Here is a 55,765-nt window from a genome sequence, read left to right as displayed (position 1 = left end):
CCGCCCGGCCTCGAAGGCGGGTACGAGACAGGCGGTGTAGCTGGTGTACGGCAGCAGGCGGCGCGGGGCGAGCAGCCGGGACACGGACCGCCGGGGGTCGGTCTCGTGGCCCGGCAGCGTCTGGGCGTGCGCCCAGAGGTGGAGGGTCGCCGGGTCGGGCAGTTCGCCGCCCTCGACGCGCAGGACGGGCAGCGGGACGCCGGGGCCGTGCCGGGGCCGGCCCTTCGACTGCGGCACGCAGACCAGCGCGAGCCAGGGGCGCAGGGCCCCGGTGGGTCCCTGCGTCAGCGGGGTGAACAGCCAGGGCAGTTCGGTCCGTTCGAACTCCACCATCGGAAAGCGGGTGGTCTCGGCGTCCGGTGTTCCCGGCAACGGGAAGAGCCGCACGATCTCCTTGGGGTCGATCGCCCGTACGTCGCCGGGCCCGTACAACTGCAGCGTCGGGACCGGCACCGATCGCCCGGGCCTGCCGTTCACCGAGGCGGTGGCCGCCAGCGCGCCCCGTACCGGCGTGGTGCGGCCCAGGTCGTCCGGGTCGGCCAGGGAGGCGGCGGCGCCGGCCCGGGCCCAGGACGCGAAGGTGTACGTGGTCATGGCCTCACCTCGTATGCGGGCACGACCTGGTGCAGCGCGGACCGGCCCGACACGGTCTTCAGCTGGGCGGTGGCTTCGGTGAAGGTGGACGTCCGCAGGAATCCGGCGTCCTTGAGGGTGCCGGTCCGGACGATCGCGTACGAGCGGTCCTTGAGGACCGGTTTGTCCGGTGTCGTGATGGGCGGCGCGACATAACGGCCGGCCAGCGCGTGTACGAGGCTGCGGCCCACGGCCCCGAAGGGGAGTGCCGCGGTGAAGGCCGCGTCGGTGATCCGCCACGGGGGTTTGGGGGTGCTGACCGGGCCGCCGAGCCACTTGGTCTCGTACTCCACCGGCACCGAGTACTGGGGGGCGGTCACCGCGGGTGCGGGCGGGGTCAGTTCGCTGCCCGAGCAGAGCTGTTCGAAGGCCGGCTGGGTGAGCTTCTCGTCGTCCGTGAGATCGAAGAAGTCGGCGCGCGCGAAGTCCTCCTCGACCGGCCGCGCGGTGCCCGCCCCGCCGGCGAACGTCACGGCGACGCCGAACGTGGTCGGCTGGGGCAGCCGGCCCGGCCCGTACCGGACCACCTCGATGCCCAGCGGGACCGTGCGCTGGCTGAACCGGAGTCGGCCGAGCGGATGCAGCAGCCGCCCGCCGGCCGCGTCGTCGGCGCGCAGCGACACCATCGTGCGCGTCCCCTCCGGCAGGACCGGCTCCCAGCTGCGCGGGTCGTCCAGCGCCTGCTCCAGGAGCCGGCAGACGTCCGGGGGCGGCGCAAGGGCGGTCTCGCCGGTGCAGTCCCAGCGCTCGTCGAAGGGGAAGCTGACGTCGAAGAAGAGAAGGGACACGCTGGCCCGGCCGGCGACGTGCCAGCACGGCGTCGGTCCGTCCACGTGGACGCGCAGCCCGACCGAGCACAGGGTCCGGGAGGCGAAGCGCAGTTCGAAGGAGCCGCCCAGGTCGAGCTGGACGCCGAAGCTGGGCTCCCAGCGCACCAGCGCGTCGAAGGACAGCCGTCCGGTGACACCGGTGCTGCGGGAGCCGATGACGGCGGACAGCTCCGCGCCCGCCTGGACGGTGCCCGGGGTGACGGCGAAGTAGCCGGAGAACACGACCCGCAGCAGGGGGCTGTTCGCGATCGCGATGGTCAGGCGCTTCGGGGTCGGGAAGCCGGCGGGCGGGGTGAAGCGGGGGTGGAAGCCGCCGGCGCTGAGGATGAAGGTCGCGTCCTGCCCGCTCTTCACGCGCAGCGCGAGACCGCCCTCGACGGAGGCGGTGAGAAGCCGGGAGCCGGCCAGGTCGGCGATGATCTCGATGAGGCCGTTCGCGGCGTCGACGACGCCCGCGACCGAGGCCCGCAGGTCGAGGACCGGTGCCTGGGGAGCGGGCAGGGCGACCCGGAGTCGGCCGAGGATACCCACCACGCCACTGGGAAGTTCGAGCACCACCCCGATGTCGGCGGTGACGAACGAGACCGGGCGGCCCCAGCCGATCCGGAACATCGGGCCGACGACCGTGCTGCCGGGGCGGACGGGGAAGACCGTGCCCAGGGTGGCCAGGATGCGCGGCGCCGCGGCCGCGGGGTCCGCGGGGAAGAGCAGGTCGTCGACATGACCGGCCTGGACGACCTGCGCGAGGCCGGCCTGGTCGAGTGCGCGGCCGATGCCGAGGAGCCCCCCGACGGCGTTGAGGGTGACGGCGAGGCCGAGCTCGATGGGCGGGGTGAACAGGGCGCTCAGCACGACGAGGACCGACACCGGGCGGGTGTCCAGGATCCCGAACGCCCGCACCTCGACGACGCCCAGGCTGAGCGAGAGCGCACCCTCGTACCGGCCGTCGTGCACGGCGAGGAACCCGCCGCCCTTGGCCGGGCCGACGTCGAGGGTGAGCCCGAAGCCCGTCGGCGCGACGGGGGTCGCCGTGAATCCCCCGCCGCTCGGGCTGATGTCGAGGCCGACGCCGTCGACGGTCGCGTCGCCGAGGCCGAGCAGCGAGGCGCCGAACGACGCGTCGAGCCGGAGTCCGCCGTCCCGGGCGGACACGTACAACGAGGGAGCGCGCAGCACGGACGGCGCCTTGTTCAGCGGAATCGCGACGCCCTTGCCGGCGGCGCCGCCTTCGAGCCGCATCCCGTTCTTGTCGAGCCGGACCCCGAGGCTGCCCTGGAGGGCGAGGCCGCTGGGGACGAGGAGACCGAGCAGCGCGTCGCCGGTGAGCGCCAGGCCGATGCCGTCTGCCCGGAAGGTGAGCGAGCAGTCGTCGGGCGTGGCGGAGGGCAGAAAGAGCGCGAGGCTGATCCCGTCGCGCACGGCCAGACCGGGTACGAGGGTCAGCGCGCCGGTCAGGTCGAACGAGAGGCCGAGCGTCGGGGGGAGGGTCGTGGTGGTCGGCGTCGGCACCGGACCGGGGCCCAGGGTGAGGACGTCCTGGATGACCAGTTGCCAGGTGGGCGGCGACTGCACGACCGCCGTCCGCAGCAGCTCGACGAGCACCGGCCACACGTCCCCGTGGGACGCGGCGTCAGGCAGGGCGAGCCGTACGAGCAGCGCGTCCGGGGTCAGGGCGCCGCCGGGAAGGCCGAGCGCCTGCGCGAGACGTTGTCTGCGGGTGGCGTCGTCGGGCAGGCCCGCGAGGACGGGGAGGAGCGGATCGAGACCGGCCCGGAGCTGTGCCGCCAGTTGCGGCAGCGGGGTCGTCATCCGCGGGCCGTGACGATGAGCGTGGGAACGAGAGGGACGTTCATCTGGTCGTCGCCGTTCTCCGCCCGGGCCGGGAGCACGGCCACCGCGACGGATGGGGATCGGGAACGCCTCGACGTTAGCGCCGTCCGGGGAGCCCGGCACGGTCGTGAACCGCGGGGTCGAACCGGCCCGGTACGCGATTCACCCGACCGGCAGGACGACACGGCCGCGACGAGCCCGCCGCCCGCCCCGATGAACGCGATGGCGTCCGCTGCGCCCTCCTCGTTCCTCCACGCGGTCGAGGCGCGGCTCCGAGTTGTCGAAGCGCAACCCCGACCGGGCCTCGTCTCGCTCCAGGCGGGCGCGGGGCGCCGTCGAGCCGACGGGGTCCCCGGTAAGCGCACCGGGGCCGGGCGGTGCGAAAGCACTTCGCCGGCCACGCGAACGTCTGTCCCGGCAAGCCGGCTCCAGGTACCGAGTTGGACGACGAACCCCCGGGTCAGCGCACCCTTCCCCGCGGCTTCAGGGGCACCGGCGGCAGTTCGGGGGCCGACAGGCGACCGCCGTCGTAGCCGTGCACCTCGCCGAAGCGGGAGCCCTCCGTCCAGTCCTGCCTGGCCGCCTCGATCTCCTCCTGGGTGCGGCCGATGAAGTTCCACCACATGAGGAGCTCCTCCTCGAACGGCTCGCCGCCCAGGAGCATGAGGCCCGCGTCGGAGTCCGCGCGCACGGGCAGTTCGCGGCGCCCGCAGCCGAGGTAGAGCATGGAGCCGGGAAGGACGGGCACGCCGTCGACCTCCGTCTGCCCGGACATCGCCAGCACCGCGTACTCGAAGTCCGGTTCGAGCGGCACGCGGACGTCGGCACCGGCGGTGAGGGCGAGGTCGGCACCGACGATGGGGGTGTAGGCGGTGCCGGGCGAGACGGCTCCGTCGAGCCCGCCCAGGATCAGCGTGGCCGTGAGACCGGGGGCGGTGACGACCGGCAGGTCGGTGTGGTGCTGGAAGTGCGGCTCGACGTGACGGTGCGTGTCCGGCAGGGCGACCCAGAGCTGGGCACCGTGCAGAAACCTGGCGTGACTCTTCGGGCTCTCCTCGGAGTGGCTGATGGCCCGGCCCGAGGTCATCAGGCCCAGCTCGCGGGGGCGGATCGTCTGAAGGCTGCCGAGGCTGTCGCGGTGCAGGACCTCGCCCTCGTGCAGCCAGCTGACCGTCTGCAGTCCCATGTGGGGGTGGGGCGGCACCTGCATCCCGGGCTCGTCGGCGATGTCGTCGGGGCCGTAGTGATCGACGAAGGCCCACGCGCCGACCATCCGGCGGCCCAGGTTGGGCAGCAGCCTGCGCACCTCGGTGGACTCCCCCAGCTGGACGTGGCGGGGTGCGAGGAGTTCACGTACGGGCTCGGCTACGACGAAACCCCGTCCTCCGCAGACGGAGGGCACGGCCTGGCGATCGAGATTGCTCATGGCGCTCAACCTATTCCCGTGGGCGCCCGGGGGTGCCGGTACCCACGCCGACGACTTAGTGGAATATTCAATCATCATGCCGGGTTGGAGCAACTGCCGGGCACGCCGGACGTCCGGTCCGGGACCGGACGGGACCGGGGCGCTCCACGAACGGTCCGTGAACGAGGAGATCACATGAGCAACGGCTATTTCGAGTACGGGACGGCCGCGGACCGCTGGGACCGCGCGCAGATGTTCTTCGAGACCAAGGAGTACATGACCGCCGCCCGGATCCTCGAAGGGCTGGTCGAGGAGGTGCCGGAGCAGGTGTCGCCGCGGCTGCTGCTGGCCCGCGCCTACTACCACTCGGCGCGGCTTCGCAGGGCGGAGGAGGAACTGCGCGCGGTGCTGGAGCGCGACCCGGTGGAGCCCTACGCCCGGCTGATGCTCGGGCGCACGCTGGAGCGCCAGGGGCGGGACGCGGAGGCGTCCGGCCATCTGCGGATGGCGGCGGCGTTCTCCGGTGACTTCGACACCGAGCCGGGCCGCATCAGCCACTGAGCGGGACGGAACGGTCGCGTCCCGGGACGAGGCATCCGCCGGACGGGACGCGAGGCTGTCGGGGCGGCCGGGCGGTGAGCCGTCCGGCCGGTCCGGCGTCGGCGGTATGGCACGGGGACGCATCGGCGCCCACCGGTGATTCCGGCGGGCGCCGATCGCCGCTGGTGTCGACGGAGGTGGTCAGCCGGCCACCGCGGCGGCACGCCCCGGCGCGCCCCCGGCCCCGACCGCGTCGGCGGCCGGGACGAGGAGCCGTTGTGTCAGGTGGCCGAAGACGAGCCCGAAGACGACCCACAGGGTGGCCTGTACGGCGAGGGTCGCCAGACGGAACTCCCACAGCAGGGTCGCCGGGAAGTCCGGCCCGACCTCGTTGAACGAGGGCAGGAACGCATAGGCGGTCCCGATCACGGCCACGTACGCGGCGGCCCCGGCCACCGTCGCGTTCCAGTTCCCCAGGTGCGGGGCCAGCCGCCTGGCCAGGACGACCGCGGCTACGGCCAGCAGCACGCTGAGCGCGACCATCAGGAAGAACAGCCCCGTGCGCCGGCCGATGGTGTCGGGGTCGCCGACGGCCGGCGGATTGGCCGGGTACTTCAGGAACGGGACGACGTGCACGGACAGCAGTGCCGCGCCCGCGACCAGGGCGGCGGTGGCACGCGGCCCGAAGCGGCCGATCCGGCCGAGTGCGTAGCAGAAGACGAGGGCGGCGATACCGCCGATCGCCACCCCGAAGACCAGCAGACCGGTGGCGAGCCCGGCGGTGGACTGCACGGTGCGGCTGACGAGTTCCTCGCCGCCGTGGTCGTGGCTGTGCGCCTCCTCCAGCGCGATGGCCGCGTCCACCCGGGACTCCCCGAGGAAGTACGCGACGGCCAGGGCGAGCGCACCTGCGACCAGCCCGGCCAGCATGCCCCGGATGAGCAGGGCTCTGACGGATATGGAGTTCATGTGGTTCTCCCCTGGTTCGGACGGAACGTCAGTGGCAGGGGAAACCGAGGAGGTGGCGTCCGTCGTGGACCCACTCGTGCACGCCTGTGCCGGAGATGAGCGAGGTGGCGCCCTGCTCGGCGCCGACGAAGTAGAGCAGGACGAGCATGAGGATCCCGAAGAATACCGTCCAGGGGGCGATGGCCTTCAGGGAGATGGGGGTGATCGCCGGTGCGGCGGTGGTGGGAACAGCAGCGGTCTGTGCCATGGCAGAACCTCCTGGGGAACACGCGTCCCGATCGTGGTGCCGAGGCGAAGGTGCTGGGTCTGACTTCCCGTACGGGTACGGGTACACAGTGGCGCGACCGTGCCGGACTCTCACCGGACTTCCGTCACACCTTCGTCATGTCCCCCGGACGATACCGTCTGGGAGCGGGCACGGCCATGGGCCCTTCGACGATCGGACCTGGCATCCCCCGGGGCCGGTGGCCCGCTGCGTCCCGTGGTGGGGAACCGCCCCCTCCGCCGACGGCCGGGGGCCGCATGCCATGGTGTGCGCACTCGGTGTCCATGGTTCCAGGGGGAAGTTCCGGTCATGACGGTGCATGTGATGTCGGTGTCGCCGGCTCTCAACTCCGCGCTGCGTGAGGCCCGTTTCGACGGTGACGCTCCGCTCGACGCGGCCGGCGTCCGGCAGGCCCGGGACGCCGCCGCGGCGGTACCGGCGGCCGACCGGTATGTGCGGGCGCCGTCGCAGCGGTGTGCCGGAACCGCCGACGCGCTGGGCCTGCGGGCCGATCCCGAACCCGCCCTGCGGGGCTGGGACCTGGGCCGGTGGAGCGGGCGGCGACTGACGGAGGTGAGCGGAAGCGAACCTGAGGCGGTGTCGGCGTGGCTGACCGACCCCTCGGCGGCGCCGCACGGCGGGGAGTCGCTGGCGGGGTTCTGCGCCCGGGTCGCCGACTGGCTGGACTCCGCGGCCGGGCGGTCCGAGGACGGGAACGTCCGGATGCTGGTGGTCGCCGAACCCTCGGTGATCCGGGCGCTGATCGTCCGGGCGCTCGCGCTGCCGACGGATTCGTTCTGGCGGCTGGACGTCGCCCCGCTGACGTTGACGGGCCTCAGCGGCCGGGCCGGACGGTGGAACCTGCGCTGCGGCCGGCCGTTGTCGCCGCCCCTCCGTCGCGACGGCGACCGCATTCCCTGATCCCACGTCAACTTCATGGCAGAAGCCGGGAATTGTCCGGCAGCGGCCACGCCCGGACGGCGGACGGCCACCGGTCCCCGCACCAGGGGGAGACGGTCCTCACGCCCGATGCGGGGACGCGCCCGAACACCTGGAAGGGCCCGAACACCTGGCAGGGGCGGGTCCGGTGGGGGCTACGCGTCCCGGTACGCCTCCAGCAGCCGCAGCCAGACCTCGCTGATCGTCGGGTAGGAGGGGACGGCGTGCCACAGCCGGTCGATGGGGATCTCGCCCGCGACGGCGATCGTCGCGGAGTGGAGCAGTTCCCCGATGCCCGGTCCGACGAAGGTGACCCCGAGCAGGATCTCGCGGTCGAGGTCGACGACCATGCGGGCCCGGCCCTGGTAGCCGTCCGCGTACAGGCCGGAGCCCGCCACCGCGGCGAGGTCGTGGTCGACGGCGCGTACGCGGTGACCGGCCCGTTCGGCCTCGGCGAGGGAGAGGCCGACCGAGGCGGCCTCGGGATCGGTGAAGACGACCTGCGGCACGGCGGCGTGGTCGGCGGTGGCCGCGTGGGCCCCCCAGCGCCCGGTGTCCGTCGGGGTGCCGTGGGCGCGGGCGGCGATCGCAGCGCCCGCGACGCGCGCCTGGTACTTGCCCTGGTGGGTGAGGAGCGCCCGGTGGTTGACGTCGCCGACGGCGTACAGCCAGGTGAAGCCGTCGACGCGACAGCTGTCGTCGACGGTGAGCCAGGAGCCGGGCGTCAGGCCGACCGTGTCGAGCCCGAGGTCGTCGGTGCGTGGGGCCCGGCCGGTGGCGAAGAGGATCTCGTCGGCCACGACGCGCTCGCCGGTGTCCGTCTCCACGGTGACCGGGCCGTCGGGGGCGGGGCGACGCACGGCGGTCACGGAGGTTCCGGTACGGATGTCGGCTCCGGCCTCCGTCAGGGCCCGTGCGACCAGTTCGCCCGCGAAGGGTTCCATCCTCGGCAGCAGCCCCGGGCCCCGGACCAGCAACGTCACCTGAGTACCGAGCGCCTGCCAGACGGTGGCCATCTCCGTGCCGACCACGCCCCCGCCGACGATGACGAGGCGGCCGGGCACCTCCTTGGCACTGGTCGCCTCCCGGCTGGTCCAGGGATGGGCCCCAGCGGCGCCGGGCAGGTCGGGCACCACGGCGCGACTGCCGGTGCACAGGGCCACGGCGTGCCGGGCCGTGAGCAGGTGTTCCGTGCCGTCGGGGGCGGCGACGGAGACGGTCCGCTCGCCGGTGAGCCTGCCCAGGCCGCGGAAGATGTCCGCGCCGATACCCTCCAGCCAGGCGGCTTGTCCGTCGTCCTTCCAGTGCGAGGTGTATTCGTCCCGGTGGGCGAGGACGGCGTCCGTGTCGAGCGGTCCTTGTACGGCCCCGGCGAGGCCGGGCACGCGGCGGGCGTCGGCCCGGGCGACGACCGGGCGCAGCAGCGCCTTGCTGGGCATGCAGGCCCAGTACGAGCACTCGCCGCCGATGAGTTCCGACTCGACGACCGCCGTGCTCAGCCCGGCCGCGCGGGCCCGGTCGGCGACGTTCTCGCCCACCGGCCCGGCTCCGATCACCACGACGTCGTATTCGGCGTTCAGGGAGGGATCTGTCATGGGGACAGTCTGGTCGCGGGTGTGGGCGACGGCCACACGGGCAGGCGGAATAGGACCCGTGCCGGCGCCGTTGTGCCGGGCAGATCCGAGCCGTACAGAAAGAGGGACAGAACATGAGCACCGTCGAGCTCACCAAGGAGAACTTCGATCAGGTCGTCAGCGACAACGACTTCGTCCTGATCGACTTCTGGGCTTCCTGGTGCGGCCCGTGCCGCCAGTTCGCCCCCGTGTACGATGCGGCGTCCGAGCGTCACGAGGACCTGGTCTTCGCCAAGGTCGACACCGAGGCGCAGCAGGAGCTCGCCGCGGCCTTCGACATCCGGTCCATTCCCACGCTGATGATCGTCCGGGAGAACGTCGCCGTGTTCGCGCAGCCCGGGGCGCTGCCGGAGGCGGCGCTGGAGGACGTCATCGGCCAGGCTCGGAAGCTGGACATGGACGAGGTCCGCAAGTCGATCGAGAAGCAGAAGAACGGGCAGGCGAAGTAGAGCGGACGGGGATTCCCCTCGTGGAGTGAAGCCGAGGGAGCGGGGAGGCGCCGGGCGCCGCACGGCAGGTGACGGTTGGAAGACAGTCCCCGGGCCGGTGACCGCGCGAGCGGCGTGAACGGGGTGAGTGGCCCGGCCGGCCCACCGGTCGGGCCGCTCTCGCGTCCGATGGGGGAACGTCGGTCGCCCGTGCGGGTGACCGGTGCCCGCCGCGGGCGGCGCGGACGCTCAGTCGTCGGCTCCGCCGCCGGGTGCGTCGGCGGTGCGCTCGCTGACGCGGACGGAGAGCCCGTAGTCCAGTTCGGCCCCGTCGACCAGCAGGGCCTCGACCGTGTGCGTCGCCGGGTCGATGTCCGCCACGACGCCCTCGCCCGCGTACCGCGGATAGCCCGACGCGCCCGTCTCGCCGGTCGCCGCCACGACGGCCGAACGGAGGACGACGGTGTCGTCGCTCCCGGCGCCGCCGGCGGTCTCGTCCGCTCCGGTTCCGGTACCGGACGTGTCCGTCGCGCCACCGGCCCCGGAGGTGTCCTTCCCTGCACCGGTCTCCGACGCGTCCTTCCCGGCGTCCGTCGCGGACGTGTCGGCGGCTTTCTCGGCGAATCCGGGAACGAGCAGGATCTCGTAACTCTGCGGATGGCTCATGGTCACGACGCTAACGACCTCGCCCGCGATTGGCAGCGGGAGAAGGGGCGGTGTCTGGGGCCTTCGAATCCAAGGCGGAGGAGGGAGTCGGATGGGGTCTCCCCTGCTCGAACGCAGCTGAGAGCTTGGGGAAGGAGCGTCGGCGACTCACGACAACGCCGGAGGCGGAGGTCCTGGACGCCGCGACGCCGCTGACAATCGTGGGCGAGGTCGTAAGGGCCGTCCTGTGATCCCTGGTGGATCGGCGCGCGGCGTCGGATGCGGTGCGTCGCAAGGCGGAGGGGCGCCCGCATACCGGACGTATGCGGGCGTTCCGACAACGCGGCGAGGTGCCGTAGCTGCCGTCGTGCGCCCACCAGGGATCACGGGACGGCCCTTACGCCCCCAGCGGCGCGCGGTGCGCACGTCGCCGCGCCCCCGGGGCGGGCGCGCTCCCCGGCCCGCGCGTGGCGGCCCGGGGAGACGGGGCGGGTTCAACTGGATTCGCGGTGGACCACCTCGGCCCTGAGCAGGTCGTGGTACTCGGGGGCGCCGCCGGGCTGCCGCACCAGCCGGTCGACGAGGTCCGCGAGCGGCTGGGCCGTGGCCGCTTCGGTCCGTACGGTGCTCAGCCGGGGCCGCAGCAGTCGGCCGAGCACCAGGTCGTCGGCGCCGATCACCGCCGCCTCGCCGGGCACGTCGACCCCGGCGTCCTGGAGCGCCCGCATCAGGAGCATGGCGTGGGCGTCGTCGTACGCGAACACGGCGTCGAGCCGCAGGGCGCGCCAGCGGGCGGCGAGCCGGGCGGCGGAGTCCTCCTCGTACCGCAGCGGCAGGGGTTCGACGAGGGCCACGTGGTTCCGTACGGCGTGCCGGGCCCCGGAGAGCCGGGGTTCGGCGTACGGGGCGAGGCCCTGGTCCTCCGGCATGATCACGCCGATGCGGCGGCGGCCGCGGGCCAGCAGATGGCCGACGGCCCGGCCGCCGATCTCCCGCTGGTCCATGACGAGCGCGTGGGCACCGGCCACCGGTCGTGGGCCGAGGGTGACGACGGCTCTGGCTCCCGATCTCCGGAGCGTGGATATGCCCTGCGGGGTGAGGGCGATGGTGCCGGGTGCGACGACGGCGACGGGGCGCAGTTCGGCCCAGGCGAGGGCCGCCTCGTCGGCGCCCAGGCCGGTGCTGCCGTACTGGACCACGGTGTAGTCGAGGCCGCGCAGACCGGATTCCAGTTCGCACAGGAAGTGCTGGTGGAGCGGGCCGGCCGGAAGGTCGACGGTGGGCAGCAGCACGGTGCGGCTGTGTCCCGCGCGCAGGCTGCGGGCGGCGGCGTGCGGGACGTAGCCGAGTTCGGTGGCGGCCGCCCGGACCCGGCGCCGGGTGGACTCGCTGATCCGCACGGTCGTGCTGTCGTTCAGGACGTACGACACGGTGGCCCGGGAGACGCCGGCGAGTCGTGCCACGTCTGCGCTGGTCGGGACGGGGCCCTCGGTGGGTTGCTTCGGTAACTGGCTCATGGCGTCGGGCAGTCTCGCAGACCCGGGCCCCGGGAGCGGCCCGATCGCGCCGACCTGACGCCCCGTCGGGCACGAAGTCCTGCCGGACCGACCCGTTCCGCGGCCCCGCCCGCCGGACGGTCCGGGCCGGGTTCTACGGTGTGGGGATGAACGCGCAGCACCATGACGACCACACCGACGAAGCGGCCTTCGTCCCCGGCCGCACCGGCCCCTTCGCGACCCGTGAGGCCGAACCGCGCGACGTGGGCCCGGTCCGCACCTCGTACGCTCCCGACCGGGACAGGGAGCCGGACCCGGGGGAGATCGTCTGGACCTGGGTGCCGTTCGAGGAGAACGACGGGCGGGGCAAGGACCGCCCCGTGCTGGTGGTGGCGCGGGAGGCGGCGGGCACCCTCCTCGCCGTGCAGCTGTCCAGCAAGCAGCACGACATGGACCGGGAGTGGGTGGCGCTCGGGTCCGGGCCGTGGGACGGCTCCGGCCGGCCGTCCTGGGTCGATCTGGACCGCGTGCTGCGGGTGCACGAGGACGGGATGCGGCGCGAGGCGTGCGCCCTGGACCGCGAGCGGTTCGACCGGGTCGTCGGCCGGCTGCGGGAGCGCTACGGCTGGCACTGACCGCCGAACACCCGCGCGAAGGCGGACCGGGTGACAGAATCCGGGGCACGGTCGAGGATGCCGAAGACGATCTGCTCGAAGTGCCCGGCGAACCGCCCGCCGTCCAGGAGCAGCGACCGGAACGCCCGGGCCACCTGCTCCGGATCGTTGCGGAACACACCGCAGCCCCAGGCGCCCAGCACCAGCCTGCGGTAGCCGCGCACCGCCGCCACCTCCAGGACGCGTTCGGCGCGGGAGGCGAGGACGGCGGGGATGCGGTGGGCCTCCTCGGGAGTGCGGTCCCGGACGACCCCGGCGTTGGGCGCCGGGGAGGTGAGGAAACCGACGGTGTACGGGGTGTCGAGCAACCGCCCCCGGTCGTCGCGGAAGACCGGCACGCCCGGTGAGTGGATCACCCGGTCGGTGTAGAGGGCGCTGCGCTCCGCGCGGTGACGGGCGTAGTACTCGGGCGCGCGCAGCAGTGTGGTGTGGAGGGCCGACGCGCGGCACAGGGCCTCCTCCTGGGCCTGTGCGCCGTTGAGGTAACCGCCACCGGGGTTACGGGCGGAGGCGTAGTTGAGGACGGCGATCCTGCCGGGGGCCTCGCCGGTCATCCGGTGCGCCGCCCGCAGACTGCTCTCGTCGGTCACCTCGATGGCGGGAGTGCGGTCGGTGTCGAGTGCCGCGACGGGCACCGGCTGCGGACCGTACAGCCGGGTGCCCGAGAGCGCGGCCGTGACGGCGCGCTCGATGTCCACCTCGCGTCCGTCCGGCGTGCGGTAGCGGCCGGCCGCCACGATGTCCTCGGTCTCGCGCGCGATGGCGCGCAGCCGTGCGCTCATCGATACTCCCCCGTGTGGTGCATACCGGGCATCGTCGTCGCTCCGGGGGCACCCGTGCAATCGAATTTCCGACGCGGAAGGGCACTCTTGTGCGATCCCTCCGCAGGGGTTTGGGTGGTACGGACGAACCGAGCAGAAGGAGGTCCCGGCATGTCATCCGACGGCGTATCGGGCGACCACGGTCCGCCCGTCCATGCCCCGCCCCTCGACGAGGGCGGGGCGGAGGACTTACTGCGTTGCATCTGTTTCAAGACCGGGCCGCCCCGCACCGTCGGGGTCGAACTCGAATGGCTCATCCACCACCGGGACCGGCCTCGCGTCCCGGTCCCGCCCGAACGTCTCGACGCCGCCCGCGCGGCCCTGCGGGAGCTGCCCCTGAGCGCGGCTCTCACCTTCGAACCCGGTGGCCAGCTGGAGCTCAGCTCGCGGCCCGCGAACTCCCTGATGGCCTGTGTGGAGGCCACGTCCGCCGACCTCGCCGCCGTGCGCGGCGCCCTGGACCGGCTGGATCTCGCGCCGGTGGGTCTCGGTCTCGACCCCTGGCATCCCCCTCGCCGCGTGCTGCGTGAGCCGCGCTACGACGCCATGGAGATCTCCCTGGACCGGTCGGGCCCGGCCGGGCGCGCCATGATGTGCACCACCGCGTCCGTCCAGGTCTGCCTGGACGCCGGGGAGGAGGAACCCGGCCCGCTGGGCTACGCGCGGCGCTGGCAGCTGGCCCACCTGTTGGGTGCCGTGCTGGTGGCGGTCTTCGCCAACTCGCCCCTGCGCCGGGGCCGTCGCACACCATGGCGGTCCGCCCGGCAGTCGCTGTGGGCCGAGCTCGATCCGCGGCGCTCGCTGGCCCCGGCCGGCCACCTGCCGCCCCGCCACGCCTGGGCGGCGCACGTCCTGGACTCGCCGGTGATGTGCGTCCGGGACGACACCGGGCCGTGGGTCGTGCCGGACGGTCTGACCTTCCGCGAGTGGATCCGCACCGGCGCTCCGAGACCACCGGTGCGTGCCGATCTCGACTACCACCTCAGCACCCTCTTCCCGCCGGTGCGCCCGCGCGGGCATCTCGAACTGCGCATGATCGACGCGCAGTCGGGCACGGACGGATGGCTGGTGCCGCTCGCCGTCACGACCGCCGTGTTCGACGATCCGCAGGCCGCCGAGACGGTGTACCGCGCCGTCAAGCCGCTCGCCGAGACGGCGGGACCCAGGCCCGCCCCACGCAATCCGTTGTGGGTGGCCGCCGCCCGTGACGGACTGCGCGACCCGGAGTTGCGCGCGGCGGCCACCGTCTGCTTCGAGACCGCGCTGGAGGCACTGCCCCGGATCGGGGCGACCACGGCCGTGCGGGACGCGGTCGCGGAGTTCGACGACCGCTTCGTCGCGCGGGGCCGCTGCCCGGCCGACGATCTTCCCGGGCTGCTCGCGCCGCGACCGGCGGAGGGCTCCGGCCACTTCGAGGGACACCGCTCATGACCCACTCCCCCGCGCCCGACACGTCCCGCACCGCCCGCTCGGCCGGGCCGGACCGGACGGAAACCATGGACACCGAGGCGCTCCGCGAGCGCGCCCTGGCCGCGCTGCTCGCCGCCCGGGAACGGACCGCGCTGCTCACCGACAGCGTGGACGACCACGAACTGACCGAGCAGCACTCGCCGTTGATGTCCCCACTGGTCTGGGACCTCGCACACATCGGCAACCAGGAGGAGCTGTGGCTGCTGCGCACGGTGGCGGGCCGGGAGGCGATGCGCCCGGAGATCGACGGGCTGTACGACGCCTTCCAGCACCCCCGGGCGACCCGGCCCTCGCTGCCGTTGCTGCCACCCGCCGAGGCCCGCTCGTACGCCGCGCAGGTGCGGGACCGCGCGCTGGACGTCCTCGACGGTACGGTGCTGCGCGACGACCGTCCGCTGCTCCGGTCCGGGTTCGCGTTCGGCATGATCGCCCAGCACGAACAGCAGCACGACGAAACGATGCTGATCACCCATCAGCTGCGTTCCGGTCCGGCGGTGCTCACCGCTCCGAAACCGCCCACGCCCACCGACGCGGGCCCCTCCTCCGCCGAGGTCCTGGTCGGGGGCGGCCCATTCACGATGGGCACGTCGACCGAGCCATGGGCCCTGGACAACGAGCGCCCCGCCCATGTGCGCGACGTTCCGGCGTTCTTCATCGACACCACCCCGGTCACCTGCGGGGCGTACCTGCGTTTCATCGAGGACGGCGGCTACGCGCGGCAGCACTGGTGGACCCCGGAGGGCTGGGCGATGGTCCGCGAGCACGGGCTGACCGCCCCGCTGTTCTGGTACCGGGACGCCGGTCAGTGGCTGCGCCGCCGCTTCGGCGTGACCGAGCCGGTGCCCGAGCGCGAGCCCGTGCTCCACGTCAGCTGGTACGAGGCGGACGCGTACGCCCGCTGGGCGGGGCGTCGGCTCCCCTCGGAGGAGGAGTGGGAGAAGGCGGCGCGCCACGACCCGGCGTCGGGGCGTTCACGGCGCTATCCGTGGGGCGACGAGGACCCGACCCCCGAGCGGGCCAACCTGGGCCAGCGCCATCTGCGCCCGGCCCCGGCGGGCGCCTACGCGGCCGGGCAGTCGGCCCTGGGCGTGCGGCAGCTGATCGGCGACGTGTGGGAGTGGACCGCGAGCGACTTCCTGCCGTACCCGGGCTTCTCCGCGTTCCCGTACCGCGAGTACTCCGAGGTGTTCTTCGGCCCGGCCCACAAGGTGCTGCGGGGCGGCTCGTTCGCCGTGGATCCCGTGGCGTGCCGGGGGACGTTCCGCAACTGGGACCTGCCGGTGCGGCGTCAGATCTTCTCCGGTTTCCGCACCGCGAGGGACGCCTGATGTGTCGTCATATCGCCTGTCTGGGGCCGTCGATGGCGCTCGGCGAGGTGCTGACCCGGCCGCCGCACGGTCTGGTGCGCCAGTCCTGGGCGCCGCGCCGTCAGCGGCACGGAACGGTCAACGCCGACGGTTTCGGCGTCGGCTGGTACGCGGACGGCGACCCGGTGCCGGGCCGGTACCGGCGCGCGGGCCCCGTCTGGGGCGACGAGACGTTCGCCGATCTGGCCCGGGTGGTGCGCACCACCGCGCTGCTGGCCGCGGTGCGCGACGCGACCGAGGCCGGTGCCGACGGGGAGGCCGCCGCCGCGCCGTTCGCCGCCGGCGAGGTGCTGTTCAGTCACAACGGTGCGGTGAAGGGCTGGCCCGGCTCCGTTGCGTCGCTCGCCGCCGCGCTGCCACCGGCCGAGCTGCTGTCCCTGACCGCCCACTGCGATTCGGCCCTGGTCTGGGCCCTCGTGCAACACCGCCTGGCCGACGGAAACCGGCTGCCGCAGGCGGTGGCCGACACCGTGCTCGACGTGGCGTCGGCTGCGCCCGGCTCACGCCTGAACCTGCTGCTGACCGACGGCACCTCGATCGTGGCGACGGCCTGGGGCGACACCCTCTGGTACCTCACCGGCCCCGGTCCGCGCACGGTCGTGGCCTCGGAGCCGTACGACGACGACCCGCGCTGGCGCGAGGTCCCCGACCGGACGCTGCTGACGGCGAGCCGCGCCGATCTTCTGCTGACCCCGTTCAAGGAGCCGACCCAGTGAGCCCCATCCTGCTGACCCGCACCCTGCCGGAGGACGCGACGGGCGCGGCGCTGCGCGCCGACGTACTGCACGGCCTGACCCGGTACCCGAAGACGCTGCCGCCCAAGTGGTTCTACGACGCGCACGGCAGCGAGCTCTTCGAGGAGATCACCCGGCTCCCCGAGTACTACCCGACCCGTGCCGAGCGGGAGATCCTCATCGACCGCGCCGAGGAGATCGCCCGGGTCTCCCGAGCGCGGACCGTGATCGAGCTGGGGTCGGGCTCGTCGGACAAGACCCGGCACCTGCTGGACGCGCTGCCCGGGCTGCACAGCTACGTGCCGGTCGACGTGAGCGAGAGCGCGTTGCGCGGCGCGGCCGAGACGCTGCTGGCGCAGCGGCCCGGACTCTCCGTGCACGCACTGATCGCCGACTTCACGGGCGGTCTGGCGCTGCCGGGGACCCCGGGGCCGCGGCTGGTCGCGTTCCTGGGCGGCACGATCGGCAATCTGCTGCCGGACGAGCGGGCGGTGTTCCTGAGGTCGGTGCGGTCCTTGCTCTCCCCCGGCGACGCACTGCTGCTGGGCACGGATCTGGTGAAGGACGAGGAGGTGCTGGTCGCCGCGTACGACGACGCGGCGGGGGTGACGGCCGAGTTCGACAGGAACGTGCTGCGGGTCGTCAACCGGGAGCTGGGGGCGGACTTCGACCCGGCGGACTTCGAACACGTGGCGCTGTGGGATCCGGAGCGGGAGTGGATCGAGATGCGGCTGCGGGCCCGTTCGACGCTGACGGTGAAGATCCCGGCCCTCGACCTGGTGGTGCCCTTCGAGGCGGGTGAGGAGATGCGTACGGAGGTGTCGGCCAAGTTCCGCGAGGAGGGTGTCCGCGCCGAGCTCGCCGGGGCCGGGCTGCGGCTGGATCAGTGGTGGACGGATTCCGGTGAGCGGTTCGCGCTGTCGTTGGCGACGGCCGTCTGAGCGAGACGGGCCAGGGTCCGGCGGTCCGGCGGGTCGTCGGCCGGGAGCGGCGGCAGGACGTGGACCTCGGCGGTCAGTCCGGCGGACGTCACCACCCGCCACAGCGAGGACGTGAGCGGATCATCGCCGACGAATGCGGCCGCGCCGGCCGGGACGGGGCGCTCCGCCGGCGCGGACCCGTCGGGCCCTGGCACCCGGCCGCCGTGCGGGGCGTCGCACGGCGGCCCGGTCCGGTAGCTGATGCGTACGGGCCGGATCTCGGCGTGCGCGTCGATCGCGGCCTGGAACACGGCGGGGCCGAACCGGCCGCCGCCCCGTCCGCACCAGGTCGTGCCCTCCGGGTAGGCGACGACCCGGGAGCCGTCGCGCAGCGCCGCCGCCATCTCGCGCACGGTGCCGGGCAGGGCCCGCAGCCGGTCGCGGTCGACGAAGAGGGTGCCGCCCGCGGCGGCGAGCGGGCCGAGCAGCGGCCAGTCCCCTATCTCGCGCTTGGCCAGCATCCGGCCGGGGAACACGGCCGCGACGAGAGGGATGTCCAGCCAGGAGATGTGATTGGCGACGACGAGTGTGCCCGGCGCCCCGGGCACAGCCGGGGAAGACACCGGACCGCCGATGATCCGGACGCGTACGCCGAAGGCGCGTACGATCCCGTGCGACCAACGGCGGATCAGCCGCTCCCGCCGCGCAGGACCGAGCAGCAGCGCGAAGGGGGCGCACAGCGCCCCGGCCAGGAGGAGCGCGCAGCCGGCGCACAGCAGGGCCACGGCGAGCGGGCGCGGCCGGGTGGGGCCCTCGTGTGCGGCGCAGGCGCGCGGAGTGCAGGGCGCGGCGGGCAGCCAGGGGTTCATCGCAGCGGGGCGAGCGAGAGGAAGTGGCGCAGGTAGCGCGGGTCGGTGCTGCGCAGCGAGAGCAGGACGTACAGGTCGGCGACGTTGAAGTCGGGGTCGTGGGCGGGCGCCCCGCACACCCGCGCGCCGAGCCGCAGATAGCCGCGCAGCAGGGGCGGGAGTGTGCTGAGTCCCGTGGGCAGGTCCGCGCGTCCGGCAACCGCCGCATCGGGCTGCCAGAGCCGGTGGGGTGTGACCCAACGGTCCTCCGGAGCCAGGTACTTGGTGCGTACGGTCTCCCACGCCCCGGCCGCCGCGACACCGCCGTCGGCCAGGGGTATGGAGCAGCAGCCGGCCAGCCAGTCGTGGCCGGTGCGTCGCATGTAGCGGGCGAGTCCGGCCCAGATCAATGCGATGACGGCGCCGTCCCGGTGGGCCGGGTGGACACAGGACCGGCCGACCTCGACGAGGTCGTCGCGGATCGGGGCGAGGCGGCCGAGGTCGAACTCGCCCTCCGCGTAGAGCCGTCCGGCGATGCGTGCCCGGTCGGGCGCCAGCACGCGGTACGTGGCGACGATGTCGCCGGTGGACTGCTCCCGGACCAGCAGATGGTCGCAGTAGGCGTCGAAAGCGTCGCTGTCCAGGCCGGGTTCGCGGCCTTCCAGCCGGGCGCCGAGTTCGCCCGCGAAGACCAGGTGGCGCAGGCGCTGGGCCGCGCGCACCTCCTCCTGGTCCGCGGCGAGGGACACCCGGTAGCGCGGTGCGGTCGAAGGTGTGGGCTGCGCCGGGACGACGGGGGCGGTGGGCGGGGAGGTGACGGGCAGCGCGTTCATGACGGACTCCGATGACGGATCGGCAAGGGCGGCCGCCGGGCACCGTCGCACCGCTGCGAGGACCCGGCCCCTTACTTCTTCCGTGACCGGCTGGATTCGACATGACCGGGCGGGAGAGCCCGGATGTGCGGCGGCTGAATCCCGGGTGCGGCCGGATCCGTGCGTCCACCGGCCGGGTGCCCCGAGCGCCCCCGACGCGGGCTGCCGCCGCGCGGACGGGGGCGAGGGGAAGCGCGTACCGGTGGGGGGGTGCGTGCGCGCCGGGGACGCGGGGGCGGGAGAGGTACGCGCCACGGGCGCGAGAGCCGCGGGCGTACGCACCGTCGATGCGCGGCCCGGTGACGTCCGGGCCGCTCAGGCGTCGGTCAGCCGCCCGCGAGCAGGTCGGAGATCTTCTCCGAGGCGACCCTCGCCGCCTTCTCCGCGTCGCCGCCCTCCAGGACGGCCGTCATGTACGGCTTGATCGGGTTGTCGGCCTCGACGTCGGCCCACTGGGGCGAGTTGGGCGTGGCGCGTCCCTTCGTCGCGCCGCGCGCCATCGCCGCCGTACCCGGCTGTCCTTCAATGACGTGCGCGAGCTCCGGCTTGTTGGGGACGTAGCTCATTTCCTTGGCGAGTTCCTCCTGCCACGCGCGGCTCGCCAGTGCCTTGACCACCTCGATGCCCTGGGCCCGCTGCTCCGCCTTCTGCGGAACGATCAGGTCGGACCCGCCGGTGAACACCGAACCGGGTGTCTTCGCGGTCTTGCCCGGTATCGGGAAGTAGCCCAGTTTCCCCTTGAGTTCGGGGTTGAGCCGCTCGATCTGCTCGGCGTCACCGGGCACCGCGATGATCTGCCCGACGTCGCCCTTGGCGAAGACCTCGGCCTGCGGGGGCTTCGCCTCGTCCGAGTCCTTCGGGCCGTCGCCGAGTGCCTGGAGCTTCTTGTAGAAGCTCATGCCGCGCAGCGCCTCGGGGCTGTCCAGGGCGCCTTCCCACTCGCCGGAACCGTCGTAGGCGAGCTCGCCGCCCTCGTCCCAGATGAATCCGGCGAGTACGTACCAGTTCTGGCCGGCGAGGTAGATGCCCTGGTCGCCGTTCCTGCCGAGCTTCTCGGTGTCCTCGATCCACTCGTCCCTGGTCTTCGGCGGGGATTCGATACCGGCCTGCTCGAAGAGATCCTTGTTGTAGATCACCACTCGATTGGCCGCGTACCACGGAATTCCGTACTGGACCCCGTCGATGCTGCCGGGGTCGGCGAGTCCGGGCAGCCAGTCGGCGCCGCCCAGGTCGCGCACGGACTCCAGCGTGAGGTCGCGCAGACCGCCGCTCTCCGCGTACTGGGACACCTGGGTGTTGCCGACCTCGATGACGTCCGGGGTGTCCTTGCCCTTGAGCGCGCCCATGACCTTCGAACCGATGCCGGTCCAGCTCTGGATCTTGAACTCCAGCTCGACGGAGGGGTGCTCGTCCTCGTACGCCTTCGTGAAGCGCTTGAGGAAATCGGCTGACACACTGTTCTTCATCAGCCAGATCGTGACCTTCTTGTTGCCGGACGCGTCCGCGCCGGAGATGATTCCGCACCCGCTCAGCGCGACAGCGGAAACGAGCGCGACGGCTCCGACGAGCATGCGGTTCTTCACCAGGTTCACCTTCTGTGAATCGGCACGACGAAATCCAGAACCCGGTGTGGGGGATTGCGGGCGGCGCTCGCACGGGCGTGGCTGGATTTTGGTATGGACCATTGGTTCCGTCAAGCCCCGTTCATCACATTCTGCACACCAATCTCTCGCGTACCCGGGCAGGGTGGGGCACCTTGATAGAAACGAGAGGAGACAAAACATGTCGAACTACACGTATCGAGTCACCGAGATTGTGGGAACCTCCCATGAGGGCGTCGACGACGCCATCCGCAGAGGTGTCGCACGGGCGTCCGAAACGTTGCACAATCTCGACTGGTTCGAGGTCACCGAGGTTCGCGGAGAGATCAGGAACGGCCGGATCGAGCACTATCAGGTGGGGCTGAAAGTAGGCTTCCGACTCGACGAACCAAGCTGAACCACCACGACCGACGGGGACCATCGGAACACCGGACGTCCGCCACCGCCGGAGCACGGACCGCCGGGCCCCTCGAAGGTCAGGTACGCCCCTGGCGCTCCTGTGCGTCCACGAGTGCGGACGACACCGCGCCCCAATCGGCCCGTACCACCGCGAAACCGGCCCGTTCCGCCGCATCGCAGACGAGTTCGTCGTCGTCGACCAGCATCCGCACCTCGCGCTCGCGGCCCAGCCGCTTCAGGACGTCCAGCTTGGTGTGCCGGGCGGGCCTGCGGTCGTCATTGCGGCGCATGTACAACTTCCCCTCGGGCAGCCCGTGTTCGGCCAGCCAGGCCAGGGTGTCCCGGCGGCACCGCTCGGGCCTCCCGGTGAGGTACCTGATCTCGCACTCGTCGGCGCTGCCCAGGACGAGGCGTACGCCCTCGGGGAGCGGCGGATCGTCGACGGCCGCGGCGAAGAAGGAGTTCCAGTCGCGCCGGGCCCCTTCCAGGTGGTATTGGCGGTGACCGGTGTCCGCGAGCGTTCCATCCAAGTCGAATACGGCCAGGGGCCGTTGGTCGTCTCTCACCGCTCCATCACATCAGATCGGCGACGCTCCCAGGAGCGCAGGTACGACCGCGATGGCGACCCGTGCGGCGACGCGCAGGGGCCGGCGCCGCGACAGGTCCGACGCATCGTGCGTGCCGGGTCCGGAATCGGGGCGTGCGGGATGCGTCTCCATGCACCGGCGATCCGCGGGTCGGGCATCGGGCATCGGGCTCCGGGCGATGCCCGGCCCCGGCGGCACGCCCGCGTGCGGACCGCGGCGTACGGTCGGGGCCGGCCGGCCCGGGGCCCGGAGGGGCCGTCGGATCCGGGGAGCCGGGCCGCCGCCGAGCCCCGGGAGCCGGCCGGCGGTCACACGGTTCCGTCCGCCACGAACCGCGCACACCCGCACGCGGATGTATGATCATGTACCTGCGTTCCGTATGGTTGGCAAAAAGTTGTGCAGGATGCGCATGGAACCTGACGCATTTGTAAAGCTATATTCAGGTTTGTGGCATCCAACGTTCAACATGCGAAGCGAATACTCCTGCGTTCCGGGAAGAGTCCCTACGACGTCGTCCCCGTGGAGCGCGCTCTGCACGAGGACGTGTTCGCCACCAACGCGGGCAATCTGATCTTCAGCGATGCCGCGCACAAGCTCCTGGAGACGCCGCGCGCGGAGGTGGTGTCGAACGGCATCGCCACCCGGGTCGCCGACGCCGAGCGCATCAACAGCGAGTACGACGTGTTCGTCGTGCCGCTCGCCAACGCCTTCCGCCCCTCCTTCGAGCGGCAGTTGGCACGCCTGACCCAGCTCATCACCAAGCTGAGGATCCCGGTCGTCGTCCCGGGCGTGGGCGCCCAGACCGGGGTCGACTACTCGGCGGAGCGGCTGCGTCCGATGAAGGACACGGTCTACGCGTTCGTGTCGGCGGTGCTCGACCACAGCGCCTCCATCGGCGTGCGCGGCGAGTTCACCGAGCGGTATCTGCGGGACATGGGCTTCCGTGACGTGGACGTCATCGGCTGCCCCTCGATGTTCCTCCACGGCCCCCGGCTGGACATCCGCGCGAAGCGCGGGTCGCTCGGCCCCGGGTCCCGGATCGCCGTCAACGGATCGCACGACGCGGTGCGCAAGCACAAGCTCGGGCGAATCATCGACCGCGCCCACGCGCACTACCCCCACCTCCGGTTCGTCGGCCAGAACCTCTCCGACGCGCGCCAGCTGCACTGGCGTGACCTGTCCCACCCCAACGCCGCCGTGACCGGCATCCCCACCCACCCCGACCACCCCATGTACCGGGAGGACAAGGTCCGGGTCTACATCGATCCGATCACCTGGATGAACGACCTGCGGGGCTTCGACTTCTCCTTCGGCTCCCGCATCCACGGCAACATCGCGGCGCTCCTCGCCGGAACCCCCGCCACCGTGCTCTGCGGCGACTCCCGGACCCTGGAACTGTGCCGCTACTTCGACATCCCGCACCGGATGCTGACGAAGGTGCCCACCGACATCGACCCCGCCGAGCTCTACGCGGAGGCGGACTTCGGACCGCTCAGGCGTGGTCACCAGGAGCGGTTCGAGCGGTTCACGGGCTTCCTGGACAAGAACGGCCTGGAGAACACCTTCTCCCACGGCGACGGCGGCGCGGCGTTCGAGGCACGGATGGGCGCCCTGGCCTTCCCCCCGGGCATCCGACCGTGGAACGGCGACGACGCCGCCGCGATGGGGGATCGTCTCAACTGGCTGCAGACGCAGCTGACGGAGCTCGCCGCGCAGAACACCCTGCTTAAGCGTCAGCTCGCGAAGAAGGCCGCCATTCCCACCCAACGCTCCACCTACCAGCGGGCCCGCAGCGCCGTCGGCCGTCCCCTCAAGCGCGCCCTGCGCCCCTCCCGCTGAAGGCCGTCCCAGCGCGCCTCGCGACCCGGGGCACCACGCCCCGTCCACCGGCGCCCCGTGCGCGGACGCGGCGCCGTCCCGGGCCCGGCGCCCCGCGGCGCCACGTCCGCATCCGCCTAGAATCGGAGTGTTTGTTCGCACCCATCAGCCTTGATCCGATTCGTACGGAGTCCGATGCCATGCCCACCCCCCACGATCCGTACGTCCGGGTGCGCGGCGCCCGCGAGCACAACCTCCAGGACGTGTCGGTCGACATCCCGCGTGACACCCTCACCGTGTTCACCGGCGTCTCGGGGTCCGGGAAGTCCTCCCTCGCGTTCGGCACCCTGTACGCGGAGGCGCAGCGCCGCTACTTCGAATCGGTCGCACCGTACGCCCGGCGGCTGATCCACCAGGTCGGCGCGCCCGCAGTCGAAGAGGTCACCGGGCTGCCGCCCGCCGTCTCGCTGGAGCAGCGCCGGTCGGCACCCGGCGCGCGTTCCTCGGTCGGGACGGTGACCACGCTCTCCAACTCGTTGCGCATGCTGTTCTCGCGTGCCGGGGAGTACCCGCAGGGCGCCGAGCGGCTGGACTCCGACGCGTTCTCGCCGAACACGGCCGCCGGGGCGTGCCCGGAGTGCCACGGTCTCGGTCTGGTCCACCGCACCACCGAGGAACTGCTGGTGCCGGACCCCTCGCTGTCGATCCGGGAGGGCGCGATCGCCGCCTGGCCGGGGGCCTGGCAGGGCAAGAACCTGCGCGACGTACTGGACGCGCTCGGGTACGACGTCGACCGGCCCTGGCGCGAGCTGGACGCGCGGGACCGGGAGTGGATCCTGTTCACCGATGAGCAGCCGGTGGTGACGGTCCATCCCGTGCGCGAGGCCGGGCGCATCCAACGCCCCTACCGGGGCACGTACATGAGCGCCCGCCGCTATGTGATGCACACCTTCGCCGACTCCAGGAGCCGCACCCTGCGCGCCAAGGCCGAGCGCTTCCTGACAGGTTCGCCGTGCCCGGTGTGCGAGGGCAGCCGGTTGCGCCCCGAGGCCCTGGCAGTCACCTTCGCCGGCCGTACGATCGCCGAACTCGCGGCGCTGCCGCTCGGGTCGCTCGCCGAGGTGCTGCACGCGGCGGGCGGCGGCGAGACGGCGCGGGTGCTGACGGCGGACCTGCTGGCCCGGATCGAGACGGTCACCGAGCTGGGCCTCGGCTATCTCAGCCTTGACCGCACGGCCCCGACGCTGTCCTCCGGGGAGCTCCAACGGCTGCGTCTGGCCACACAGTTGAGGTCCGGGCTGTTCGGTGTCGTGTATGTGCTGGACGAGCCGTCGGCCGGTCTGCACCCGGCGGACACCGAGTCGTTGCTGACGGTCCTGGGCCGGCTGAAGGAGGCCGGGAACTCGGTGTTCGTCGTGGAGCACCAGATGGACGTGGTGCGCCGGGCGGACTGGCTGGTGGACGTGGGGCCGCTGGCGGGCGAGCACGGCGGGCGGGTGCTGCACAGCGGCCCGCCTGCCGGTCTGGCGGACGTGCCGGAGTCGGCGACCCGGCGCTTCCTCTTCGGCGACGGGCGCGCTGCGGTGCGGGAGGTGCGTACGCCGTCGGGGTGGCTGCGGCTGGGCGGAATCGACCGGCACAACGTGCGGGGCGTGGACGCCGCGTTCCCGCTCGGTGTGTTCACGGCCGTCACCGGTGTCTCCGGATCGGGCAAGTCGACGCTGGTGGGCCAGGTGCTGGCGGGTGTGCTGGCCGACCGGCGGTCCACGTCCGACTTGCCCGCACCGCTGCCCGCGGCCGGGTGCGCGTCGGTCGAGGGCGTGGAGGCGGTGGACCGGCTCGTGCAGGTGGACCAGAAGCCGATCGGCCGCACCCCGCGGTCCAATCTGGCCACGTACACGGGGCTGTTCGACGTGGTGCGCAAGCTGTTCGCCGGGACGGACACGGCGCGGAAGCGCGGCTACCGGGCGGGGCGGTTCTCCTTCAACGTGGCGGGCGGGCGGTGCGAGACCTGTCAGGGCGAGGGCTTCGTCTCGGTGGAACTGCTCTTCCTGCCCAGCACGTACGCGCCCTGCCCGGACTGTCACGGCGCGCGGTACAACCCCGAGACCCTGGAGGTCACCCTGCGCGGTCTCGACATCGCGCAGGTGCTGGATCTGACGGTGGAGTCGGCGGCCGGCTTCTTCGCCGGGACCCCCGCCGCCGAGCGCAGCCTGCGCACGCTGCTCGACGTCGGCCTCGGCTATCTGCGGCTCGGTCAGCCGGCCACCGAGCTGTCGGGCGGGGAGGCGCAGCGGATCAAGCTCGCCGCCGAGCTCCAGCGCACCCGCCGGGGGCACACCGTGTACCTGCTGGACGAGCCGACGACGGGGCTGCATCCGGCCGATGTCGAGGTGCTGATGCGACAGTTGCACGGCCTGGTCGACGCCGGTGACACGGTGGTGGTCGTGGAGCACGACATGGCGGTGGTGGCGGGCGCCGACCATGTGATCGACCTCGGGCCGGGCGGAGGCGACCGGGGCGGGCGGATCGTGGCGGCGGGCCTGCCCGCCGACGTCGCCCGCGCGGAGGGCAGCCGTACGGCACCGTACCTCGCCTCCGCCCTCAAAATCCGCTGAAGGAACGGGCGCGCCTCAACTACCGCTCTCTCATGACGAGTTGCTGATTCAGGCAAGCAATCGGAAATGAAAGGGCAAAGAACATTGACCGCATGATGGTCCAGACCAATCATGGGCATGCCTCGCGGTCGATCCTCGCCGTGCGGCTTGTGACCCCGGCCGGGATTCACAGGAACGGGCCGCGCCCCTCGACGGGGCGCGGCAGAGCCTTGCGATCCGCCCGTTGTCTCACCCCGCTGGGAGCAGACCCCATGAGACGTCCACGCGCACTCGGTGCGTTCCTGAGTGTTCTGGCGACGACCGTCGCGTCCGCCGGACTGGTCCTCGGATCGGGAGGCGGCGCGCAGGCCGCCGCGACCGCCGCCACTCCCCTGCCCGCGCACGTCTTCGCCCCGTACTTCGAAGCGTGGACCGGAGACAGTCCGGCCGCGCTCTCGCAGCAGTCCGGTGCGAAGTACCTGACCATGGCCTTCATCCAGACGGAGGCGCGCGGCTCCTGCACGCCGTACTGGAACGGCGACCCCGATCAGCCCATCGCGCAGTCGCAGTTCGGCGCCGACTTCACCACCATCCGCTCGCGCGGCGGCGACGTGATCCCGTCGTTCGGCGGCTACACGGCCGACAACGGCGGCACGGAGATCGCCGACAGCTGTTCCAGCGTCGACTCGATCGCCGCCGCGTACGAGAAGGTCATCACGACCTACGACGTGTCCCGCCTCGACATGGACATCGAGGACAACTCGCTGGAGAACAACGCCGGAATCGACCGCCGCAACAAGGCGATCAAGAAGGTGCAGGAGTGGGCCGCCGCCAATGGGCGTCCGCTCCAGATCTCCTACACCCTGCCCACCACCACGAGCGGACTCGCCGACAGCGGTCTGGGGGTGCTGGAGAACGCCGTGTCCAACGGCACCCGGGTCGACGTCGTGAACCTGATGACGTTCGACTACTACGACGGCGCCTCGCACAACATGGCGCAGGACACCAAGACGGCGATCACCGGGCTCAAGGGCCAGCTGGCCGAGCTGTACCCGTCGAAGACCGACGCGCAGCTGTGGGGCATGACCGGGATCATCGAGATGCCGGGCATCGACGACTACGGCCCCGCCGAGACGTTCACCACGGCGGACGCGCCCGTGGTGTACGACTGGGCCGTGTCCAAGGGGGTCGACACCCTGTCGTTCTGGGCGCTCCAGCGCGACAACGGAGCCTGCCCCGGCACCGGCGGCAGCGACTCCTGCTCCGGCATCGCCCAGGACACGTGGTACTTCACCCACACCTTCGCGCCCTTCACGGGCGGCGGGGGTCCGGTGACGGACGACTACTCGGTGTCGATCGCGCCCGGTTCGGCCACCGTCGCCCCCGGCGCTTCCGTCTCGGCGACCGTGAACACCGCGGTGGTCTCGGGCACCGCGAAGACCGTGGCGCTGACGGCGAGCGGGCTGCCCGCCGGTGTGACCGCGACGCTCAGCCCGACCTCGGTCACCGCGGGCGGCGCCTCGAAGCTGACACTCGCCGCGTCGGCGTCCGCGGCGCCGGGCACCTACCCGGTCACCGTCACCGGCGCCTCGGGCACGCTCGGCCACTCGGCCGAGTTCGCCCTGACCGTGTCCGGTCCGGGCGGCGGCAAAAGCTCTTTGGTGAACGGCGACTTCGAGACGGGTTCACCGAGCCCCTGGACCTGTGAGTCCGGTGGCTCGGTCGTCTCCACGCCCGTGCACGGCGGTGGACACGCGCTCGCCGTGGCGGGCACCGCGTCGCAGACGGGCGAGTGCGCGCAGACGCTCACCCTGGCTCCCAGCACCGCGTACACGCTGAGCGGTTGGCTCCAGGGCAGCTACGGCTACCTCGGAGTCCGGGGCGACGCCTCGGCGAGCACCTGGGGTTCGTCGAGCGGCTACGCCAAGCAGTCCGTCACGTTCACGACCGGCTCGACCGGCAAGGTGACCGTCTATGTGCACGGCTGGTACGGGCAGGGCACGGTCTACGCGGACGACCTCGCCGTGACGTCCTGACCCCGCGGGACGTCCAGTGACTTCCCGGTCCCGGAGGTGGGCGGCCTCCGGGGCCGGGAACCCGACGCCTTCTCAGCGACGCGCCTTCCGGGTCGCCCGCAGCCACTCCTTGTTCATGGCGGCGATCGACGGCAGCGGGATGCCCTTCGGGCAGGCGGTGGCGCACTCGCCGGTGAGGGTGCAGCCGCCGAAGCCCTCGTCGTCCATCTGCGCGACCATGTCGAGGACCCGGGTCTCGCGCTCGGGGGCGCCCTGCGGCAGGACGTTGAGGTGGTTGATCTTCGCCGAGGTGAAGAGCATCGCCGAACCGTTGGGGCAGGCGGCGACGCAGGCACCGCAGCCGATGCACTCGGCGTGCTCGAAGGCGAAGTCGGCGTCCGGCTTGGGCACCGGAGTGGCGTGTGCCTCGGGGGCGGTGCCGGTCGGGGCGGAGATGTAGCCACCGGCCTGGATGATCCGGTCGAAGGCCGAGCGATCCACGACCAGGTCCTTGACGACCGGGAACGCGGAGGCGCGCCAGGGTTCGATGTCGATGGTGTCGCCGTCCTCGAAGGACCGCATGTGGAGCTGGCAGGTGGTGGTGCGCTCGGGGCCGTGGGCATCGCCGTTGATGACGAGACTGCAGGCGCCGCAGATGCCCTCGCGGCAGTCGTGGTCGAAGGCGACGGGGTCGTCGCCGCCGAGGATGAGCTGTTCGTTGAGGGTGTCGAGCATTTCGAGGAACGACATGTCCTGCGAGATGCCGTCCACCTCGTAGGTGGACATGGCGCCGGTGGCGTCGGCGTTCTTCTGGCGCCAGACGCGCAGGGTGAGCTTCATGCGTAGCTCCGCTGGGTGGGGTGGACGTACTCGAAGACGAGGTCTTCCTTGTGCAGGACGGGTGCCTCGCCGGTGCCGGAGAACTCCCAGGCGGCGGCGTAGGAGAAGTCCTCGTCGCGGCGGGCGGCCTCGCCGTCCGGGGTCTGGGACTCCTCGCGGAAGTGGCCTCCGCAGGACTCGGTGCGATGCAGGGCGTCGAGGCACATGAGCTCCGCGAGCTCCAGGTAGTCGACGATGCGGTTGGCCTTCTCCAGGGACTGGTTGAGCTCGTCGCCGGTGCCCGGCACCTTGATCCGGCGCCAGAACTCCTCGCGGATCTCCGGAATTCGCGCGAGCGCCGTGCGCAGGCCCCGCTCGTTGCGGGCCATGCCGCAGTACTCCCACATCAGTTCGCCGATCTCGCGGTGGAAGGAGTCGGGGGTGCGGTCGCCGTCGACGGAGAGCAGCAGGTTGAGCCGGTCCTCGGTCTCGGCGACGGCCTCCTCGACCGCGGGGTGCGAGGCGTCGACGTCGTCGTGGTGCGGGTTGCGGGCCAGGTAGTCGTTGATGGTGGAGGGCAGGACGAAGTACCCGTCGGCGAGCCCCTGCATCAGCGCGGACGCGCCGAGGCGGTTGGCGCCGTGGTCGGAGAAGTTGGCCTCGCCGATGGCGAAGAGGCCGGGGACGGTGGTCTGGAGGTCGTAGTCGACCCAGAGTCCGCCCATCGTGTAGTGGACGGCCGGGTAGATCCGCATCGGTGTCTCGTACGGGTCCTCTGCGGTGATCCGCGCGTACATGTCGAAGAGGTTGCCGTACTTCTCCTCCACCTTGGCCCGGCCCATGCGCTGGATGGCATCGGCGAAGTCCAGGTAGACGCCCTGGCCGCCCGGTCCCACGCCGCGCCCCTCGTCGCAGACGTTCTTGGCGGCGCGGGAGGCGATGTCGCGGGGCACGAGGTTGCCGAAGGAGGGGTAGATACGCTCCAGGTAGTAGTCGCGCTCGTCCTCGGGGATCTCGTCGGCGGGGCGGTTGTCGCCCTTGGCCTTCGGCACCCAGATCCGGCCGTCGTTGCGCAGCGACTCGCTCATCAGCGTCAGCTTGGACTGATGGTCGCCGGTGCGCGGGATGCAGGTGGGGTGGATCTGGGTGAAGCAGGGGTTGGCGAAGTGCGCGCCGCGGCGGTGGGCCCGCCAGATGGCGGTGGCGTTGGAGTTCATGGCGTTCGTCGACAGGTAGAAGACGTTGCCGTATCCGCCGCTGGCCAGCACGACGGCGTCGGCGAAGTAGGTGGCGATCCTCCCGGTGACGAGGTCGCGGGCGACGATGCCGCGGGCCCGGCCGTCGACGACGATCAGGTCGAGCATCTCGGTGCGGGCGTGCATCTCGACGTTGCCCGCGGCGATCTGCCGTGACAGCGCCTGGTAGGCGCCGAGCAGGAGCTGCTGTCCGGTCTGGCCGCGGGCGTAGAAGGTGCGGGAGACCTGGACGCCGCCGAAGGAGCGGTTGTCGAGGAGGCCGCCGTACTCGCGGGCGAAGGGGACGCCCTGGGCGACGCACTGGTCGATGATCTCCACGGAGATCTGGGCGAGCCGGTGGACGTTGGACTCGCGGGCGCGGAAGTCGCCGCCCTTGACCGTGTCGTAGAAGAGGCGGTGGATCGAGTCGCCGTCGTTGCGGTAGTTCTTCGCGGCGTTGATGCCGCCCTGGGCGGCGACGGAGTGGGCGCGGCGGGGCGAGTCCTGGAAGCAGAACTGGACGACGTGGTAGCCCTGTTCGGCGAGGGTCGCGCCGGCCGAGCCGCCGGCCAGGCCGGTACCGACGACGATGACGGTGTGCTTGCGTCGGTTGGCCGGGTTGACCAGCTTGGCCTGGAAGCGTCGGGTGTCCCAGCGTTCGGCGATCGGTCCGTCGGGGGCCTTGGTGTCGGTGACGGGCGCGCCGGTCTCGTAGTGCGTGTAGTCGGTCATGTCAGCTCACGGCTCCGGTCATGACGGCGACGGGTACGGAGACGAAGCCCACCGTCAGCGCCAGGGCGAGGATGTCGGCAAGGGTCTTGAGAATGCGGTCGCGGGCCGCGTTGCCCGCGCCGAGGGTCTGGGCGGCGCTCCAGAAACCGTGCCGGACGTGAAACCCGAGGGCGACCACGGCGACGATGTAGATGACGTTGCCGTACCAGGTGGAGAAGGTGTCGACGACGTTCTGGTAGGGGTGCCCGGGCTGGAAGCCGCCGGAGTGCACCGTGCCCGTCGTCAGGTCGAGGATGTGCCACACGATGAAGAGGCCGAGGATGATCCCGCCCCAGCGCATGGTCCGGGTGGCGTAGCTCGCGCGCGGCTTCTTGTGGACGAACGCGACGGGGCGGGCCCGGATGTCGCGGCGGCTCAGCTGGTACGCGGAGACGGCGTGCAGCACCACGGCGGCGACGAGCACGAGGCGCAGCAGCCACAGCGCCCACTCGTAGTGCAGGACGGGCTCGCCCATGGTCCGCAGCCAGTGCGCGTAGCGGTTGAACTCGCCGGAACCGAAGAAGATCTTCAGGTTGCCGACCATGTGGGCGATCAAGTAGAGGAGCATGATCAGGCCGCTCACGGCCATGATCGTCTTCTTGCCGACGGAGGAGTCCCAGAGCGTACGCGTCACGGACGGCCGTCGGTCCGTCCCTGTTGCCGATGCCATGGGCACGACGCTAGGGCCGAACGGCCTCATCAGTCCAAGACATGAAACAGCTCATCTTCATAGGCTTTGGCTATTGATGCGGTTAAGGTGCGTCCATGCAGTTCCAGCAGCTGGTGTATTTCGTGGCGGTCGCCGAGACCCTGCACTTCACCCGTGCCGCCGAGGCGGTGCACGTCTCGCAGCCCTCGCTCTCCCAGCAGATCCGGGCGCTGGAGACCGAGCTGGGGGCGGAGCTGTTCAGCCGGGCCCGCGGCCACATCGCGCTCACCGACGCGGGCGAGGCGCTGCTTCCGCTCGCCCGCCGCATCCTGGCGGACGCCGACACCGCGCGCCACGAGGTGCAGGAGCTGGCCCAGCTCCGGCGGGGCCGGGTGCGGCTGGGCGCGACGCCGAGCCTCTGCACGGGTCTGCTCCCCGACGTGCTGCGCGCCTTCCACGACCGGCACCCGGGCATCCGGCTGCTCCTGGAGGAGGGCGGCTCGCTGGACCTGGTGCGGGAGCTGGCCCGCGGCGCGCTCGATCTCGCCCTGGTGGTGCTGCCGCTGCCCGCCTCGTCGCCCGCGCTCACCACGGTCGAGCTGCTCCAGGAGGACCTGGTCGTGGTGTCGTCGGCGCACGCGCCGCGGCCCGGCCGGGGCGGGAGCGTGGCGATCTCCGACCTCCAGGGCGAGCCCCTGGTGATGTTCCGGCACGGCTACGACCTGCGCGAGCTGACGGTCGCGGCCTGCCGTGCGGAGGGCTTCGAGCCCTCGTTCACGGTGGAGGGCGGGGAGATGGACGCGGTGCTCGGCTTCGTCCGGGCGGGGCTGGGGATCGCGGTGGTACCGAGCATGGTCGCCGGCCGTGCCGGGCACGGGCTGCGGACGACCCCGCTGGCCCGCCCGGGGCTGCGCCGCACGATCGCGCTGGCGCACCGCAGCGACGTGGCGCCGCCGCGCGCGGCCCGCGAGCTGCAGCGGGTGCTGCTGGCCAGCCGGACGGGCGCGTCCGACCCCTCCGACGGCTGAGAGCCTGTCGGGTGACCTTCGACCGGAGAGCGGACGCGGCGTGGTGCGTGCGATTCCAAGGCGCCGGAACGTCCTTGTAGCGGAGCTACTAGGGCATTTCGGCAACGCCGGAAGCGTGCGTGCCACGCCGCGTCCGCCCGATCAGAGGTCACCCGACAGGCTCTGAGAGGCTGTCGGGTGTCCCCGACCGGTCGAAGGGCACCCGACAGCTCCGCGCGGGGCCGACGGCGCCTCCGGTCCCGGGCCGCCTCGTATCCCCCGCCACCCGGCGGACGTCCGTCGGCCGCCCCGCTCACACCGCGTCGGCCAGCAGCAGCGAGTGGATCCGGTCCGGAGCGCCGGGCCGCGCGTAGTACCAGCCCTGGGCCGTGTCGCAGCCCAGGTTCCGCAGCTGCTCGGCCTGCGCCCCGGTCTCCACTCCCTCCACGGTGACCGCGAGGTCGAGGCTGTGCGCCAGCGAGACGATCCCCTCGACGATCTTCAGGTCGACCGGGTCCGCCGGGTGCCGCTGCATCCCCTGTGTGAAGGAACGGTCCAGTTTGAGCACGCTGACCGGGAGCCTGCGCAGGTTCGCCAGGTTCGAGTAGCCCGTGCCGAAGTCGTCGAGGGCTATGTCCACGCCCATGTCGGCCAGTTGACGCAGCGGCTTGAGCAGGTCGTCGTCGGCCCCGATGAGCGCGGACTCCGTGACCTCCAGGCAGAGCGCCCGTGGTTCCAGCCCCGACCGCTCCAGCACGTCGACGGTCTCGGCGACCAGACGCGGATGGTGCAGCTGGGTCGGCGAGACGTTGACGTTGATCCGCAGCGGGCCGCCGTCGCTGTGCCGCTCCTGCCAGAAGTTGGCCTGGCGCACCGACTCCTCCAGCACCCAGCGGCCGAGCGGCACGATCAGGCCGGTGTGCTCCGCGAGCGGGATGAACCGGTCCGGACCGAGCACTCCGTGCTGCGGATGGCACCAGCGCACCAGGGCCTCCGCCCCGTGCACCGTGCCGTCGCCCAGATGCACGAGCGGCTGGTACTCGATGAAGAACTCGCCGCGTTCCAGGGCCGCGGGCAGGGCGGTGGTCAGCCCGTGCCGGGTGATGGCGCGGGCGTCGGCCTCGGCGTCGGCGAGCTCGAAGCGGTTGCCGCCCGCGGACTTGGCCCGGTACATCGTGATGTCGGCGCTGCGCAGCACCTCCGCGGCGCCCCGTTCCCGGGCCGGCCCCTCGACGATCCCGATGGATCCGCGCACGGTCAGCTCGCGGCCCTCCAGCCGGACGGGGACGGCGAGCGCGCCCAGGATGCGGCAGGCGAGTTCGTCGACCTCCTTCTGGGTGTCGGGTCCGGTGGTCAGCGCCACGAACTCGTCGCCGCCGAGCCGGGCCACCATCTCCCCGGGCGCGGTGGCGCAGCTCTGCAGCCGGTCGGCCACCTCGACCAGCAGCCGGTCCCCCGCCGCGTGCCCCAGGCTGTCGTTGACCGCCTTGAAGCCGTCCAGGTCGAGGTAGCAGAGCCCGAAGCGGCTGCCGTCCTCGGCGCCCAGCGCCTTCTCCAGCCGTTCGAAGAACAGCGTCCGGTTGGGCAGGCCGGTGAGCGCGTCGTGGGTGGCCTCGTAGCGCAGCCGCAGGTTGAGCAGCCGGCGCTCGGTGGTGTCCTCCATCAGCGCCAGCTGGTACTCGGGCCTGCCTTCGGCGTCCCGCAGCAGCGACACCGTCAGATTGGTCCACAGCACCGTGCCGTCGTTGCGGTAGAACGGCTTCTCGACCCGGAAGTGGTCGCGCTCGCCGCGTACCAGCTCCCCGTAGTACTTGCACACCTGCGGCGAGTCCTCGGGGTGCACCCACTCGTCGACGCGGCGGCTGAGCACATGGTGTTCGAGCCCGCCGAACATGCGGGTGAGGGTGTCGTTGATCTCCAGCACATTGCCGTCCAGGTCCGCGATCCCGATGCCGATGGCGGCGTCGTCGAACACGGCCCGGAAGCGTGCCTGGGTGGCGTGCAGGGCCTGCTCGGCCTGGGTGCGGGCGGTGAGCGCCGAACGGGCGATGGCCTCCTGCTCGGCCAGGGTCCGCTCGCGCAGCGCCTGGGTGAATCCGCCGGCGACGGCGTGCTGGATGCGGGAGCAGCGGGCCCGTGCGTCCTCGGTGGGCAGGGCGGTCGCGCCGCTGCCGCCGCAGTAGAGCACCAGGTACGAGTCGATGACGCCGAGCGTGCTGCTGAGCGCGTCCGGGTCCGTGCAGTGGACGGCGACGAGGGCGCCGCCCACCGCGCCCGCGGGAACCGCGTCGAAGGGGCGCGCGTGCAGGATGTCGCTGAGCGTGCGGGCCAGCGGCAGCAGATGCTGTTCGAACTCCGTGCGCGTCAGGGAGGTGGCCGTCGAGGGGAAGATGGCCCGGCTCCAGATCGTGGCGAATCTGCGGAGCCGGTCCTCGGCACCGTCGGCCTGCGTGGCGGACGTTCCGGACGACTGGGCGGGGATGCTCACGCCTTGCGTCCCACTCCGCCGAAGCCCGAGAAGGCGAACGGATCTTCCTGCTCCGGCGCCGCGGGGTTGTCGGGCCGCCAGTTCGGCATCGCCACGAGTCCCGGCTCGACCATCTCGTACCCCTCGAAGAACCGGGCGACCTCGTCCCGGGACCGCATGATCAGCGGGCTGCGGATGTCCTCGTAGACGCCGACGGCGGCGCCCGCCCGCTCCTTGCTGAGCGGTATTCCCTCGTACGAGGCGTGGGTGATGACGACGAGACTGCCCGGGGCGAGTGCCTCGCGCAGTTCGGCGACCGCGGCCTGCGGCTCGTCGGAATCCTGGATGAAGTGGAGTACGGCGACGAGCAGCAGGGCCACCGGGCGCTCCAGATCGAGCAGTTGGGTGATCTCCGCGTTCTTCACGATCTCCCGCGGGCGGCGGAGGTCGGCGGCGGCGACCACCGCCCGTTCGTTTCCCTCGAGTACGGCCTGACTGTGCGCGACCGCAACGGAATCGTGATCGACATATGCCACCCGGGCCTCCGGATCGGCCGCTTGGGCGACTTCGTGCACATTGCCGAAAGTCGGTATTCCGGATCCGATGTCCAGGAACTGGGTGATGCCCTCGTCCACCGCGTATCGCACGGCCCTGCGCATAAAGGCCCGATTCGCCTGCATGATCTTGGGGAGCCCCGGCATGAACTCCATGGCCTTGCGAGCCGCTTCCCGGTCCACCTCGAAATTGTGCGATCCGCCCAGATAGAAGTCGTACATGCGGGACACGCTCGGCACCGAAATGTCTATGCCTTGCGGTGCCCAGGCGGGACGCTCCATCGATGTCTCCAACAAGTCGCCACGGCGATCCGGCCATGTTCATGGTCAGTGTGGACCAGAGGCTACTGATCGACCGCCAAGAGAGCGAGCGGAAACGGAAATTAGCCGTCCGTTATTGGTCACACACCAGTGGCATGTGCAACCGCTCCGTCGCTGCGCGTGACATTCACGAGGCCCTCCGTCATCGTGAAGTAGCGCCGCCCGATGGGCAACCACCCACCGGCGGAAGGGCCCGAAGAGGGTGCGTGTCATCCGTCTCCCGTACACGTCCACCGGCGTTTACCGGGCCCGGCGCCATCACGTCGTCACATCACCGAAAAAGGTACAGACCTGACGGTCGGGAACAGGTACGGACCATAGTGGCGAACGGTTCCCTCCGTTCCCCGGACCGAATGGCGACGGCAAATCCCTTACCGGCGGATCCTTTCCCTCTCCCTTTTACCACGGGGGCAACGACCGGCCATCACCGCAGGCACACTCGGCACCGACGTGGCCGCGGACAGCTTCCTTCTCGAACCGGTGGGCGCACCATGCCGTACCGTCCCGCGGTCACGACTTCGAGTTCCGGTCGGTCGCGGGGCAAATGCCCGGGAAGACGTCCGGGTTCGGACCGAACGGACCTTCGGCTTCGACCGTGAAACCGGCCCTCGCGCGCGGTCCGGACCGTCCGACGGACCCCACCGTCGAGGCACCGGCGCGTTCCCCGCGCGCTCCTCGAAATCCCTGCGCCTTCGCGCGGTCACCATCGCAACGCGGCGCGGGCCTCCCGGCCACATCGCAGCCGAATGGTATCCCAGCGGCTCCGCCGCGAACGCGGTCGGGGACCGCCCGGCGCTGGTGCCGCTCCCGGCAACGTTTGCCCCGTCGCACCGTCCGGCACTCACTCCCCCAAGGCCTCAAGAGCCAGGCGGCGTTGGCCGAGAGCCCACGGAGCCCTTCCCCGAGCTCTCGACTTCGTTCGAGCAAGGAAGACCCCGTCCGAGGGCTTTCGGCCGCCTTGCGATCAATGGGGTCTCCCCTGCTCGAACAAGGCTGAGAGCTTGGGGAAGCACCGGACGACGCTCCTTCCGGGCAAACCTTGCCGGTCACGGCACTAGCAACGGACGCGTGGGTGCGGCTCCAAGTCCCCTTTGGTCCCGCGTTGTTCAGAGAATTCCCCGGCGCCGCAAGCGCTCCGCCGTCATGTCCCACCATCAGGGGAATATCGGCTCCTTCACCGCGTGCCGCGCGAGCGGCGGGAACATGCTCCCGCTCGTGTACGGATCATTCATAGCCCGGTCGGCTTCCGCCGCGGTGCTCCTCTGGCTGTTGTCCGCCCCGGTACCCGCGGGAGCGGACAGCTGCGCGTACGTCACTCTCGGGGAGGACGGCGGGACTTCGGCCGTCGCCGTGGCGGGCGGCGGCCCCTGTCGCACGAGCCCGCCGCAACCGCCGCCCCCGAGTCCCGCGCCACCGCGTCCGCCGTCGCCTCCCCCGTCACCGCCGCCGGCCCCCGCGCCGACCCCAGAACCGGCCGCACCGCCGCGTTCCGCATCACCCCGTCCCGAACCCTCACGCCCCGGACCGAGAGCCGTGCCACCCTCCCTGTCGCCCGCCCCCTCCGCACGTCCCGCGCCGGCCGCGCCCCGGCCCGTGGCGTACCCGGACTACCGCAGGCCGTCCCGCAAGGTCCCGCGGCACGGCCCCTCCCTGATCACCCTGACCCTGCTGATCACGGCCCCCGCGGTGTTCGCCGTCGCCGTGCTGCGCCCCCGCTCCCGATGACCTCCGGAGAGACATCCATGTCGGAATGGCTCGTTCTCGCTCTCGCCATGGCCGCGGTCAGCGCCGTGGTCCTGACCATCGCCGTGCTCAACAACCGCCGGGTCGCGGCGGACGACGACCCGTCCCAGACCCCCGACGTCATCGAGTACATGGTGATGATGATCGGCGTGGTCTACGCGATCGTGCTGGGCCTCGCGATCGCCGGCGTCTGGGAGGGCCGCAGCGTCGCGCAGGAATACGTGCGCCAGGAGGCCCAGGCGCTGCACGAGGTGAGCGCGCGCTCCTCGGTCTACCCGGCCGAGGTCCGCAAGCGCATCCGCGCCGATGTCGACGCCTATGTCGCCCATGTCGTCCGTCACGAGTGGCGGACGATGGCCGAGCACGGCTCCCTCGATGCCGAGGGCACCCGCCTGCTCGACCGGGTGCGCGCCGACGTCACCGACTACCGGCCGGCGAACGACCACGAGGCGGAGTCCTACCAGCCATTGGTCGACCGGGTCGCCGCGGCCGACGACGCGCGCGGCGCACGCGGGCAGAGCGCCGGCGCGACCATGCCCGGCGTGGTCTGGTTCGGCCTCGTCATCGGCGCGCTGGTGACCGTCGGGCTGATCTTCACGCTGCAGATCCGCAGGACCCGCCGCGAACTGCTGCTGGCCGGCCTCTTCAGCGCCCTGATCGCTTTTCTGCTCTTCCTGATCTGGGACTTCGACACCCCCTTCGGCCGGGGCATCTCGGCCACCGCGGAACCGTTCCTCGACCTGTTCCCGGGCGTGGCGGGCACGTAGGCCCCGCCGTCGAACTGCCGTCGTTCGGGCCGGGGCCGGGCCGTACGACGTCCGGTGCGTGTGATCGCGGGGCCGGAGGATCGTCCTCGTACCGGATGCACGAGGACGACGCCGACGACTCCGCGAACGTGCGGACCGGCCGGCGCACGACAGGCGGCGGTCCGACGACAGTGCCCGGCCCCCGACGGTCAGCGGCGGCGCGGCACCGTGATCCGGTAGCCGTGGTCGAGCAGTTCCGGCAGATAGCGGCGCAATGCCGACACACTCTGCGAACGGTCGCCGCCCGCGTCGTGCGACAGCACCACGGCGCCGGGCGCCGCCCCGTCGCGGACCCTGCGGATGATGGTTCCCGCTCCTGGCTCGGTCCAGTCGAGCGTGTCGACGGTCCAGGCCATCGGCTCCATGCCGAGATCGGCACCGATCTCGAAGGAGTTCCGGTCCCATGCCCCGTACGGGGCCCGATACCAGACCGGCGGGGTGCCGGTGGCCTTCTCGATCACCTCGCTGGTACGGCCGAGTTCGTCGCGCACCCCGGCCCGGGACAGCCGGGTGACCAGGGGATGCGTCCAGGAGTGGTTCCCGACGGTGTGCCCGTCCGCGGCGATCGCCCGTACCAGGTCCCGGTACTCGTCGGCCGTCTCGCCGCAGACGAAGAACATCGCGCGGACATCGTGTTCGCGCAAGGTGGCGAGGATGCTCGGGGTGTAGCGCGGGTCGGGGCCGTCGTCGAAGGTGAGCACCATGGCGCGCCCCAGCTCCGGCAGGCGTTCGAAGGGCCGGGTGCGGACCGGGGGCGCCGCCGGGCGGAAGTGGGGCGGGGCCCCCGCGGTCATGGGTGCCAGCCGGTAGGAGGAGCGCGCCTCTCGCAGGGCCGAGGAAGGACCGGCGGCACCCGCCCGCTCCGGCGCGGGCGACCGGACCGGCGTGCCGGCCGGATCCGCGGCGATCACGCGCAGGGCACCGGCGGTGCCCAGTCCGGCGGCCAGCCGCAGCAATGCCCTGCGCCCCGGCATCCTCTGATCATTCTTCATGACCAACTGCTCGCACGTCCGCCGCCCCGCGCCGATCAGCGACACCGGCCCCCGTTGGTTTTGCACCTGATGGGGGGAATGCCTGCAACGCGAGCGGAGTCCCGCCCCGACGCGACCGCCGTCGGCACCGGTCGCGGTTCCGGCGACTCCCGCCGCCCTCCGCGTCGCGTCCGGGACGCGTCGCGTCCGGCCCCGGGGGCGCGGCACAGGCCCTCGCCACGGCCCGTGCCGTACCCCCGCCCGCTCCCGGCACCGGAGGCCGGACGGATAGCCTCGCTGCCGTGACAGACCAGCAGCGCCATGGGTTCGAACGTGGCACAGATGGACCGAAAGTGATCGTCGCCGGACTCGACGGGTCCGATTCTTCGATGCGTGCCGCGGCCTACGCGGCGGGGCTCGCCCGTCGGCAGGGAGCCGTGCTCGCCCTCGTCTACGTCCAGCCCGTGTTCCCGGCGGGAGCCGCGCTGGGCGCGCCGGTCACCGACGCGACCGAGGAGGTCGCGGAGGGTCTCGCCAACGAGATCCGGGAGGCCACCGAACGAACGAAGGACATATGGGACGTGCGGTGGGAGTTCCATACCTTTCGCGGGGATCCCTACAACGGTCTCGTGACGGCGGCGGACGAGCTGAAGGCGGACGCGGTCGTGGTGGGCGCCTCGGAGTCGGCCGGTCACCGGTTCATCGGTTCGGTGGCGGTCCGGCTGGTGAAGGCGGGGCGTTGGCCCGTCACGGTGGTCCCGTGACAGTCGCGGGCTCCCCGCCCCGGCCCGACGGCACGCCGTCTTTCGAACGGACGTCGCCTGGGCCATCATGAGCGCCCGTCAGCGACATCCGTCAGCGGAGAGGTGACTCATGGCCGGGCTGCGAGTGGGCGAGGGCGTGCTGCGCCGCAAGCCGATCGAGCAGATCGACGAGCGGGCGCCGGCGGGGGACGCCACCACCCAGCTCAGCAGATCGCTCGGTCTGTGGCAGCTCACGGCGATCGGCGTGGGCGGCATCATCGGCGCGGGCATCTTCACGCTCGCCGGTACGGTCGCGAACGGCACCGCCGGGCCCGCGGTGCTGATCTCCTTCCTGATCGCCGGCGTGGCGAGCGCCGCCGCCGCGTTCAGCTACGCGGAGTTCGCGGGCCTGATCCCGAGGGCCGGGTCCGCGTACACCTACGGCTACGCGGTGCTCGGGGAGCTGGTCGGCTGGTTCATCGGCTGGGACCTGCTGCTGGAGTACACGGCGATCGTCTCGGTGGTGGCGATCGGCATCTCCGGCTACTTCGGCTTCCTGCTCGGTGAGACGGGACTGAAGCTGCCGGCGTGGATGCTGGGAGCGCCCGGCACCGGGGACGGTCACCGGGTGGACCTGTTCGCCGCGCTGCTCTGTCTGCTCGTGGCATACCTCCTGACCCTCGGCATCAAGAACGCGGCCCGCTTCGAGACCGTCGTGGTCGCGCTGAAGGTCCTCGTCGTCCTGCTCGTCATCGGCGTCGGCGTGTTCCACGTCAGCGCGGCCAACTACCACCCCTTCTTCCCGTTCGGGGTGAGCGGTGTCTTCACCGGGGCGGCCACGGTCTTCTTCGCGGTGTTCGGCTACGACGCCATGTCGACCGCCGCCGAGGAGTCCAAGGACGCCCAGCGGCACATGCCGAAGGCGATCCTGTACTCGCTGGCCATCTCGATGGTGCTGTACGTGGCGGCGTGCCTGGTGCTGACGGGCATGCAGAGCTACAAGGACATCGACCCCGAGTCGGGCTTCTCCTCCGCGTTCAAGTCGGTGGGGCTGAGCAGTCTTGCCGATGTGATCGCGGTGGGCGCGATCATCGGCATCCTCACGGTGATGTTCACCTTCATGCTCGGGGTGACGCGGGTGTGGTTCTCGATGAGTCGTGACGGGCTGCTGCCGAAGTGGTTCGCCAAGACCCATCCGACCCGGCACGTGCCGACCCGGGTGACCTGGATCGTCGGCGGGGCGTCGGCCGTGATCGCCGGGTTCCTGCCGATCGGCGAGGCCGCCGAGCTGACGAACATCGGCATCCTGCTGGCGTTCGTCGTGGTGTGCGTCGCGGTGATCGTGCTGCGGTACAGGCGTCCCGAACTGCCGCGTACCTTCCGTACCCCCGGCATGCCGTTCGTACCGGCCCTCGGCGTGGTGTTCTCCCTCTGGCTGATCACGTTCCTGCACTGGCAGACCTGGGTGCGGTTCCTCGTGTGGTTCCTGGTGGGTCTGGTGATCTATTTCGCCTACTCGTACCGGAAGTCGGAGATGGCGAGGACTCCGTAGGCGAACACACCTCGGACGGCCTGGGCGTCCGTACGGGATCACCCTGGACCACCGGACTGACCGGACATCCGTTCGAAGTCGGACGGCGGGCCGCCGACCGTCCGTCGCCCGCCCGCCGTCCGCCGGACCGTTCACCGCACCATTCGCCGCACTGTGCGACCGCTCGTCGCACGACACCGCCCGTCGCCTGTTCCCGGGCGCCCCGATGCGTTCGGATACGCCCGTCGACAACGAAACGGCAGGGCCGGCGCGGGGAAGGGCGTTCACGATGACCACCATGACGACGGACGAGCGGGCCCTCGCGGATCTCCAGCGGGAGCACGGCCCCGCCCTGTTCCGCTTCCTGCTCGGGCTGACCTTCGGCGACCGGCAGCGGGCGGAGGACCTGCTCCAGGAGACGCTGGTGCGGGCCTGGCAGCATCCGGAGGCCTTCGACGCCCCCTACGCGTCGATGCGGCCCTGGCTGTTCACCGTCGCCCGGCGCCTCGCGATCGACGCGCGGCGGTCCAGTCAGTCCCGGCCCAACGAGGTCAGCGACGTGGTGCTGGAGGCCACCGTGGGCGAGCACGACACCGCCGAAGCCACGGTCGCGGCGCTGGACGTGCGCGAGGCGGTGCGCGCGCTCAGCCCGGAGCACCGCGCGGTCCTCGTCCAGATGTACTTCCGCGGGCTGAGCGTCGCCGAGACGGCGGAGGTCCTCGGCATTCCGGCGGGCACGGTCAAGTCGCGGTCCTACTACGCGCTGCGCCGGCTCTCCCGCAGCCTGCCGGGCTACTCCGGCAGATCGTCCTCGGTCAGCAGCGCGAGCAGCGAGGCGGCCTGAGCGACCTCCACGTAGTCGGCGGCACAGGCGTCGCAGGTCCGCAGGTGGCGGGTGACCATGCCCGTCTCGTCGACGGCGAGCGCGTCGAGGACGTAGGCACCGAGCAGTCGCCGCACGTGCGGGCTCTCGCGGGGATCTGCGGTCATCGCGTCCTCGGATCGTGGGCGGGTCCGTTCGTGACGGATCCTGTGCTTCTGGCCACGCGGGCCGCGCCGCCCCGGTTCAATGCTCCGTGAAGCCCGTTGCCGAGAACGGAAAGAGGCGAGACGGGATGCGCCCGGAACGTCAGGACGGAACCAGTGACGGAACCGGCGACGGAACGGGCGGGGGCGGGCTGCCGGTCCCGATGGCCTGGATGTGCGCCGAGTACGTCGCGGACGAACTGCTGCGGGCCGGCGATCTGATGGAGCCCGGCACGCTGGAGTACCGGGCGGGCCACGACGCGCTCGCGCTCACCGTCTTCCTCTCCGGCATCAGCGGCCCCGGCCACGGCCACGGCCTCCGTCCTCCCGACGACGGGACGGCAGGAGTGCTGCCCACGGCGCGGATGGACGAACTGCGGCTGCTGACGGCGTACGGCACGGCCTGGCGCGACTGGGTCCGGGAACGGCTCGACGCGCGGGAGGCGGCGCCGGGGCCGGTGGGCGGCACGGCCCCGGACGTGGCGCTGGCCCGCGCGGCCTGGCGGTGGCTGGAGGAGACCGAACTGCTCGCCGCCGACCTCGACGCGATCGGTCCGCCGCTCCCGGACCCGGCCGACGGCGCGGAGGAGACCGAGGAGAGGGCCCGGATGTGGATCCCGGCCTGGCAGCTGGGCCTGCCGCTGGGGCATCTGGCGATCCATCTCCACTGACCGACCCCCGTCCGGTGATCAGGAACCGTGCACCCCCGCGCGGTACTTCGGCAGCCGTGCGGTGATCTTCATCCCGGCGCCGACGCCCGTCTCGATGACGAGCCCGTAGTCGTCGCCGTACACCTGGCGCAGCCGTTCGTCGACGTTCGGCAGACCGACGCCCGTGGACCTGCCGCCCTCGCCGCGCAGGATGCGGCGCAGGCGCTCCGGGTCCATTCCGGCGCCGTCGTCCTCGATGACGACCTCGGCCTCGGACCCGGCGTCGAGCGCGCGGATGGTGATGTGGGTCGGGGTCTCCTCGCCGCCCCGGTCGGCGGCTCCTTCGAGGCCGTGCTTGACGGCGTTCTCGACCAGGGGCTGGAGACAGAGGAACGGCAGCGCGACCGGCAGCACCTCGGGGGCGACCTGGAGGGTGACCGAGAGCCGTTCGCCGAACCGGGCCCGGACGAGCGCGAGGTACTGGTCGATGGAGTGCAGTTCGTCGGCGAGGGTGGTGAAGTCGCCGTTGCTGCGGAACGAGTAACGGGTGAAGTCGGCGAACTCCAGGAGGAGTTCGCGGGCCTTCTCGGGATCGGTGCGGACGAACGAGGCGATGGCGGCCAGGGAGTTGAAGATGAAGTGCGGGGAGATCTGGGCCCGCAGTGCCCTGATCTCGGCCTCGATGAGGCGGGTGCGGGAGCGGTCCAGTTCGGCGAGTTCGAGCTGGACGCAGACCCAGCGGGCCACTTCCCCGGCGGCCCTCGCGAGGACGGCGGACTCGCGCGGGGCGTAGGCGACCAGGGTGCCGAGGACCCGGTGGTCGACGGTGAGGGGGACGGCGACGGCCCAGCGCAGGGGGCAGTCGAGATCGTCGCACTGGCTCGGGAAGGCGGTGTCGCGTCCGCTGTCGAGCAGGCCCCGCACCCGCTCCATGACGTGCCGGCCGTGGTGCTCGCCCGCACCGTCCCAGACGAGGACGCGGTCGCGGTCGGTGAGGCAGAGCGCGTCGGTGCCGAGCAGGGAACGGAGCCTGCGGGCGGCCTTGCGGGCGCTCTCCTCGGTGAGCCCGGCGCGCAGCGGGGGCGCGGCGAGGGAGGCGGTGTGCAGGGTCTCGAAGGTGGCGTGCTCGACGGGGGTTCCGACATCGCTGGGACGGACGGTGCGGGCGGCGCGGCGGCCGAGCAGGAATCCGGCAGTGGGCAGCACCAGGGCCAGCACGACGAGCACGGCGTATCCGGCCCCGGTCATCGGTGTCTCCCCGAGGTCAGTGACTCCGGCAGGTGGAAGCGGGTCATGGCGGCGTTCGTGCCGGGCGGTATCCGGCCGGGCGTGGCCAGGGACACCAGGACCATGGCGAGGAATCCGACCGGTACCGACCAGACGGCGGGCCAGGCGAGCAGGGCGTGCGTCCAGCCGGGCGGGCGCACCGCGCCGCTGACGGTGATGGCAACGGCCAGGAAGGCGGAGCCGCCGCCGAGCAGCAGTCCGGCGATCGCGCCGGGCGGGGTGAGCCGCCGCCACCAGATGCCGAGGACGAGCAAGGGGCAGAAGGAGGAGGCGGAGACGGCGAACGCCATGGCCACCGAGTCGGCCACCGGCACCCGGCTGACCAGCAGTGAACCGGCCAGCGGCACGGACATGGCGAGCACGGTGGCCAGCCGGAAGTGCCGTACGCCCCGGGTGGGGAGAACGTCCTGGGTGATGACCCCGGCGACGGCCATGGTGAGGCCGGACGCGGTCGACAGGAACGCGGCGAAGGCGCCGCCCGCGATGAGCGCTCCGAGCAGATCCCCTCCGACTCCGCCGATGAGCCGCCCAGGCAGCAGCAGCACGGCGGCGTCCGCGTCCCCGCCGCGGACGAGGTCGGGGGCGTAGAGCCTGCCCAGTGCCCCGTAGACCGGTGGCAGGAGGTAGAAGACGCCGATGAGTGCGAGGACGGCGACGGTCGTACGGCGGGCGTCCCGCCCGTTGGGGCTGGTGTAGAAGCGGACGACGACGTGGGGCAGGCCCATGGTGCCGAGGAACGTGGCGAGGATCAGCCCGTAGGTGGCGTACAGCGGGTGGTCGGCGCGGAAGACCGAGAGCTGGTCGTCGAAGGAGACGCTGGGCCGGCCGTCGCCCTGCCAGGCGAGGACCAGGAAGATCGCGGGGACGAGGAGCGCGGTCAGCTTGAGCCAGTACTGGAAAGCCTGGACGAAGGTGATGGAGCGCATGCCGCCCGCGGCGACGGCGATGACGACGACCGCCGCGACGAGGACGTCGCCGAGCCGGCCGGGCGCCCCCGTGAGGATCTTCAGGGTGAGCCCGGCGCCCTGGAGCTGCGGCACCAGGTACAGCCAGCCCGCGGCCACGACGAAGACGCTCACCAGCCGGCGCACCTGCCGCGACTCCAGCCGTCCTTCGGCGAAGTCGGGCAGGGTGTAGGCCCCGGAGCGGCGCAGGGGCGCGGCGACGAAGACGAGCAGGACCAGATAGCCCGCGGTGTATCCGACCGGGTACCAGAGCATGTCGGGCCCGTGCACGAGCACCAGGCCGGCGATGCCCAGGAAGGAGGCGGCGGAGAGGTACTCGCCGCTGATCGCGGCGGCGTTGAGGCGGGGGCGTACGGTGCGCGAGGCGACGTAGAAGTCGGAGGTGGTGCGGGAGATGCGCAGCCCGAAGCCGCCGACGAGGACGGTCGCGGCGACGACGACGGCGACGGCCGTCACCGCGTACGTACGGCTCACTGCGCGGGGCGGCCTTCCACGAGCCGGGCGAAGTCGCGTTCGTTGCGCTCGGCCCGCCGTACGTACCACCAGGCGGCCAGGGTGAGCGGTGGGTAGGCGGCGAAGCCGAGCACGGCCCAGACGGGGGCGTCGCCGCGCAGGGCCTCGAAGACCAGGGGCAGGGTGCCGACGACGACGGCGAGGATCACGAACACGGTGAGCCCGGCCCGAAGCTGACTGCGCATCAGCGATCGGACGTACGCGCCGCCGAGTGCGGTCTGTTCGTCGATCTCCGACTGGGTGCGGTAGCGCGGCAGCGGGCGCACCCGTCGGGGCTCCCCCGTCACCACTTCGCGCCGGGGTGTTGGCTCTGCGGACATGGGCCCGGAGTGTACGCAGCGCGGGACGGCCCTGGGAAGGGGGTGACGTCCGGGTCGCCGCTGGTCAGCGGCTGGTCCGGCGCATCAGCAGATCGCGCAGCGCACGGCTGTGGCGGCGGCTCACGGCGAGTTCCGCGGTGCCGATGCGCACGCTCATGCTGCCCGCGTCGAGCCGGAGCTCGTCGATCCGGCCCAGCGCCACGAGGTGGCGGCGGTGGATGCGCACGAAACCGCGCGAGCGCCAGCGTTCCTCCAGGGTGGTGAGGGGGACGCGGACGAGGTGGCTGCCGGTGGCGGTGTGCAGCCGGGCGTAGTCGCCCTGGGCCTCGGCGTAGGCGATGTCGTCGATCGGCACGAACCGGATCACCCCGCCGAGTTCTACGGGTATCTGGTCGCCCGCGGTGTCGAGCACGGGTGCGGAGCGGTCGCCCACCTGCTCGGCGACGCGGCGGACCGCCTCGGCGAGGCGTTCGCGCCGGACGGGCTTGAGGACGTAGTCGACGGCCTTGAGGTCGAACGCCTGGACGGCGAAGCCCTCATGGGCGGTGACGAAGACGATGAGCGGGGGCGCGGCGAACCCGGCCAGCAGCTGGGCGACGTCGAGACCGGTGAGTCCGGCCATGTGGATGTCGAGGAAGACGACGTCGATGGCGGCGGGGTCGCCGGGGCCGGCGTCGACGGCGGCCCCGATGCGGCGCAGCGCCTCGGTGGCGCCCGACGCGCCCTCGGCGCTGCGGACGCGGGGATCGGCGCGCAGGAGGTAGAGGAGTTCCTCCAGTGCGGGTTCTTCGTCGTCGACGGCGAGTACGCGCAGCATGGGCGGAGTGTAGAACGTGTCCGGGGTCACGGGCCGGGCCTCTGCGGCCGACGGCCCTTCCGGCGGGGCTGTCGGCCGCCGGGAGCAGCGGGCTACTTGAGGAGCCGGGAGAGTCGGCGGTCGGCCAGTGGCCGGCCGCCGGTCTGGCAGGTCGGGCAGTACTGGAGCGAGGAGTCGCTGAACGACACCTCGCGGATGGTGTCCCCGCAGACGGGGCACGCCTCGCCGGTACGTCCGTGGACGCGCATCCCGATCTTCTTCTCGGCCTTGAGTTCTCCGGCCGCCAGCCCGCCGGAGCGTGCGACCGCGTCGCGGAGCGTGTCGCGCAGCACGGTGTGGAGCCGGGTGATCTCGTCCTCGCCGAGACCGGTGGTGGGCTTGTACGGCGACATCTTCGCGGCGTGCAGGATCTCGTCGCTGTAGGCATTGCCGATGCCGGCGATCAGGGACTGGTCGCACAGGGCCCCCTTGATCCGGCGGTTCTCCCCGGCGAGCAGCGCGGCGAACGTGTCGCGGTCGAAGGCGTCGTCGAGCGGGTCGGGGCCGAGGCGGGCGATGCCGGGGACCTCGGCGGGTTCGTGCACCAGGTGGACGGCGAGGCGTTTGGTGGTGCCCGCCTCGGTGAGGTCGAAGCCGTCGCCGCCGGCGAGGACGGTGCGCAGCGCGAGCGGCCCCCTGCCGGGGCGGGGCGGGGCTGCGGGGAAGCTGTCCCGCCATCGCAGCCAGCCGGCCCGGGCGAGGTGGATGATCAGGTGCAGCGTTCCCGCCCGGACGTCCAGGAACTTGCCGTGCCGGGCGGTGCCGGTGACCGTCGTGCCGTGCAGGGCCGCGAGCGGCGGGTCGTACGTCTTGAGGACGCTGACGGCGAGAGGCAGGACGCGGTCGATCTCCCTGCCGACCAGGCGGTCGTCGAGGAAGATCCGCAGCGCTTCGACCTCCGGCAGTTCGGGCATGGTTCCAGGGTGCCGGAAGCGTGGCCCGTACGCCCGTCAGGGCCGTGCGCCCGCCGGAGGCCGTGCCCCCCGTCCGGGCCGCGGCCCGGACGACCGGTCAGGGCACCGGCAGCAGGGCGAGCAGTTCCGCCACCTCCTCGTCGGCGCAGTGCGCGAGCCGGTCCAGATCGGGCAGCGCCTTGCCGTCGGCCACCAGGCCGACGTGCACCCGGCCCCCGTACGTGGAGAGCGCGACGGCCAGGGCCTGGCCGCGGGCCAGCGGCGCCATCGGGTAGACGGCACGCAGCGGGCAGCCGCCGAGCGAGAGGGCCGAGCGCGGCAGCGGCACGCTGGTGACCAGCAGGTCGAAGAGCATCCGGGCCGCGCTGCCCGCGATCGGTGCTCCGAAGCGGTGGGCCAGCGAGGGCAGTTGGTCGGCGAGCACGGCGACGGCACCGGCACCGCGCAGCGGCCCGGCGGCCTTGTTGCGGTCCATGGCCGTGCGCACGCGGTGCAGCCGTAGCCGGGGGTCGGGTTCGCCGACGGGGAGGGCGAGCAGGTAGGCGGAGAGCCTGTTCCCGGTCGCGGCGGGCTGGCCGGGTCTGCGCCGGGAGACGGGGACCAGGGCGCGGGGGTCGTCGACGGGCGGTGTCTCGCCCCGTTCCCGCATCCAGCGGCGCAGTGCCCCGGCGACCACCGCGAGCAGGACGTCGTTGACCGTGCCCCCGGCGGCCCGGCGGATCCGCCGGACGGCGGCGAGGTCCAGGTCCGCGGTGGCCAGCCGCCGGGTTCCGCTGGATCGCGCGGTGAGCGCGGGCGCGCCCCGAAGGTCCAGTCGGCTGGCCCGCACCACGGAGGCGCCGACGCCGAACGCCCGGCCGAGATCCTCGATCCGGCCCAGGGCCAGGCCGGCCACCTGGCGCGGGCCCGGCATCCAGGAGCGGGGCGGCACCGCGCGCGCCCGGACGGACGGCGGAACGCCCGCGGCGCGTCCGGCGAGGGGGGCGATCTCGTCGAAGATCCCGGCGCCGATGGCGACCGCGCGCATTCCGTCGGCGAGCGCGTGATGGAGCTTGACCAGGACGGCGAACGGGCCGCCGTCCGCTCCGCCGATCACGTACATCCGCCACGGCGGACGGCCCCGCTCCAGCGGCCGTTCCATCAGCTCGCCGGCGAGCCGGGTGGCGCCCGCCATGAACCCGGCGTCCCCGCCCAGCGCCTCCTGCCCGGTCAGCCGCACCCGCTCGATGTGCCGACGTACGTCGAAGTCCTTGTCGACGAACCAGGCCGCCCCGCCGACCGGCAGCAGTACGTCCCTGACCCGCATCCGCAGCCGGGGGATCGCGGCGGCGCGGGTCTGCAGCAGCTCCAGGACGGCCCCGGTGCCGCCGCACGCCGTGCCGGGCGCCGGTGAGAAGACGGCGAGCGCGCCCAGATGCATGGGGTGGGCGTCGGACTCCAGGTGCCAGAAGGCCAGATCGAGAGGTGCCAGCAGCTCAGTACCCACCGCGTCCCCAGGTCGTCGAAGTCGAAGGAAAGGAGTCGAAGGAAAGGAGGTGAAAGGAGTGGAGGAGAGGAGGGGAGAGGAGTGGATGGGGCGAAGAAGATCGAGAAGGGCGGGGAACGGACGAACGCCGCCCGACGGTCGGAACGGAGCGGCGCGAGCCATCGGACGGAGACCGACGAAGCCGGTCGGTCGCCTCCCATCACTCACGATCACTGCATAGCCCATCGCGCTCAGCTACTGTCGGGTAGCGCCTGATCGGCGGTCAGTCGCGCCCCGGAATCACGAATTCGCACCACACGCACTTTCCGGTGCCGCGCGACTCCACGCCCCAGAGGTCGGTGAGCCGGTCCACGAGCATCAGCCCCCGGCCGGAGACCCCGGTCTCCCCCGCGTCGCGGCGGCGGGGCAGCGCGCTGGACCGGTCCTCGACGTCGATCCGCAGGCGCCGCTCGGGGCCGGTGAGCACCCTGATCGTCACGATGGCCCCGCCGTCCGTGTGTATCAGGGCGTTGGTCATCAGCTCGTCGGCGGCCAGCTCGACTTCGTCGGCCCGCACCCGGGCCCCCCAGGCCCGTACGGCGGCGCGGATCATGTGCCGCGCGGCGCTCAGCGCCTCCGGATCGCCCTGGGCGACGTGCTGCTGGAGCCGGCCGCCCGGCTGGGGCGCGTGGGTGGCCTTGCGGCCCAGCAGCAGCACGGCCACGTCGTCCTCGCCGCCGCGGTCGTCGACCTCCTCGCAGAGCCGGTCGGCCAGCTTCTGCAGGTCGCACGGACCGTCGCGCACCATGGACGTCAGCAGTTGCATGCCCTCGTCGAGGTCGGCGCCGGGCAGCTCCACCAGCCCGTCGGTGAAGAGCACCAGTGTCTGCCCCGGGTCCAGCTCCATCGTGCCGACCGGGTATTCGAGCCGCCCGAACTCCGCGGAGAGCCCCAGCGGCAGCCCGCCCTCCGCAGGCAGTCTGCGGCAGTCGCCGTCGGTGTCGCGCACGAGTGGATCGACGTGCCCGGCCCGGACCAGCTGCACCACCCCGGTGGCCAGGTCCACCTCGGCGTAGGTGCACGTCGCGAAGCGGTCCGTGTCGAGTTCGTGCAGGAAGACGGAGGCGCGGGCCATGACCGTGGCAGGGCTGTGCCCCTCGGCGGCGTACGCCCGCAGCACGATGCGCAGCTGTCCCATGACGGCCGCGGCATGCGTGTCGTGTCCCTGGACGTCCCCGATGACGGCACCGACCCGGCCGCCGGGCAGCGGGATGACGTCGTACCAGTCGCCCCCGATGTCCCGGCCCAGCCGGGCCGATCGGTAGCGCACGGCAACCTGCGCCCCGGGCACCTCCGGGATCCGGCGCGGCAGCATCGCCTGCTGGAGCCCCTCGGCCAGATCGTGCTCCTGCTCGTAGAGCATGGCCCGCTGGAGACTCTGGGCGATGGAGCTGCCGAGCGCGACCAGCAGATTGCGCTCGTCGGCGGTGAAGCCGTCCTTCTCGCTGTAGAGCAGCCCGAGGGCGCCGATGGGCCGGGCCTGGGCGATCAGCGGCAGATAGGCGGCGGACGTGATGCCGAGGTGGCTGATGTGGGGCCAGAGGATCGGGTACGACTCGGCGAAGTCCGCCGCGGACTCGATGAAGCGGGGCGCGAGCGTGCTCACCACCTCGCTCATCGGGTACGGCTCGTCCGTGCGGGTGTACCGGGTGCCGGGGACGAACGAGCCCTCCGGGCCGTCCGCGACCAGGTGGATGCGCCCGGCCTCGATCAGCCCCACGACCAGGCTGGTCGCACCGAGGTGCGCCAGCCCCTGCGAGTTCTTCAGGACCTCGATCACGTCACGGACCGTGCGGGCGTGGGCGAGCGCGGCCGTGGCCCCGTCCACCAGGCTGGTGCGCCGTCGGCACTCCTGGTCGAGTTCGTGGCGGGCGGTGGAGTCGGCCAGTTCCTGGGTCGCGTCACGGACGATGCCGATGATGCGCCGGGGGCGGCCCGACTCGTCGCGCCGGATGAAGCCCTGGGTGTGGGTCCAGCGCAGGGTTCCGTCACGCCGCTGCAACCGGAAGTACGCGCCGTAATTGCTCCGCCCGCTCTTGAGCGCCTGCGCGACCATCGCGTCCAGGCGCACGCCCTCGTCCGGCGGCACCCGGGCCGCGAGCGACTCCGGCCGGTCGTCGTATTCCTCGGCCCGCAGATCGAACACGTCGAGTGCGGGCCGGTCCATGTGCATGAGGCCACTGTCGAGGTCCCAGTCGAAGCTGCCCATTCGGTTCAGGGCGAGACTGAGATCCGGGTGGGCGGGCCAGTCGTCCGGGAGTGACAGGGCACCCGCTACCCGATCATCCATGACCGTCACTCTGCCATCATTTGTCCGATTGTTCGAGCGAACGCCGGTGCCGCCGGGCGAGTCCGGAGCGCGCCGCCCGGCCCACGGTGCATCCCCTCCCCCGGGCCACGGACACCCCCGCGTCGGCCGGCGCGCAGCACTGCCCGACGCGAGGCCGCAGGTCAGAAGCGGTTACCGTGTCCTGTGGAGCACGGTAAGTCCAGCCTTACCTGCGCCTGCGCCTGCGCCGCACTGCCCGCGTCACCCGTTCTAAGGACCTGCACTCCATGACCCGCCCCGTCCGCGTCGCCATAGTCGGAGCCGGCCCCGCCGGAATCTACGCGGCGGACGCGCTGCTGAAATCCGACGCCGCACAGGACCCGGGGGTGTCGATCGACCTGTTCGAGCGGATGCCCGCCCCCTTCGGCCTGATCCGCTACGGGGTGGCCCCCGACCACCCGCGGATCAAGGGCATCGTGCAGGCACTGCACCAGGTGCTCGACAAGCCGCAGCTGCGTCTGTTCGGCAACGTCGACTACCCCTCCGACATCGGCCTGGACGACCTGCGGACGTTCTACGACGCGGTGATCTTCTCCACCGGTGCCGACCGGGACCGCGCGCTCGACATCCCGGGCAGCACCCTGGAGGGCTCCCACGGCGCGGCCGACTTCGTCTCCTGGTACGACGGGCACCCCGACGTGCCGCGCACCTGGCCCCTGGAGGCGGAGAAGGTCGCCGTGCTCGGGGTCGGCAACGTGGCCCTGGACGTGGCACGCGTCCTCGCCAAGACGGCGGACGAACTGCTGCCGACCGAGATACCCGGGAACGTCCACGACGGGCTCCGGGCCAACAAGGCCCTGGAGGTGCACGTCTTCGGCCGACGCGGCCCCGCACAGGCCAAGTTCAGCCCGATGGAGCTGCGGGAGCTGGACCACTCGCCGAACATCGAGGTCGTCGTCGCCCCCGAGGACATCGAGTACGACCAGGGGTCGATCGAGACCCGGCGCGCCAACAAGCAGGCCAACATGGTCGCCTCCACGCTGGAGAACTGGGCCATCCGCGACGTGGGCGACCGCCCGCACAAGATCTTCCTGCACTTCTTCGAGTCCCCGGCGCAGATCCTCGGCGAGGACGGCCGCGTCGTCGGTCTGCGCACCGAGCGGACCGAACTGGACGGCACGGGGAACGTCAGGGGCACCGGCCGCTTCACCGACTGGGACGTGCAGAGTGTCTACCGCGCGGTCGGCTACTACTCGCGCGAGCTTCCCAAGCTCCCGTTCGACGTGGCCTCCGGCACCGTCCCGCACGTCGCGGGCCGCGTCGTCGAGGGCGAGGAGCCGATGACCTCGGTGTACGTCACGGGGTGGATCAAGCGCGGCCCGGTCGGCCTGATCGGCCACACCAAGGGCGACGCCAACGAGACGGTCGCCTGTCTGCTGGAGGACCACGCGTCCGGCCGCCTGCCGGCCCCGGCGAGCCCCGACCCGGCGGCCGTCACCGCCTTCCTGGAGGAGCGCGGCGTCCGCTGGACCACCCGTGAGGGCTGGCACCGCCTGGACGCGCACGAGCAGGCGCTGGGCGCGGCGCAGGGGCGCGAGCGGATCAAGGTGGTGGAGCGGGAGGCCATGCTGGACGCCTCCGAGCCCCGGCCCTGACCGTACGGGCGGCTCCGTACGGCACGGCGAGGGGGCGGCTCCGCCCGTCCCGGCGGAGCCGCCCGGCTCATGGCGCGCTCAACGGCCCTGGAGCGCCTTGACGTTGTCGCCGAAGGTCCAGTTCCTGGAGCCGTCCCAGTTGAGCGACCAGGTCATCAGACCCTTCAGCCCGTTGCCGTAGTGGTTCCACGCCTGCCCGACCTGACTTGGCGTCATGTGCCCGCCGCCGGCGCCCGTTTGGGCCGGGAGTCCCGGAACCTGCTTGTCGTGGGGCACCTTGATGGTGGTGCCCTGGACGACGAGCCCCTTGTCCAGGCAGTCCGTCTGGGCGGTGAACCCCTGGACCGTGCCCGCCTCGTACGAGTCGCCCGAGCACCCGTACATGCTGCCGTTGTAGTACTGCATGTTCAGCCACCACAGGCGGCCGTTGTCCGCGTACTTCTTGATGATCGGCAGGTACGCGCCCCAGATCGATCCGTAGACGACGCTCCCGCCGGTGACGTAGGCGGTCTCCGGGGCCATGGTGAGGCCGAAGTTCGGGGGCATCCGGTCGAGCACGCCGTCGATGATGCGGATGAGGTTGGCCTGCGAGGCGGACAGCTGGTTGATGTTGCCGCTGCCGGCCAGACCGGTCTCGATGTCGATGTCGATGCCGTCGAAGTTGTACTTCTTGAGGATCGGCACGACCGTGTCGACGAACCGGTCGGCGACCACGCTGGAGCTGAGGTCGATACCGGCGGCCGCGCCGCCGATGGACATCAGGGTGGTGAGTCCCGAGGCCTTCGCCTGGCACATCTCGGCCGGGGTCGGGACCTTGACCGTCGCGTCCATGCCGTCCTCCCACAGCACGGTGCCGTCCGAGCGGATGACGGGGAAGGCCGCGTTGATCACGTTGTAGCCGTGCGCCGTGATGCGGCTGTCGGTGATCGGGATCCAGCCGAGGGGCGGGTGCACGCCGTTGGCCGCGCCGTCCCAGTTCTCCCAGTACCCCTGGAGCACCTTGCCCGCGGGCTTCGACTTGACCGCACAGGTGTCCTCCTGCGCGGCGGCGGGCGTCGCCCCGACCACCATCTGTACGACGCCTGCCACCGCGAGGCCGAGCCCCAGCAGACGCGATGTCCGACCGCTCATTTCCGTTCCCTTCCGGACGAATCGAACGATGAATGTCATGATCCTGACAAGCGCCCGACAAGCATCGACCGCGAGCTCCACGCGCCACGGTGCGCTCACCGTAGGTTGGTCCAGACCTTTCGTCAAGAGGTCTGGACCAGGGGCATTCTCCGTCGTTCGGCATGCACGAGCGGGGTCGGTTGCGGCTGCCGGAGCGGTGCTGGCGATCGTGCTCTCGGCGGGGGCCGTCGCCGTCGCCGGGCCGATCGCCTTCATCTCGCTGACTGCTCCTCAGATCGCCAAGCGACTCACCCGGGTCTCCGGTCCGCATCCGATGCTGTCGGCACTGACCGGTGCGCTGCTGCTGGTCCTCGGGGATCTCCCTGCCCAGCAGCTGCCGTTGCCCGACAACCTGCCGGTCGGCATCTACACGATGGCCATCGGGGGCCTGCACCTGGGCCGACTGCTGGTACGGGAGTTGCGCCGCGGCGTTCTGTGAGACGTGGGACCGAGAGAGCGGGGCGGGGCGCGCGTCCCCGGGTGGCGGCACCGGCTATCCCCGGTGGCGCCACCCCGCCCCGGGCCATGCCGCCACCCGGCCCGGCCCCGCGCCTCGGGGGGGGGGGGGGGGGGGGGACGGAAAAAACAGGAGAGGGTGGATGTGGGTGGAGGCGCCGAGCGGGAAGGGAGGGTGGTAATGGTGGGGGGGGGGGGGGGGCCG

The 55,765-nt window shown here is 72.1% G+C and carries 48 protein-coding genes and 1 pseudogene (1 of these 49 only partly in view); 21 read left to right on the top strand and 28 right to left on the bottom strand.

The genetic code is table 11. From position 1 onward, the window contains the following. From ACFYY6_RS16060 to ACFYY6_RS16050, 3 genes are all read right to left on the bottom strand, one after another. A protein-coding gene (locus tag ACFYY6_RS16060; protein WP_389193616.1) for a hypothetical protein crosses the window boundary here: on the bottom strand, nt 1-594 show its start. It extends 2,946 nt beyond the left edge of the window; 594 of the gene's 3,540 nt are visible here — the first part of the coding sequence; it begins with the start codon at nt 592-594; its stop codon lies beyond the left edge, outside the window. Then, on the bottom strand, nt 591-3,272 hold the full coding sequence (locus ACFYY6_RS16055; RefSeq protein WP_389193613.1) for a DUF6603 domain-containing protein: 2,682 nt from the start codon (nt 3,270-3,272) through the stop codon (nt 591-593). The genes ACFYY6_RS16060 and ACFYY6_RS16055 overlap by 4 nt, the downstream gene beginning before the upstream one ends. 481 nt (nt 3,273-3,753) lie before the next feature. Further along, nucleotides 3,754-4,719: a pirin family protein gene (locus ACFYY6_RS16050; RefSeq protein ID WP_351521102.1), complete on the bottom strand. Its 966-nt coding sequence runs from the start codon at nt 4,717-4,719 to the stop codon at nt 3,754-3,756. A 174-nt stretch (nt 4,720-4,893) separates the two neighbouring features. Between ACFYY6_RS16050 and ACFYY6_RS16045 the strand changes: the two genes are divergently transcribed. After that, the gene (locus tag ACFYY6_RS16045; RefSeq protein ID WP_351631336.1) at nt 4,894-5,259 is read left to right on the top strand and encodes a tetratricopeptide repeat protein; all 366 of its coding nucleotides are present in this window, start codon (nt 4,894-4,896) and stop codon (nt 5,257-5,259) included. A gap of 180 nt (nt 5,260-5,439) precedes the next feature. Here ACFYY6_RS16045 and ACFYY6_RS16040 read toward each other — a convergent pair whose 3' ends face one another. Together ACFYY6_RS16040 and ACFYY6_RS16035 are read right to left on the bottom strand one after the other, a co-directional pair. Then, nucleotides 5,440-6,207, bottom strand: coding sequence for a CbtA family protein (locus tag ACFYY6_RS16040; protein ID WP_389193610.1), 768 nt, complete (start codon nt 6,205-6,207; stop codon nt 5,440-5,442). A 28-nt stretch (nt 6,208-6,235) separates the two neighbouring features. Beyond that, nucleotides 6,236-6,454 (bottom strand): CbtB domain-containing protein, encoded by a 219-nt coding sequence (locus tag ACFYY6_RS16035; protein ID WP_389193607.1) that lies wholly within the window; start codon nt 6,452-6,454, stop codon nt 6,236-6,238. Between the two features lie 327 nt (nt 6,455-6,781). Here ACFYY6_RS16035 and ACFYY6_RS16030 point away from each other — a divergent pair, with 327 nt between their 5' ends. Next, the gene (locus ACFYY6_RS16030) at nt 6,782-7,393 is read left to right on the top strand and encodes a histidine phosphatase family protein (RefSeq protein WP_389193604.1); all 612 of its coding nucleotides are present in this window, start codon (nt 6,782-6,784) and stop codon (nt 7,391-7,393) included. 173 nt (nt 7,394-7,566) lie between these two features. Here ACFYY6_RS16030 and ACFYY6_RS16025 read toward each other — a convergent pair whose 3' ends face one another. Next, nucleotides 7,567-9,006, bottom strand: coding sequence for an NAD(P)/FAD-dependent oxidoreductase (locus ACFYY6_RS16025; protein WP_351521031.1), 1,440 nt, complete (start codon nt 9,004-9,006; stop codon nt 7,567-7,569). Between the two features lie 113 nt (nt 9,007-9,119). Here ACFYY6_RS16025 and trxA point away from each other — a divergent pair, with 113 nt between their 5' ends. Further along, a complete protein-coding gene (trxA, locus tag ACFYY6_RS16020) occupies nt 9,120-9,494 on the top strand; it encodes a thioredoxin (protein ID WP_073781174.1) in 375 nt (124 codons plus the stop codon). Between the two features lie 228 nt (nt 9,495-9,722). Here trxA and ACFYY6_RS16015 read toward each other — a convergent pair whose 3' ends face one another. Beyond that, complete coding sequence (locus tag ACFYY6_RS16015; protein WP_351521029.1) at nt 9,723-10,139, bottom strand: hypothetical protein; 417 nt, start codon at nt 10,137-10,139, stop codon at nt 9,723-9,725. A gap of 473 nt (nt 10,140-10,612) precedes the next feature. Then, on the bottom strand, nt 10,613-11,635 hold the full coding sequence (locus ACFYY6_RS16010; protein ID WP_351521267.1) for a LacI family DNA-binding transcriptional regulator: 1,023 nt from the start codon (nt 11,633-11,635) through the stop codon (nt 10,613-10,615). Nucleotides 11,636-11,781: 146 nt separating this feature from the next. Between ACFYY6_RS16010 and ACFYY6_RS16005 the strand changes: the two genes are divergently transcribed. Next, nucleotides 11,782-12,249 (top strand): type II toxin-antitoxin system PemK/MazF family toxin, encoded by a 468-nt coding sequence (locus ACFYY6_RS16005; RefSeq protein WP_388649179.1) that lies wholly within the window; start codon nt 11,782-11,784, stop codon nt 12,247-12,249. Here the strand turns inward: ACFYY6_RS16005 and ACFYY6_RS16000 are convergent. Continuing rightward, a complete protein-coding gene (locus tag ACFYY6_RS16000; protein WP_388649176.1) occupies nt 12,234-13,070 on the bottom strand; it encodes a TIGR02452 family protein in 837 nt (278 codons plus the stop codon). The genes ACFYY6_RS16005 and ACFYY6_RS16000 overlap by 16 nt on opposite strands. 150 nt (nt 13,071-13,220) lie before the next feature. Between ACFYY6_RS16000 and egtA the strand changes: the two genes are divergently transcribed. From egtA to egtD, 4 genes are read left to right on the top strand one after another with little or no spacing between them, the layout of a single operon-like run. Beyond that, nucleotides 13,221-14,540 carry an ergothioneine biosynthesis glutamate--cysteine ligase EgtA gene (egtA, locus tag ACFYY6_RS15995; protein WP_389193601.1) on the top strand — a complete coding sequence of 440 codons (1,320 nt, stop codon included), beginning with the start codon at nt 13,221-13,223 and terminating at the stop codon, nt 14,538-14,540. Continuing rightward, entirely contained in the window at nt 14,537-15,907 is a 1,371-nt protein-coding gene (gene egtB, locus ACFYY6_RS15990; RefSeq protein WP_386607494.1) for an ergothioneine biosynthesis protein EgtB, read from the top strand. The genes egtA and egtB overlap by 4 nt, the downstream gene beginning before the upstream one ends. Further along, nucleotides 15,907-16,662, top strand: coding sequence for an ergothioneine biosynthesis protein EgtC (egtC, locus tag ACFYY6_RS15985; RefSeq protein ID WP_351521260.1), 756 nt, complete (start codon nt 15,907-15,909; stop codon nt 16,660-16,662). Before egtB ends, egtC begins: the two co-directional genes overlap by 1 nt. Further along, nucleotides 16,659-17,621: an L-histidine N(alpha)-methyltransferase gene (gene egtD / locus ACFYY6_RS15980; RefSeq protein WP_351521258.1), complete on the top strand. Its 963-nt coding sequence runs from the start codon at nt 16,659-16,661 to the stop codon at nt 17,619-17,621. Before egtC ends, egtD begins: the two co-directional genes overlap by 4 nt. On the opposite strand, the gene ACFYY6_RS15975 is transcribed toward egtD, so the two are convergent. The 3 genes from ACFYY6_RS15975 to ACFYY6_RS15965 all read right to left on the bottom strand — a co-directional run bounded on the left by ACFYY6_RS15975 (nt 17,564) and on the right by ACFYY6_RS15965 (nt 20,903). Further along, entirely contained in the window at nt 17,564-18,469 is a 906-nt protein-coding gene (locus ACFYY6_RS15975) for a lysophospholipid acyltransferase family protein (protein WP_351521256.1), read from the bottom strand. The genes egtD and ACFYY6_RS15975 overlap by 58 nt on opposite strands. Beyond that, nucleotides 18,466-19,281 (bottom strand): GNAT family N-acyltransferase, encoded by an 816-nt coding sequence (locus tag ACFYY6_RS15970; protein ID WP_351521255.1) that lies wholly within the window; start codon nt 19,279-19,281, stop codon nt 18,466-18,468. The genes ACFYY6_RS15975 and ACFYY6_RS15970 overlap by 4 nt, the downstream gene beginning before the upstream one ends. Nucleotides 19,282-19,646: 365 nt before the next feature. Further along, nucleotides 19,647-20,903 carry an extracellular solute-binding protein gene (locus tag ACFYY6_RS15965; protein WP_351521253.1) on the bottom strand — a complete coding sequence of 419 codons (1,257 nt, stop codon included), beginning with the start codon at nt 20,901-20,903 and terminating at the stop codon, nt 19,647-19,649. Between the two features lie 199 nt (nt 20,904-21,102). Here ACFYY6_RS15965 and ACFYY6_RS15960 point away from each other — a divergent pair, with 199 nt between their 5' ends. Then, the gene (locus ACFYY6_RS15960; RefSeq protein ID WP_351521252.1) at nt 21,103-21,318 is read left to right on the top strand and encodes a dodecin; all 216 of its coding nucleotides are present in this window, start codon (nt 21,103-21,105) and stop codon (nt 21,316-21,318) included. A gap of 79 nt (nt 21,319-21,397) precedes the next feature. On the opposite strand, the gene ACFYY6_RS15955 is transcribed toward ACFYY6_RS15960, so the two are convergent. Next, nucleotides 21,398-21,886 (bottom strand): hypothetical protein, encoded by a 489-nt coding sequence (locus ACFYY6_RS15955; RefSeq protein WP_351521251.1) that lies wholly within the window; start codon nt 21,884-21,886, stop codon nt 21,398-21,400. Nucleotides 21,887-22,354: 468 nt separating this feature from the next. Between ACFYY6_RS15955 and ACFYY6_RS15950 the strand changes: the two genes are divergently transcribed. The 3 genes from ACFYY6_RS15950 to ACFYY6_RS15940 all read left to right on the top strand — a co-directional run bounded on the left by ACFYY6_RS15950 (nt 22,355) and on the right by ACFYY6_RS15940 (nt 28,358). Beyond that, complete coding sequence (locus tag ACFYY6_RS15950; RefSeq protein ID WP_351631301.1) at nt 22,355-23,746, top strand: polysaccharide pyruvyl transferase family protein; 1,392 nt, start codon at nt 22,355-22,357, stop codon at nt 23,744-23,746. Between the two features lie 179 nt (nt 23,747-23,925). Next, nucleotides 23,926-26,343, top strand: a complete 2,418-nt coding sequence (gene uvrA, locus ACFYY6_RS15945; RefSeq protein ID WP_351521248.1) for an excinuclease ABC subunit UvrA — start codon at nt 23,926-23,928, stop codon at nt 26,341-26,343. 251 nt (nt 26,344-26,594) lie between these two features. Then, nucleotides 26,595-28,358, top strand: a complete 1,764-nt coding sequence (locus tag ACFYY6_RS15940) for a glycosyl hydrolase family 18 protein (protein ID WP_386607492.1) — start codon at nt 26,595-26,597, stop codon at nt 28,356-28,358. A gap of 72 nt (nt 28,359-28,430) precedes the next feature. Here the strand turns inward: ACFYY6_RS15940 and ACFYY6_RS15935 are convergent, their stop codons facing one another. The 3 genes from ACFYY6_RS15935 to ACFYY6_RS15925 are packed head-to-tail and all read right to left on the bottom strand — an operon-like array spanning nt 28,431 to nt 31,832. After that, nucleotides 28,431-29,177, bottom strand: a complete 747-nt coding sequence (locus tag ACFYY6_RS15935) for a succinate dehydrogenase/fumarate reductase iron-sulfur subunit (protein WP_351521245.1) — start codon at nt 29,175-29,177, stop codon at nt 28,431-28,433. Continuing rightward, nucleotides 29,174-31,123, bottom strand: coding sequence for a fumarate reductase/succinate dehydrogenase flavoprotein subunit (locus tag ACFYY6_RS15930; protein ID WP_351521243.1), 1,950 nt, complete (start codon nt 31,121-31,123; stop codon nt 29,174-29,176). The genes ACFYY6_RS15935 and ACFYY6_RS15930 overlap by 4 nt, the downstream gene beginning before the upstream one ends. A gap of 1 nt (nt 31,124) precedes the next feature. Continuing rightward, a complete protein-coding gene (locus ACFYY6_RS15925; protein ID WP_389193593.1) occupies nt 31,125-31,832 on the bottom strand; it encodes a succinate dehydrogenase in 708 nt (235 codons plus the stop codon). Nucleotides 31,833-31,927: 95 nt separating this feature from the next. On the opposite strand from ACFYY6_RS15925, the gene ACFYY6_RS15920 reads away from it, so the two are divergent. Continuing rightward, a complete protein-coding gene (locus tag ACFYY6_RS15920; RefSeq protein WP_351521240.1) occupies nt 31,928-32,839 on the top strand; it encodes a LysR substrate-binding domain-containing protein in 912 nt (303 codons plus the stop codon). 292 nt (nt 32,840-33,131) lie between these two features. Here ACFYY6_RS15920 and ACFYY6_RS15915 read toward each other — a convergent pair whose 3' ends face one another. Next, complete coding sequence (locus ACFYY6_RS15915) at nt 33,132-35,306, bottom strand: EAL domain-containing protein (RefSeq protein ID WP_351521239.1); 2,175 nt, start codon at nt 35,304-35,306, stop codon at nt 33,132-33,134. Then, complete coding sequence (locus ACFYY6_RS15910; protein ID WP_351631287.1) at nt 35,303-36,121, bottom strand: SAM-dependent methyltransferase; 819 nt, start codon at nt 36,119-36,121, stop codon at nt 35,303-35,305. The genes ACFYY6_RS15915 and ACFYY6_RS15910 overlap by 4 nt, the downstream gene beginning before the upstream one ends. Nucleotides 36,122-37,693: 1,572 nt before the next feature. Between ACFYY6_RS15910 and ACFYY6_RS15905 the strand changes: the two genes are divergently transcribed. After that, entirely contained in the window at nt 37,694-37,885 is a 192-nt protein-coding gene (locus ACFYY6_RS15905) for a hypothetical protein (RefSeq protein WP_351521235.1), read from the top strand. 17 nt (nt 37,886-37,902) lie between these two features. After that, nucleotides 37,903-38,670: a hypothetical protein gene (locus ACFYY6_RS15900; RefSeq protein WP_389193589.1), complete on the top strand. Its 768-nt coding sequence runs from the start codon at nt 37,903-37,905 to the stop codon at nt 38,668-38,670. Nucleotides 38,671-38,858: 188 nt separating this feature from the next. Here the strand turns inward: ACFYY6_RS15900 and ACFYY6_RS15895 are convergent, their stop codons facing one another. Continuing rightward, nucleotides 38,859-39,701 carry a polysaccharide deacetylase family protein gene (locus ACFYY6_RS15895; protein WP_389193586.1) on the bottom strand — a complete coding sequence of 281 codons (843 nt, stop codon included), beginning with the start codon at nt 39,699-39,701 and terminating at the stop codon, nt 38,859-38,861. Between the two features lie 281 nt (nt 39,702-39,982). On the opposite strand from ACFYY6_RS15895, the gene ACFYY6_RS15890 reads away from it, so the two are divergent. From ACFYY6_RS15890 to ACFYY6_RS15880, 3 genes are all read left to right on the top strand, one after another. Then, nucleotides 39,983-40,444 carry a universal stress protein gene (locus ACFYY6_RS15890; RefSeq protein WP_389193583.1) on the top strand — a complete coding sequence of 154 codons (462 nt, stop codon included), beginning with the start codon at nt 39,983-39,985 and terminating at the stop codon, nt 40,442-40,444. Nucleotides 40,445-40,553: 109 nt separating this feature from the next. Then, nucleotides 40,554-41,975 carry an amino acid permease gene (locus ACFYY6_RS15885; RefSeq protein ID WP_388649148.1) on the top strand — a complete coding sequence of 474 codons (1,422 nt, stop codon included), beginning with the start codon at nt 40,554-40,556 and terminating at the stop codon, nt 41,973-41,975. A gap of 268 nt (nt 41,976-42,243) precedes the next feature. Then, complete coding sequence (locus tag ACFYY6_RS15880; protein ID WP_351521226.1) at nt 42,244-42,798, top strand: sigma-70 family RNA polymerase sigma factor; 555 nt, start codon at nt 42,244-42,246, stop codon at nt 42,796-42,798. On the opposite strand, the gene ACFYY6_RS15875 is transcribed toward ACFYY6_RS15880, so the two are convergent. Then, the gene (locus ACFYY6_RS15875; RefSeq protein ID WP_351521224.1) at nt 42,747-42,944 is read right to left on the bottom strand and encodes a zf-HC2 domain-containing protein; all 198 of its coding nucleotides are present in this window, start codon (nt 42,942-42,944) and stop codon (nt 42,747-42,749) included. The two genes, ACFYY6_RS15880 and ACFYY6_RS15875, sit on opposite strands and share 52 nt — an antisense overlap. Before the next feature lie 125 nt (nt 42,945-43,069). Between ACFYY6_RS15875 and ACFYY6_RS15870 the strand changes: the two genes are divergently transcribed. Continuing rightward, entirely contained in the window at nt 43,070-43,651 is a 582-nt protein-coding gene (locus tag ACFYY6_RS15870; RefSeq protein WP_386607487.1) for a hypothetical protein, read from the top strand. Between the two features lie 18 nt (nt 43,652-43,669). Here ACFYY6_RS15870 and ACFYY6_RS15865 read toward each other — a convergent pair whose 3' ends face one another. The 7 genes from ACFYY6_RS15865 to ACFYY6_RS15835 all read right to left on the bottom strand — a co-directional run bounded on the left by ACFYY6_RS15865 (nt 43,670) and on the right by ACFYY6_RS15835 (nt 52,300). Further along, complete coding sequence (locus ACFYY6_RS15865) at nt 43,670-44,878, bottom strand: histidine kinase (protein ID WP_351521221.1); 1,209 nt, start codon at nt 44,876-44,878, stop codon at nt 43,670-43,672. After that, complete coding sequence (locus ACFYY6_RS15860) at nt 44,875-46,356, bottom strand: cation acetate symporter (protein ID WP_360111498.1); 1,482 nt, start codon at nt 46,354-46,356, stop codon at nt 44,875-44,877. The genes ACFYY6_RS15865 and ACFYY6_RS15860 overlap by 4 nt, the downstream gene beginning before the upstream one ends. Continuing rightward, nucleotides 46,353-46,715, bottom strand: coding sequence for a hypothetical protein (locus ACFYY6_RS15855; protein WP_351521217.1), 363 nt, complete (start codon nt 46,713-46,715; stop codon nt 46,353-46,355). The genes ACFYY6_RS15860 and ACFYY6_RS15855 overlap by 4 nt, the downstream gene beginning before the upstream one ends. 64 nt (nt 46,716-46,779) lie before the next feature. Then, entirely contained in the window at nt 46,780-47,532 is a 753-nt protein-coding gene (locus ACFYY6_RS15850; RefSeq protein WP_351521215.1) for a LytTR family DNA-binding domain-containing protein, read from the bottom strand. A 92-nt stretch (nt 47,533-47,624) separates the two neighbouring features. Beyond that, the gene (locus ACFYY6_RS15845) at nt 47,625-48,485 is read right to left on the bottom strand and encodes a DNA-formamidopyrimidine glycosylase family protein (protein WP_351521213.1); all 861 of its coding nucleotides are present in this window, start codon (nt 48,483-48,485) and stop codon (nt 47,625-47,627) included. A 97-nt stretch (nt 48,486-48,582) separates the two neighbouring features. After that, nucleotides 48,583-49,971 (bottom strand): wax ester/triacylglycerol synthase family O-acyltransferase, encoded by a 1,389-nt coding sequence (locus ACFYY6_RS15840; protein ID WP_386607485.1) that lies wholly within the window; start codon nt 49,969-49,971, stop codon nt 48,583-48,585. 262 nt (nt 49,972-50,233) lie between these two features. After that, nucleotides 50,234-52,300: a SpoIIE family protein phosphatase gene (locus ACFYY6_RS15835; RefSeq protein ID WP_386607484.1), complete on the bottom strand. Its 2,067-nt coding sequence runs from the start codon at nt 52,298-52,300 to the stop codon at nt 50,234-50,236. Between the two features lie 266 nt (nt 52,301-52,566). Here ACFYY6_RS15835 and ACFYY6_RS15830 point away from each other — a divergent pair, with 266 nt between their 5' ends. Next, the gene (locus ACFYY6_RS15830; RefSeq protein WP_386607483.1) at nt 52,567-53,934 is read left to right on the top strand and encodes an FAD-dependent oxidoreductase; all 1,368 of its coding nucleotides are present in this window, start codon (nt 52,567-52,569) and stop codon (nt 53,932-53,934) included. Nucleotides 53,935-54,012: 78 nt separating this feature from the next. Here ACFYY6_RS15830 and ACFYY6_RS15825 read toward each other — a convergent pair whose 3' ends face one another. Beyond that, complete coding sequence (locus ACFYY6_RS15825; protein ID WP_389193578.1) at nt 54,013-55,065, bottom strand: chitinase; 1,053 nt, start codon at nt 55,063-55,065, stop codon at nt 54,013-54,015. A gap of 187 nt (nt 55,066-55,252) precedes the next feature. Here ACFYY6_RS15825 and ACFYY6_RS15820 point away from each other — a divergent pair. Then, a pseudogene (locus tag ACFYY6_RS15820) lies at nt 55,253-55,543 on the top strand (iron chelate uptake ABC transporter family permease subunit); the annotation flags it as partial. Nucleotides 55,544-55,765: the final 222 nt, after the last annotated feature.

It is taken from the genome of Streptomyces sp. NPDC001750 (genome assembly GCF_042892615.1).
Classification (GTDB): Bacteria; Actinomycetota; Actinomycetes; order Streptomycetales; family Streptomycetaceae; genus Streptomyces.
The sequence above is the reverse complement of the archived record's forward strand: the minus strand, read 5'-3'. Positions and strand labels throughout refer to the sequence as shown.

What these genes read in the sequence shown, in the direction of transcription:
- ACFYY6_RS15975 (WP_351521256.1), bottom strand. Translation starts at nt 18,469, where the DNA reads ATGAACCCCTGGCTGCCCGCCGCGCCCTGCACTCCGCGCGCCTGCGCC.
- ACFYY6_RS16040 (WP_389193610.1), bottom strand. Translation starts at nt 6,207, where the DNA reads ATGAACTCCATATCCGTCAGAGCCCTGCTCATCCGGGGCATGCTGGCC.
- ACFYY6_RS15920 (WP_351521240.1), top strand. Translation starts at nt 31,928, where the DNA reads ATGCAGTTCCAGCAGCTGGTGTATTTCGTGGCGGTCGCCGAGACCCTG.
- ACFYY6_RS15910 (WP_351631287.1), bottom strand. Translation starts at nt 36,121, where the DNA reads ATGGAGCGTCCCGCCTGGGCACCGCAAGGCATAGACATTTCGGTGCCG.
- ACFYY6_RS16050 (WP_351521102.1), bottom strand. Translation starts at nt 4,719, where the DNA reads ATGAGCAATCTCGATCGCCAGGCCGTGCCCTCCGTCTGCGGAGGACGG.
- ACFYY6_RS15940 (WP_386607492.1), top strand. Translation starts at nt 26,595, where the DNA reads ATGAGACGTCCACGCGCACTCGGTGCGTTCCTGAGTGTTCTGGCGACG.
- egtC (WP_351521260.1), top strand. Translation starts at nt 15,907, where the DNA reads ATGTGTCGTCATATCGCCTGTCTGGGGCCGTCGATGGCGCTCGGCGAG.
- trxA (WP_073781174.1), top strand. Translation starts at nt 9,120, where the DNA reads ATGAGCACCGTCGAGCTCACCAAGGAGAACTTCGATCAGGTCGTCAGC.
- ACFYY6_RS16035 (WP_389193607.1), bottom strand. Translation starts at nt 6,454, where the DNA reads ATGGCACAGACCGCTGCTGTTCCCACCACCGCCGCACCGGCGATCACC.
- ACFYY6_RS15855 (WP_351521217.1), bottom strand. Translation starts at nt 46,715, where the DNA reads ATGTCCGCAGAGCCAACACCCCGGCGCGAAGTGGTGACGGGGGAGCCC.
- ACFYY6_RS15850 (WP_351521215.1), bottom strand. Translation starts at nt 47,532, where the DNA reads ATGCTGCGCGTACTCGCCGTCGACGACGAAGAACCCGCACTGGAGGAA.
- egtA (WP_389193601.1), top strand. Translation starts at nt 13,221, where the DNA reads ATGTCATCCGACGGCGTATCGGGCGACCACGGTCCGCCCGTCCATGCC.
- ACFYY6_RS15930 (WP_351521243.1), bottom strand. Translation starts at nt 31,123, where the DNA reads ATGACCGACTACACGCACTACGAGACCGGCGCGCCCGTCACCGACACC.
- ACFYY6_RS15875 (WP_351521224.1), bottom strand. Translation starts at nt 42,944, where the DNA reads ATGACCGCAGATCCCCGCGAGAGCCCGCACGTGCGGCGACTGCTCGGT.
- ACFYY6_RS16000 (WP_388649176.1), bottom strand. Translation starts at nt 13,070, where the DNA reads ATGAGCGCACGGCTGCGCGCCATCGCGCGCGAGACCGAGGACATCGTG.
- ACFYY6_RS16025 (WP_351521031.1), bottom strand. Translation starts at nt 9,006, where the DNA reads ATGACAGATCCCTCCCTGAACGCCGAATACGACGTCGTGGTGATCGGA.
- ACFYY6_RS15925 (WP_389193593.1), bottom strand. Translation starts at nt 31,832, where the DNA reads ATGGCATCGGCAACAGGGACGGACCGACGGCCGTCCGTGACGCGTACG.
- ACFYY6_RS15895 (WP_389193586.1), bottom strand. Translation starts at nt 39,701, where the DNA reads ATGAAGAATGATCAGAGGATGCCGGGGCGCAGGGCATTGCTGCGGCTG.
- ACFYY6_RS15880 (WP_351521226.1), top strand. Translation starts at nt 42,244, where the DNA reads ATGACCACCATGACGACGGACGAGCGGGCCCTCGCGGATCTCCAGCGG.
- ACFYY6_RS15885 (WP_388649148.1), top strand. Translation starts at nt 40,554, where the DNA reads ATGGCCGGGCTGCGAGTGGGCGAGGGCGTGCTGCGCCGCAAGCCGATC.
- ACFYY6_RS16005 (WP_388649179.1), top strand. Translation starts at nt 11,782, where the DNA reads ATGAACGCGCAGCACCATGACGACCACACCGACGAAGCGGCCTTCGTC.
- ACFYY6_RS15900 (WP_389193589.1), top strand. Translation starts at nt 37,903, where the DNA reads ATGTCGGAATGGCTCGTTCTCGCTCTCGCCATGGCCGCGGTCAGCGCC.
- ACFYY6_RS15845 (WP_351521213.1), bottom strand. Translation starts at nt 48,485, where the DNA reads ATGCCCGAACTGCCGGAGGTCGAAGCGCTGCGGATCTTCCTCGACGAC.
- ACFYY6_RS15960 (WP_351521252.1), top strand. Translation starts at nt 21,103, where the DNA reads ATGTCGAACTACACGTATCGAGTCACCGAGATTGTGGGAACCTCCCAT.
- egtB (WP_386607494.1), top strand. Translation starts at nt 14,537, where the DNA reads ATGACCCACTCCCCCGCGCCCGACACGTCCCGCACCGCCCGCTCGGCC.
- ACFYY6_RS15870 (WP_386607487.1), top strand. Translation starts at nt 43,070, where the DNA reads ATGCGCCCGGAACGTCAGGACGGAACCAGTGACGGAACCGGCGACGGA.
- uvrA (WP_351521248.1), top strand. Translation starts at nt 23,926, where the DNA reads ATGCCCACCCCCCACGATCCGTACGTCCGGGTGCGCGGCGCCCGCGAG.
- ACFYY6_RS16045 (WP_351631336.1), top strand. Translation starts at nt 4,894, where the DNA reads ATGAGCAACGGCTATTTCGAGTACGGGACGGCCGCGGACCGCTGGGAC.
- ACFYY6_RS15825 (WP_389193578.1), bottom strand. Translation starts at nt 55,065, where the DNA reads ATGAGCGGTCGGACATCGCGTCTGCTGGGGCTCGGCCTCGCGGTGGCA.
- ACFYY6_RS15935 (WP_351521245.1), bottom strand. Translation starts at nt 29,177, where the DNA reads ATGAAGCTCACCCTGCGCGTCTGGCGCCAGAAGAACGCCGACGCCACC.
- ACFYY6_RS15865 (WP_351521221.1), bottom strand. Translation starts at nt 44,878, where the DNA reads ATGACCGGGGCCGGATACGCCGTGCTCGTCGTGCTGGCCCTGGTGCTG.
- ACFYY6_RS15830 (WP_386607483.1), top strand. Translation starts at nt 52,567, where the DNA reads ATGACCCGCCCCGTCCGCGTCGCCATAGTCGGAGCCGGCCCCGCCGGA.
- ACFYY6_RS15835 (WP_386607484.1), bottom strand. Translation starts at nt 52,300, where the DNA reads ATGGATGATCGGGTAGCGGGTGCCCTGTCACTCCCGGACGACTGGCCC.
- ACFYY6_RS16055 (WP_389193613.1), bottom strand. Translation starts at nt 3,272, where the DNA reads ATGACGACCCCGCTGCCGCAACTGGCGGCACAGCTCCGGGCCGGTCTC.
- ACFYY6_RS15970 (WP_351521255.1), bottom strand. Translation starts at nt 19,281, where the DNA reads ATGAACGCGCTGCCCGTCACCTCCCCGCCCACCGCCCCCGTCGTCCCG.
- ACFYY6_RS16010 (WP_351521267.1), bottom strand. Translation starts at nt 11,635, where the DNA reads ATGAGCCAGTTACCGAAGCAACCCACCGAGGGCCCCGTCCCGACCAGC.
- ACFYY6_RS16030 (WP_389193604.1), top strand. Translation starts at nt 6,782, where the DNA reads ATGACGGTGCATGTGATGTCGGTGTCGCCGGCTCTCAACTCCGCGCTG.
- ACFYY6_RS16015 (WP_351521029.1), bottom strand. Translation starts at nt 10,139, where the DNA reads ATGAGCCATCCGCAGAGTTACGAGATCCTGCTCGTTCCCGGATTCGCC.